This is a genomic window from Bartonella sp. AA86SXKL (genome assembly GCF_042196885.1).
Genome location: NZ_JBHIRE010000005.1, coordinates 57,672 through 115,342, shown reverse-complemented (window position 1 = coordinate 115,342; position 57,671 = coordinate 57,672). Strand labels below are relative to the sequence as shown.

At 35.8% G+C, this 57,671-nt stretch carries 44 protein-coding genes and 1 pseudogene (2 of these 45 cut by a window edge); 36 read left to right on the top strand and 9 right to left on the bottom strand.

Annotation, left to right across the window (positions count from 1 at the left end; all coding sequences use genetic code 11):
* From ACFIO5_RS03985 to ACFIO5_RS03885, 21 genes and pseudogenes are all read left to right on the top strand, one after another.
* Window positions 1–218, top strand: partial view of an NADH-quinone oxidoreductase subunit C gene (locus tag ACFIO5_RS03985; protein WP_375705108.1) — the 3' portion only. 394 nt of this gene lie to the left of the window's left edge; the window shows 218 of its 612 coding nt (coding positions 395–612); its start codon lies beyond the left edge, outside the window; its stop codon occupies window positions 216–218.
* A 120-nt stretch (window positions 219–338) separates the two neighbouring features.
* Complete coding sequence (locus ACFIO5_RS03980) at window positions 339–1,529, top strand: NADH-quinone oxidoreductase subunit D (RefSeq protein WP_375705107.1); 1,191 nt, start codon at window positions 339–341, stop codon at window positions 1,527–1,529.
* A pseudogene (nuoE, locus tag ACFIO5_RS03975) lies at window positions 1,529–2,219 on the top strand (NADH-quinone oxidoreductase subunit NuoE). Before ACFIO5_RS03980 ends, nuoE begins: the two are co-directional and overlap by 1 nt.
* Before the next feature lie 129 nt (window positions 2,220–2,348).
* Window positions 2,349–3,653 carry an NADH-quinone oxidoreductase subunit NuoF gene (gene nuoF, locus ACFIO5_RS03970; protein ID WP_375634679.1) on the top strand — a complete coding sequence of 435 codons (1,305 nt, stop codon included), beginning with the start codon at window positions 2,349–2,351 and terminating at the stop codon, window positions 3,651–3,653.
* Between the two features lie 68 nt (window positions 3,654–3,721).
* Window positions 3,722–5,791, top strand: a complete 2,070-nt coding sequence (gene nuoG, locus ACFIO5_RS03965) for an NADH-quinone oxidoreductase subunit NuoG (protein WP_375705110.1) — start codon at window positions 3,722–3,724, stop codon at window positions 5,789–5,791.
* A gap of 22 nt (window positions 5,792–5,813) precedes the next feature.
* Window positions 5,814–6,860: an NADH-quinone oxidoreductase subunit NuoH gene (gene nuoH, locus ACFIO5_RS03960; RefSeq protein ID WP_375618184.1), complete on the top strand. Its 1,047-nt coding sequence runs from the start codon at window positions 5,814–5,816 to the stop codon at window positions 6,858–6,860.
* A 14-nt stretch (window positions 6,861–6,874) separates the two neighbouring features.
* Window positions 6,875–7,366: an NADH-quinone oxidoreductase subunit NuoI gene (gene nuoI / locus ACFIO5_RS03955; protein ID WP_375634047.1), complete on the top strand. Its 492-nt coding sequence runs from the start codon at window positions 6,875–6,877 to the stop codon at window positions 7,364–7,366.
* Between the two features lie 94 nt (window positions 7,367–7,460).
* Window positions 7,461–8,081: an NADH-quinone oxidoreductase subunit J gene (locus ACFIO5_RS03950; RefSeq protein ID WP_375611880.1), complete on the top strand. Its 621-nt coding sequence runs from the start codon at window positions 7,461–7,463 to the stop codon at window positions 8,079–8,081.
* Window positions 8,082–8,095: 14 nt separating this feature from the next.
* Window positions 8,096–8,404: an NADH-quinone oxidoreductase subunit NuoK gene (nuoK, locus tag ACFIO5_RS03945; RefSeq protein ID WP_273791275.1), complete on the top strand. Its 309-nt coding sequence runs from the start codon at window positions 8,096–8,098 to the stop codon at window positions 8,402–8,404.
* 6 nt (window positions 8,405–8,410) lie between these two features.
* On the top strand, window positions 8,411–10,375 hold the full coding sequence (gene nuoL, locus ACFIO5_RS03940; RefSeq protein WP_375643159.1) for an NADH-quinone oxidoreductase subunit L: 1,965 nt from the start codon (window positions 8,411–8,413) through the stop codon (window positions 10,373–10,375).
* Window positions 10,375–11,844, top strand: coding sequence for an NADH-quinone oxidoreductase subunit M (locus ACFIO5_RS03935; RefSeq protein WP_273791287.1), 1,470 nt, complete (start codon window positions 10,375–10,377; stop codon window positions 11,842–11,844). Before nuoL ends, ACFIO5_RS03935 begins: the two co-directional genes overlap by 1 nt.
* Window positions 11,845–11,861: 17 nt before the next feature.
* On the top strand, window positions 11,862–13,316 hold the full coding sequence (gene nuoN, locus ACFIO5_RS03930; RefSeq protein ID WP_375643139.1) for an NADH-quinone oxidoreductase subunit NuoN: 1,455 nt from the start codon (window positions 11,862–11,864) through the stop codon (window positions 13,314–13,316).
* Window positions 13,316–14,125, top strand: a complete 810-nt coding sequence (locus tag ACFIO5_RS03925; RefSeq protein WP_375643135.1) for a biotin--[acetyl-CoA-carboxylase] ligase — start codon at window positions 13,316–13,318, stop codon at window positions 14,123–14,125. Before nuoN ends, ACFIO5_RS03925 begins: the two co-directional genes overlap by 1 nt.
* 45 nt (window positions 14,126–14,170) lie before the next feature.
* Complete coding sequence (locus ACFIO5_RS03920; protein WP_375705106.1) at window positions 14,171–15,847, top strand: ribonuclease J; 1,677 nt, start codon at window positions 14,171–14,173, stop codon at window positions 15,845–15,847.
* A gap of 203 nt (window positions 15,848–16,050) precedes the next feature.
* Window positions 16,051–17,376 (top strand): proline--tRNA ligase, encoded by a 1,326-nt coding sequence (gene proS / locus ACFIO5_RS03915; RefSeq protein WP_375643131.1) that lies wholly within the window; start codon window positions 16,051–16,053, stop codon window positions 17,374–17,376.
* Between the two features lie 11 nt (window positions 17,377–17,387).
* A complete protein-coding gene (locus tag ACFIO5_RS03910) occupies window positions 17,388–18,656 on the top strand; it encodes a lipoprotein-releasing ABC transporter permease subunit (RefSeq protein WP_375634060.1) in 1,269 nt (422 codons plus the stop codon).
* Window positions 18,656–19,336, top strand: a complete 681-nt coding sequence (locus ACFIO5_RS03905; RefSeq protein WP_375621231.1) for an ABC transporter ATP-binding protein — start codon at window positions 18,656–18,658, stop codon at window positions 19,334–19,336. Before ACFIO5_RS03910 ends, ACFIO5_RS03905 begins: the two co-directional genes overlap by 1 nt.
* A 64-nt stretch (window positions 19,337–19,400) precedes the next feature.
* Entirely contained in the window at window positions 19,401–19,688 is a 288-nt protein-coding gene (locus ACFIO5_RS03900; protein ID WP_375634061.1) for an FAD assembly factor SdhE, read from the top strand.
* A gap of 5 nt (window positions 19,689–19,693) precedes the next feature.
* Entirely contained in the window at window positions 19,694–23,194 is a 3,501-nt protein-coding gene (mfd, locus tag ACFIO5_RS03895) for a transcription-repair coupling factor (RefSeq protein WP_375634062.1), read from the top strand.
* 260 nt (window positions 23,195–23,454) lie between these two features.
* Window positions 23,455–24,177 carry a hypothetical protein gene (locus tag ACFIO5_RS03890; RefSeq protein ID WP_375705105.1) on the top strand — a complete coding sequence of 241 codons (723 nt, stop codon included), beginning with the start codon at window positions 23,455–23,457 and terminating at the stop codon, window positions 24,175–24,177.
* Between the two features lie 1,620 nt (window positions 24,178–25,797).
* The gene (locus ACFIO5_RS03885) at window positions 25,798–26,409 is read left to right on the top strand and encodes an invasion associated locus B family protein (protein WP_375634064.1); all 612 of its coding nucleotides are present in this window, start codon (window positions 25,798–25,800) and stop codon (window positions 26,407–26,409) included.
* A gap of 88 nt (window positions 26,410–26,497) precedes the next feature.
* Here the strand turns inward: ACFIO5_RS03885 and ACFIO5_RS03880 are convergent, their stop codons facing one another.
* The gene (locus ACFIO5_RS03880) at window positions 26,498–29,128 is read right to left on the bottom strand and encodes an Rne/Rng family ribonuclease (protein ID WP_375636720.1); all 2,631 of its coding nucleotides are present in this window, start codon (window positions 29,126–29,128) and stop codon (window positions 26,498–26,500) included.
* 586 nt (window positions 29,129–29,714) lie between these two features.
* On the opposite strand from ACFIO5_RS03880, the gene ACFIO5_RS03875 reads away from it, so the two are divergent.
* The 3 genes from ACFIO5_RS03875 to prfB all read left to right on the top strand — a co-directional run bounded on the left by ACFIO5_RS03875 (window position 29,715) and on the right by prfB (window position 34,877).
* The gene (locus ACFIO5_RS03875; RefSeq protein WP_375636722.1) at window positions 29,715–30,944 is read left to right on the top strand and encodes an N-acetylmuramoyl-L-alanine amidase family protein; all 1,230 of its coding nucleotides are present in this window, start codon (window positions 29,715–29,717) and stop codon (window positions 30,942–30,944) included.
* Between the two features lie 168 nt (window positions 30,945–31,112).
* Window positions 31,113–33,578: a penicillin-binding protein 1A gene (locus ACFIO5_RS03870; protein WP_375628088.1), complete on the top strand. Its 2,466-nt coding sequence runs from the start codon at window positions 31,113–31,115 to the stop codon at window positions 33,576–33,578.
* Window positions 33,579–33,748: 170 nt separating this feature from the next.
* A protein-coding gene (gene prfB, locus ACFIO5_RS03865; protein ID WP_375611893.1) for a peptide chain release factor 2 occupies window positions 33,749–34,877 on the top strand; the annotation gives its coding sequence in 2 pieces (ribosomal slippage) (window positions 33,749–33,817 and window positions 33,819–34,877; 1,128 coding nt in all).
* Window positions 34,878–35,215: 338 nt separating this feature from the next.
* Here the strand turns inward: prfB and ACFIO5_RS03860 are convergent.
* The 3 genes from ACFIO5_RS03860 to ACFIO5_RS03850 all read right to left on the bottom strand — a co-directional run bounded on the left by ACFIO5_RS03860 (window position 35,216) and on the right by ACFIO5_RS03850 (window position 38,148).
* A complete protein-coding gene (locus ACFIO5_RS03860; RefSeq protein ID WP_375611894.1) occupies window positions 35,216–35,701 on the bottom strand; it encodes a peroxiredoxin in 486 nt (161 codons plus the stop codon).
* Window positions 35,702–35,891: 190 nt separating this feature from the next.
* Complete coding sequence (tyrS, locus tag ACFIO5_RS03855) at window positions 35,892–37,145, bottom strand: tyrosine--tRNA ligase (RefSeq protein ID WP_375638395.1); 1,254 nt, start codon at window positions 37,143–37,145, stop codon at window positions 35,892–35,894.
* A gap of 322 nt (window positions 37,146–37,467) precedes the next feature.
* A complete protein-coding gene (locus tag ACFIO5_RS03850) occupies window positions 37,468–38,148 on the bottom strand; it encodes an alpha/beta hydrolase (protein WP_375705104.1) in 681 nt (226 codons plus the stop codon).
* 160 nt (window positions 38,149–38,308) lie between these two features.
* Between ACFIO5_RS03850 and ACFIO5_RS03845 the strand changes: the two genes are divergently transcribed.
* The 9 genes from ACFIO5_RS03845 to ACFIO5_RS03805 all read left to right on the top strand — a co-directional run bounded on the left by ACFIO5_RS03845 (window position 38,309) and on the right by ACFIO5_RS03805 (window position 50,705).
* On the top strand, window positions 38,309–39,484 hold the full coding sequence (locus tag ACFIO5_RS03845; RefSeq protein WP_375634076.1) for a cysteine desulfurase family protein: 1,176 nt from the start codon (window positions 38,309–38,311) through the stop codon (window positions 39,482–39,484).
* A 139-nt stretch (window positions 39,485–39,623) separates the two neighbouring features.
* Entirely contained in the window at window positions 39,624–41,135 is a 1,512-nt protein-coding gene (gene sufB, locus ACFIO5_RS03840) for a Fe-S cluster assembly protein SufB (protein ID WP_375634078.1), read from the top strand.
* A gap of 159 nt (window positions 41,136–41,294) precedes the next feature.
* Window positions 41,295–42,050, top strand: a complete 756-nt coding sequence (gene sufC, locus ACFIO5_RS03835) for a Fe-S cluster assembly ATPase SufC (protein WP_375618156.1) — start codon at window positions 41,295–41,297, stop codon at window positions 42,048–42,050.
* Between the two features lie 11 nt (window positions 42,051–42,061).
* A complete protein-coding gene (sufD, locus tag ACFIO5_RS03830; RefSeq protein WP_375634079.1) occupies window positions 42,062–43,324 on the top strand; it encodes a Fe-S cluster assembly protein SufD in 1,263 nt (420 codons plus the stop codon).
* A gap of 10 nt (window positions 43,325–43,334) precedes the next feature.
* Window positions 43,335–44,579 (top strand): cysteine desulfurase, encoded by a 1,245-nt coding sequence (locus ACFIO5_RS03825; RefSeq protein WP_375618154.1) that lies wholly within the window; start codon window positions 43,335–43,337, stop codon window positions 44,577–44,579.
* Window positions 44,572–44,973 carry an SUF system Fe-S cluster assembly protein gene (locus ACFIO5_RS03820; protein ID WP_375636727.1) on the top strand — a complete coding sequence of 134 codons (402 nt, stop codon included), beginning with the start codon at window positions 44,572–44,574 and terminating at the stop codon, window positions 44,971–44,973. Before ACFIO5_RS03825 ends, ACFIO5_RS03820 begins: the two co-directional genes overlap by 8 nt.
* An 83-nt stretch (window positions 44,974–45,056) precedes the next feature.
* Window positions 45,057–46,697, top strand: coding sequence for a site-specific DNA-methyltransferase (locus tag ACFIO5_RS03815; protein WP_375618153.1), 1,641 nt, complete (start codon window positions 45,057–45,059; stop codon window positions 46,695–46,697).
* Window positions 46,698–46,719: 22 nt separating this feature from the next.
* Complete coding sequence (locus tag ACFIO5_RS03810; protein ID WP_375636729.1) at window positions 46,720–49,473, top strand: DEAD/DEAH box helicase; 2,754 nt, start codon at window positions 46,720–46,722, stop codon at window positions 49,471–49,473.
* Between the two features lie 293 nt (window positions 49,474–49,766).
* Window positions 49,767–50,705, top strand: coding sequence for a COG2958 family protein (locus ACFIO5_RS03805; protein WP_375705103.1), 939 nt, complete (start codon window positions 49,767–49,769; stop codon window positions 50,703–50,705).
* 547 nt (window positions 50,706–51,252) lie between these two features.
* On the opposite strand, the gene sodC is transcribed toward ACFIO5_RS03805, so the two are convergent.
* The 4 genes from sodC to ACFIO5_RS03785 all read right to left on the bottom strand — a co-directional run bounded on the left by sodC (window position 51,253) and on the right by ACFIO5_RS03785 (window position 54,622).
* Complete coding sequence (gene sodC, locus ACFIO5_RS03800) at window positions 51,253–51,780, bottom strand: superoxide dismutase [Cu-Zn] SodC (RefSeq protein ID WP_375634661.1); 528 nt, start codon at window positions 51,778–51,780, stop codon at window positions 51,253–51,255.
* 453 nt (window positions 51,781–52,233) lie between these two features.
* The gene (locus ACFIO5_RS03795) at window positions 52,234–52,557 is read right to left on the bottom strand and encodes a hypothetical protein (RefSeq protein ID WP_375634660.1); all 324 of its coding nucleotides are present in this window, start codon (window positions 52,555–52,557) and stop codon (window positions 52,234–52,236) included.
* Window positions 52,535–52,879, bottom strand: coding sequence for a hypothetical protein (locus tag ACFIO5_RS03790; protein WP_375611907.1), 345 nt, complete (start codon window positions 52,877–52,879; stop codon window positions 52,535–52,537). The genes ACFIO5_RS03795 and ACFIO5_RS03790 overlap by 23 nt, the downstream gene beginning before the upstream one ends.
* 516 nt (window positions 52,880–53,395) lie before the next feature.
* Window positions 53,396–54,622 carry a UbiH/UbiF family hydroxylase gene (locus ACFIO5_RS03785; RefSeq protein ID WP_375634659.1) on the bottom strand — a complete coding sequence of 409 codons (1,227 nt, stop codon included), beginning with the start codon at window positions 54,620–54,622 and terminating at the stop codon, window positions 53,396–53,398.
* A gap of 185 nt (window positions 54,623–54,807) precedes the next feature.
* Between ACFIO5_RS03785 and pcsA the strand changes: the two genes are divergently transcribed.
* From pcsA to ACFIO5_RS03770, 3 genes are read left to right on the top strand one after another with little or no spacing between them, the layout of a single operon-like run.
* The gene (pcsA, locus tag ACFIO5_RS03780; protein WP_375634087.1) at window positions 54,808–55,626 is read left to right on the top strand and encodes a phosphatidylcholine synthase; all 819 of its coding nucleotides are present in this window, start codon (window positions 54,808–54,810) and stop codon (window positions 55,624–55,626) included.
* A 21-nt stretch (window positions 55,627–55,647) separates the two neighbouring features.
* On the top strand, window positions 55,648–56,694 hold the full coding sequence (locus ACFIO5_RS03775; RefSeq protein WP_375634658.1) for an enoyl-CoA hydratase/isomerase family protein: 1,047 nt from the start codon (window positions 55,648–55,650) through the stop codon (window positions 56,692–56,694).
* Window positions 56,691–57,104: a DUF6163 family protein gene (locus tag ACFIO5_RS03770; RefSeq protein WP_375634091.1), complete on the top strand. Its 414-nt coding sequence runs from the start codon at window positions 56,691–56,693 to the stop codon at window positions 57,102–57,104. Before ACFIO5_RS03775 ends, ACFIO5_RS03770 begins: the two co-directional genes overlap by 4 nt.
* A gap of 258 nt (window positions 57,105–57,362) precedes the next feature.
* Here ACFIO5_RS03770 and ACFIO5_RS03765 read toward each other — a convergent pair whose 3' ends face one another.
* Window positions 57,363–57,671 carry the 3' portion of a hypothetical protein gene (locus ACFIO5_RS03765; RefSeq protein WP_375634657.1) on the bottom strand. It continues 51 nt past the right edge of the window, so 309 of the gene's 360 nt are visible here — the last part of the coding sequence; the start codon falls outside the window, past its right edge — the gene reads right to left on this strand; its stop codon occupies window positions 57,363–57,365.

The following is a 57,671-nucleotide window of genomic DNA, read 5'->3' as shown; positions in this document are numbered from 1 at the left end:
GACGGATTTTAACAGATTATGGGTTTGAAGGATATCCTTTACGCAAAGACTTTCCTGTGACAGGATTTGTTGAATGCCGTTATGATAATGAAGCAAAGAGGGTGGTTTATGAGCCTGTTGTTTTGCGCCAAGAGATGCGTAATTTTGATTTTCTTTCTCCTTGGGAAGGAGGACAGTATACTTTGCCATGTGATGGGAAAGCAGATGAAAAAAAATAATATTGGTTTTGATAAGGCATTATATTAGAGTACTGTATTTCTTAAATAATTAAATATTTTTTAGCGTGATAGATTTTTTGATATTTGATATGAAGTTTTTTAAAAAGCAAGGGGTTGATTGTGGCTGAGGTCAATGTTCGAAACTTTAATATCAATTTTGGTCCGCAGCACCCTGCCGCGCATGGGGTTTTGCGCATGGTTCTGGAGCTGGACGGTGAAGTTGTTGAGCGTGTAGATCCACATATTGGGTTGTTGCATCGCGGTACTGAAAAATTAATGGAAACAAAGACTTATATCCAAGCTGGTCCTTATCTAGATCGTTTGGATTATGTTGCTCCTATGAATCAGGAACATGCTTTTGTTCTTGCTATTGAAAAGTTATTAGATATAAAAGTTCCTAAAAGAGGGCAATTAATACGTGTTTTGTTTTCTGAAATTGGGCGTATTCTTAATCATTTGCTTAATGTAACGACACAGGCAATGGATGTTGGTGCTTTAACACCACCGCTTTGGGGATTTGAGCAACGTGAAAGATTGATGATTTTTTATGAGCGTGCCTGTGGTGCTCGTCTTCATGCAAATTATTTTCGTCCTGGTGGCGTGCATCAAGATTTACCAGAATCTTTAGTTGAGGATATTGGTGATTTTATTGATCCATTTCTTGTTTCTCTCGGAAAACTTGATGCGCTTGTGACCCCAAATCGGATTTTTAAGCAGCGTAATGTGGATATTGGCGTTGTAAGTATTGATGAAGCTTGGGCACGCGGTTTTTCTGGGGTTATGATTCGTGGAGCTGGTGTTCCATGGGATTTGCGTAAAAGTCAGCCTTATGAATGTTACGATGAAATGGAATTCGATATTCCTATAGGTAAAAATAGCGATTGTTATGATCGCTATCTTATTCGTATGGAAGAAATGCGTCAATCAGCGAAAATTATGCGCCAATGTGTGGAGCGTTTACTGAGTACTGAAAAAAATGGACCGGTTTCGAGCTTGGATCGCAAAATTGTACCACCGACGCGGAGTGAAATGAAAAGCTCGATGGAAGCACTGATTCATCACTTTAAACTCTATACGGAAGGTTTTCATACACCTCCTGGAGAAGTATATGTTGCTGTGGAAGCTCCGAAGGGTGAGTTTGGTGTTTATCTTGTTTCTGATGGAACCAATAAGCCTTATCGTGTCAAGTTGCGTGCTCCTGGGTTTGCTCATCTCCAAGCTATGGATTTTTTAACCAGAGGTCATATGTTAGCAGATGCTACAGCTATTTTGGGTTCGATTGATATTGTTTTTGGGGAGGTTGATCGCTAATGTCCGTACGCCGTCTTGCAGATGATGTTTATCAGCCTGCGGAGTTTTCTTTTACAAAAGAAAATCAGATATGGGTAAAAAATACCATAAAAAAATATCCTGCAGGGCGTCAGCAGTCTGCTGTAATTCCATTATTAATGCGTGCTCAAGAGCAAGATGGTTGGGTGACACGTGCTGCAATTGAACATATTGCTCAGATTCTTTCCATGGCTTATATCCGTGTCTTAGAAGTTGCGACTTTTTATACTCAGTTTCAGCTTAAGCCTGTTGGAACAAAAGCGCATATTCAAGTTTGTGGTACAACGCCTTGTATGTTACGTGGTTCTGATGAATTGATTAAAGTTTGTCAGAAAAAAATTCATCATGAACCTTTTGCGACCAATCAGGATGGAACCTTATCATGGGAAGAGGTAGAGTGTCTCGGTGCTTGTGTGAATGCTCCGATGGTTATGATTTTTAAAGATACTTATGAAGATCTTACAGCTGAACGCCTTGAAGAAATTATTGATGCATTTGAAGCAGGGAAGGGTTCTGAGATAGCGGTTGGTCCGCAAAATAGTCGTAAATCGTCGGAACCGATTAGTGGTTTAACTTCTCTTATTGATGATGAGAAAGAAAAAAAGATCTCTCAAGTCTTCACCAAAAAAGGATAAGGAAAGAATGGGGAACATAATTAAGTATTTTTCTTGAGAAAATATTTTATTATTCTACCCATGATGGCAACATTTAACGAAAAGTAAGAAGTCTTGAAAAGATATTTAAAAATTGCATTTGAGGAAAAGCGGAAAATGCTATGGGTAATAGAAAAAAAGGTGGGGTATGCTAGCTGATAAAGATCGTATCTTCACCAATATTTATGGTTTAAAAGACAAATCATTAAAGGCTGCGATGTTGCGTGGGCATTGGAATGGTCTGAAAGAAATGATTGACAAAGGTCGTGATTGGATCATTGATGAAGTGAAGGCATCGGGTTTACGCGGTCGTGGTGGTGCTGGTTTTCCTACTGGAATGAAGTGGTCCTTTATGCCAAAGCAGAGTGATGGGCGTCCTCATTATTTGGTTGTCAATGCCGATGAATCTGAACCTGGAACTTGTAAAGACCGTGATATTTTACGTCATGACCCCCATACTTTGATTGAAGGATGTGCAATCGCTACTTTTGCTATGGGAGCCAATGTTGCTTTTATTTATATTCGTGGTGAATATATTCGTGAACGTGAAGCGCTTCAAGCTGCCGTTGATGAATGCTATGATGCGGGTTTACTTGGTAAAAAAACGAAATATGGGCATGCTTGTGATATTGTTATTCATCATGGAGCTGGTGCTTATATTTGTGGTGAAGAAACGGCTCTTCTTGAAAGTCTTGAGGGGAAAAAGGGACAACCTCGGCTTAAACCGCCATTTCCTGCCAATATGGGGATTTATGGCTGTCCAACAACAGTAAATAATGTAGAGTCTATTGCCGTTGTTCCAACGATTTTGCGGCGGGGGGCTTCGTGGTTTTCATCAATCGGACGAGCAAATAATGTTGGAACGAAATTATTTATGGTTTCAGGGCATGTTAATGCACCTTGTACATTTGAAGACGCTCTTGGTGTTTCATTCCGTGAATTAATTGAAAAACATACGAGTGGTGTTCGTGGTGGATGGAATAATCTTTTAGCAGTTATTCCAGGGGGGGCTTCTTGTCCAGTCGTTCGTGGTGAGGATATGATCGATGCGATCATGGATTTTGATGGGATGCGAGATGTCGGGTCTTCTTTTGGCACAGGGGGAATGATTGTTATGGATAAATCAACCGATATTATCAAGGCAATTTGGCGTATAGCTGCTTTTTTCAAGCACGAGAGTTGTGGTCAGTGTACACCGTGTCGTGAGGGGACGGGATGGATGATGCGTCTTTTAGGGCGTATGGTTGAGGGAAGAGCGCAAAAACGCGAGATTGATCTTTTGTTTGAAGTGTCTAAACAGGTTGAAGGACACACTATTTGTGCGCTTGGTGATGCTGCCGCATGGCCTGTACAGGGGTTGATACGTAATTTTCGTCCGGAAATCGAGCGTAGAATTGATGAATACACGCGAAATGTAGTCCAAAGCAAAAATATTGCTTTAGAAGCGGTTTAATAAAGGATTTTGTTTTAAGAGCAACCGAATGCAAATTTTAAGTGGGTTATCTGCAGGTTGGATGGGTGATGATAAATATCAAAGTTGATGGCAAAGAGATTGAAGTTCCTGATTACTACACGTTGCTTCAGGCTGCTGAGGCGGCTGGGGTAGAAATTCCACGTTTTTGTTTTCATGAATCTTTGTCAATTGCTGGAAATTGTCGTATGTGTTTAGTTGAGGTTAAAGGTGGTCCTCCAAAACCTCAGGCTTCTTGTGCTATGGGGGTTCGTGATTTACGATTAGGGACTAACGGTGAGGTACCTGAGATTTTTACCAATACGGAGATGGTAAAAAAAGCACGTGAAGGTGTTATGGAATTTCTTCTCATTAATCATCCTTTGGATTGTCCAGTGTGTGATCAAGGGGGAGAGTGTGATCTTCAAGATCAAGCAATGCTTTATGGACGAGATTGTTCTCGTTATACAGAAAATAAACGTGCTGTAGAAGATAAATATATTGGACCTCTTGTCAAAACTGTTATGACACGATGTATTCATTGTACACGGTGTGTTCGTTTTACAACGGAAGTTGCAGGTATTTCTGAGCTTGGTTTGATCGGTCGTGGTGAAGATGCTGAAATTACGACGTATCTTGAAAAAGCTATGACATCTGAATTACAGGGAAATGTTATTGATCTTTGTCCAGTGGGAGCTTTAACTTCAAAACCTTATGCGTTTCATGCCCGTCCATGGGAATTGGTAAAAACGGAATCGATTGATGTGATGGATGCGCTTGGTAGTGCTATCCGTATTGATAGCCGCGGCCGTGAAGTTATGCGGATTATGCCGCGTACAAATGAAGATGTAAATGAGGAATGGATCTCTGATAAAACGCGTTTTATTTGGGATGGATTACGGACTCAGCGGCTTGATAAGCCATATGTACGCAAAGATGGAAAGCTTCAACCTGTCAGTTGGACAGAAGCTTTTGCAAAAATCAAAATGGTAATCTCTAAAATTTTTCCAGAAAAAATTGGAGCCATTGCGGGGGATCTTGCTTCTGTTGAAGAAATGTATGCCCTTAAAGCATTATTGAGCTCTTTGGGCTCAACGCTTTTTGATTGTCGTCAAAGAGGGGGGGCTTTATCGCCAGAGTTTGGGCGCTCGAGTTATATTTTTAATCCTACAATTGTAGGTATTGAACAGGCTGATGCACTGCTTATTGTGGGATCTAATCCACGTCATGAAGCAGCTGTTTTAAATGCGCGTATTTTAAAGCGCCAACGGATGGGCAATTTTCCTATTGCATTAATTGGAGAGAAAGTCGATTTACGTTATCCTTATTCTTACCTTGGATCTGGGAGTGATACATTAACGACACTTATTCGTGGAGAGGATGTTTTTTTTAATGTCTTAAAAGAAGCGAAGAGGCCCCTTATTCTTATCGGAGAGGGAGCGGTTTCAGGAAATGAAGGTTTATCTGTTTTAAAAAGTCTTGCTAAATTAGCTGATAATATTGGTGCTCTTAGTGAGACATGGAATGGGTTTGGGGTTCTTCATAATGCAGCATCAATTGTTGGAGGGTTGGACATAGGCTTTACTTCTAAGCTTGGGGTTGCAAATATACTTAAAACCTGTGAAGTTCTATTTTTGCTTGGTGCTGATGAAGTAGAATTAGCCAATACAAAAGCTTTTACAGTTTATATTGGGAGCCATGGTGATAATGGTGCACATGCTGCTGACGTTATTTTGCCTGCATCTGCTTACACTGAAAAATCAGGGCTTTATGTGAATACAGAAGGACGTGTTCAAATGACAAATCGGGCTGGTTTTGCTCCAGGTGAAGCAAAAGAAGATTGGGCTATTTTGCGTGCTTTATCGGATATTTTAGGACAAAAGCTCCCTTTTGATTCTCTCTCTCAATTAAGGCAATGCTTGTTTAACGATTATCCACACCTTTGTGCTGTTGATGATATAGTGCCTTCTGATATAAGTGGTCTTAAGGCGCTTGGTTCAAAAATGGTTTCTCTCGAGAGTCAAGCATTTACTTCTATGGTTAAAGATTTTTATTTAACAAATCCGATAGCACGTGCTTCTGCTGTTATGGCTGAATGTTCATCTCTTGCAAAAAACCATGCTACACAAACAGTAAAGTAAGGGCAAAGGAAAAGGAATAATGATGTATGATTTCTTTATGACTTGGCTGTTGCCATTACTCATTATAATCGGAAAAACACTTCTTCTTTTGGTCGTTCTTTTGGTCTTAGTTGCTTATCTTCTTTATGCAGATAGAAAAATTTGGGCAGCGGTACAATTGCGTCGTGGACCAAACGTTGTTGGACCATGGGGTTTGTTACAGTCTTTTGCAGATTTAATTAAATTTGTTGTTAAGGAGCCTATTATCCCTGCAGGTGCAAATAAGGGTGTTTTTCTTTTAGCTCCTTTTGTTTCAGCGACACTTGCTTTATCAACTTGGGCTGTTATTCCTGTCAATGAGGGTTGGGAGGTTGCAAAGATTAATGTTGGCTTGCTTTATATTTTAGCCATTTCATCTCTTGAAGTTTATGGTGTTATTATGGGGGGATGGGCATCAAATTCAAAATATCCTTTCTTAGGAGCTCTTCGTTCGGCGGCACAAATGGTTTCTTATGAAGTTTCCATTGGTTTTGTGCTTGTGACTGTCATTTTAATAAGTGGTTCGTTGGATCTCACAACAATTGTTCATAAACAAAGTTCTGGAATTGGTACAACTCTTGGTCTTCCTTTTAACAGCTTTCTCGATTGGAATTGGTTGGTCCTTTTTCCAATGTTTATTATATTTTTTATTTCTGCGCTCGCAGAGACAAACCGTCCTCCATTCGATTTGGTGGAAGCAGAATCTGAACTTGTTGCTGGTCATATGGTTGAATATTCTTCAACGCCTTACATGCTCTTTTTTCTTGGTGAATATGTTGCGATTGTTTTAATGTGCGCATTAACAACTATTCTATTTTTAGGCGGTTGGCTGCCTCCTTTAGATGTTTGGTGGCTTAATTGGGTTCCTGGTATCATTTGGTTTGTTTTAAAAGTCTGTTTTGTATTTTTTTGGTTTGCTATGGTCAAAGCATTTGTTCCACGTTATCGCTATGATCAGCTTATGCGGCTTGGTTGGAAGGTTTTTCTTCCTCTCTCACTAGCAATGGTTGTGATAACTGCTGCTTTTTTAAAGTTTACGGATTTCGTTTAAGAGGAGATGTTACGATGTCAGGTTTTATTCAGGCGGCAAAGTCACTTCTTCTATTGGAATTTGTGAGTGCTTTTTTCTTAGCTATGCGTCAATTTTTTTCACCAAAACCCACGATTAATTATCCTTATGAAAAAGGTTTTGTATCTCAGCGTTTTCGCGGTGAGCATGCATTGCGTCGCTATCCAAATGGTGAAGAACGGTGTATTGCTTGTAAATTATGTGAAGCGATTTGTCCTGCTCAAGCGATTACAATTGAAGCTGGGCCACGGCGCAATGATGGTACACGTAGAACTATCCGTTATGATATAGACATGGTTAAATGTATTTACTGTGGTTTTTGTCAAGAAGCCTGTCCGGTTGAGGCTATTGTCGAAGGTCCAAATTTTGAGTTTGCGACGGAAACACGTGAAGAACTTTATTATGATAAAGAAAAACTTTTATTGAATGGAGATCGATGGGAGCGAGAAATTGCTCGAAATATATTGATGGATGCGCCTTATCGTTAAGTGTATCGTTAAATGAGGTGTCGGATATTTTTCCGATAAATTGTAATCTGGTATGAAGTTTATACCAATTGTTTGAATAATTAAGGAGAAGCCTATGCTAACAGATCTAGCGGCGGCATTTTTCTATTTGTTTGCTTTTATTATGCTAACAAGTGCAGTTATTGTTATTACAGCACGCAATCCAGTGCATTCTGTTTTGTTTTTAATCCTCGCATTTTTTAATGCAGCAGCTTTGTTTTTACTTGCAGGAGCAGAGTTTTTAGGGCTTATTCTGCTTGTTGTGTATGTTGGAGCTGTCGCTGTTTTATTTTTATTTGTCGTTATGATGCTTGACGTTGATTTTGCTGAGTTAAAGAGTGGAACTCTTCGGTATGCTCCTATTGGAGCTCTTATTGGTGTTATTATCGCTGTAGAATTGATTGTTGTTTTTATGAGTAGCTATTTTTCTCCAGTCTTGAGAACGCATGTTACGCAACCAATGCCAGATTTAGCGCAGCGAACAAATACACAAGCATTAGGTGATATTCTCTATACGGATTATGTTTTCTATTTTCAAATTGCTGGAATGATTTTATTGGTTGCAATGATTGGAGCTATTGTTTTAACACTTCGTCATAAATTAGGAGTAAAGCGGCAATCTATTGCGGAGCAAGTTTCTAGAACGGTAGAAAGTGCCATTGAAATCAAACAAGTTGAATCAGGCAAAGGTATGTAAGGGGGGCTATGCAGATGTATATTGATATTACACATTATCTCACTGTTTCTGCTTTAATGTTTACAATTGGTATTGCTGGAATTTTTCTCAACAGAAAAAATGTGATTATTATCTTGATGTCCATTGAGCTTATATTGCTTTCAGTTAATCTCAATTTTGTTGCATTTTCAGCATTTCTTCATGATCTCGTTGGTCAGGTATTCGCTTTATTTGTCTTAACCGTAGCAGCTGCTGAAGCTGCCATTGGTTTAGCAATTCTGGTCGTTTTTTTCCGTAATCGTGGTTCCATTGCGGTTGAAGATGTTAATGTAATGAAAGGCTAACCAGTGATGTATTATACGATTGTCTTTCTTCCGCTTTTGGGTTTTTTAATTGCTGCACTAGGTGGAAAAACGATAGGAGATCGTGCGAGTGAATTGATAACATGTAGCTTTATGGTTGTTGTTGCCATATTATCGTGGATAGTATTTTTCAGTACTGCACTTGGTCATATTCCAGCGATTGATGTATTGGTATTACATTGGATGACTGTTGGTGACTTAAGCTTTAATTGGGCTTTACATGTTGATGCATTAACAGCTGTCATGCTTATTGTTGTGAATAGTGTTTCGGCATTAGTGCATATTTATTCAATTGGTTATATGCACCATGACCCTTCAAGGTCTCGTTTTTTTTCTTATCTTTCTTTGTTTACATTTATGATGCTTATGTTGGTCACATCCAATAATTTGATTCAGATGTTTTTTGGATGGGAAGGTGTCGGACTTGCTTCTTATTTACTCATTGGTTTTTGGTTTCAGCGCGATTCTGCTAATAAGGCCGCAATGAAAGCTTTTGTAGTTAACCGTGTTGGAGACTTTGGTTTTCTCTTAGGAATCTTTAGTATTTTTGTTTTGTTCCAATCGGTTGATTTTGCCTCTATTTTTGCAAAAGCTGCCGACAAGAGCTTTATACAAAATATGACATTTTTAGATTGGCAATTTGATGGGCAGACGGCAATTACCATTACATGTCTTTTATTATTTATTGGTGCGATGGGAAAATCCGCACAATTTCTTTTACATACTTGGCTGCCTGATGCAATGGAAGGGCCAACTCCTGTATCAGCGCTTATTCATGCCGCTACAATGGTAACGGCTGGTGTTTTTATGATTGCGCGTATGTCGCCAATTTTTGAACTTTCTTCAACTGCTTTGACCGTGATTATTATTGTTGGTGCAACAACAGCGTTTTTTGCAGCAACTGTGGGGTTGGTGCAGAATGATATTAAGCGTGTTATTGCTTATTCTACATGCTCTCAACTTGGTTATATGTTTGTGGCATTAGGTGTTGGAGCTTATGGCGCTGCTGTCTTTCATCTTTTTACGCATGCTTTTTTTAAAGCCTTATTGTTTCTTGGTGCAGGTTCTGTGATTCATGCTGTGTCTGATGAACAAGATATGCGAAAAATGGGTGGGTTACGCAAACATATAAAGATCACCTATTGGATGATGATGGTCGGGACCATTGCCTTGACCGGAGTTGGAATTCCAGGAACACTTTTCGGGACTGCAGGTTTTTTCTCAAAAGATGCGATTATAGAGTCTGCTTTTGCATCTCATAATATTGCTTCAGGATATGCTTTTTATCTTCTTGTTTTTGCTGCCTTTTTAACAAGTTTCTATTCATGGCGACTTATCTTTATGACATTCCATGGTAAACCACGGGCAACAGTTGATGTGATGCATCATGTTCATGAATCGCCTCCAGTTATGTTGATTCCACTCTTTCTTTTATCTATTGGAGCAATATTTTCTGGTGTCGTTTTCCAACCTTACTTTTTTGGTGACTTGTATAATGCTTTTTGGAAGGGAGCATTGTTTACAAGCAGCCATAATCATATTCTTCATGATGCTCACCATGTTTTTAATTGGGTAAAATGGTCGCCTTTTATAGCAATGATTCTTGGGTTTATGTTGGCTTATTTATTTTATATTGTGGCTCCCTCTCTTCCCAAGAAAATGGCGCGTATTATGCCAGGAGTGTATCACTTTCTTTACCAAAAGTGGTATTTCGATCAATTATATAACTTTTTATTTGTTCGTCCTACCTTTAGAATTGGTTCTTTTTTTTGGAAAGTGGGAGACGGTAAGATTATTGATGGTCTAGGTCCCAATGGTATTGCAGCGCGTGTTGTTGATATTACAAATAGAGTTGTTCGAATGCAAACAGGCTATCTTTACCACTATGCATTTGCAATGCTTATCGGCGTTGCATTGCTCATTACATGGATGATGATCGGGGGCGTAAACTAATGACCGATTGGCCTATTCTTTCTACGGTTACATTTTTGCCGCTTGTTGGTGTTCTTCTGATTTTGTTTATCAAAGATGATAGTGAAGTAGCACGCCATAATATACGTAATGTCGCATTTTTTACGACTCTATTTGTTTTTATTATTTCTTTAATTATTTGGATAGGATTTGATTCTAGCAACCAAAATTTTCAAATGGTTGAAAAATCCAGTTGGTTAGGGGGTGGTATTAGCTATCATATGGGGGTCGATGGTATTTCTATTCTTTTTGTTGTTCTCTCGGCTTTTCTTTTGCCTTTCTGTATTTTAGCAAGTTGGGAGAATGTTAAAGAGAGATTAAAAGCCTATATGATTGCGTTTCTTCTTCTAGAAGTTGCGATTATTGGTGTTTTTTGTGCTCTTGATGCAATGCTATTCTATGTTTTTTTTGAAGGCAGCCTCATTCCAATGTTTATCATTATAGGTGTATGGGGAGGAGCACGTCGTGTTTATGCAAGTATAAAGTTTTTCTTATATACTTTACTTGGTTCAGTGCTTATGCTGGTTGCTCTTATGGTTATGTATTGGGAGGCTGGGACACTTGATATACCAACTTTACTCAATTATCAGTTTCCTGCTCATATGCAAATATGGTTATGGCTTGCATTTTTTGCTTCTTTCGCAGTTAAAATGCCAATGTGGCCAGTTCATACATGGCTCCCTGATGCTCACGTAGAAGCACCGACAGCGGGTTCTGTTATTTTAGCTGGTGTCTTACTTAAATTAGGTGGGTATGGTTTTCTTCGTTTTTCTTTGCCTATGTTTCCTATCGCTTCAGCAGATTTTGCGCCTTTTGTTTTCACATTATCGCTTATCGCTATTATTTATACATCACTGGTTGCACTTGTTCAAAGTGACATCAAAAAACTTATTGCATATTCCTCAATAGCGCATATGGGATATGTAACGATGGGTATTTTTGCTGCGAATGAACAGGGGATACAAGGGGCTATTTATCAGATGCTATCCCATGGAATTGTTTCAGCAGCATTGTTTCTTTGTGTTGGGGTTATCTATGATCGCTTGCATACACGTGAAATTTCAGCGTTTGGTGGTTTAGTGAATAATATGCCTAAATATGCTGTTGTTTTCTTAATTTTCACCATGGCAAATGTTGGTTTGCCTGGAAGCTCAGGATTTTTGGGTGAATTTTTAACCTTAATAGGTGTTTTTCAAGTAAATAAATTGGTTGTTGTTTTAGCAACAACAGGTGTTATCTTATCGGCAGCCTATGCCCTTTATCTTTATCGGCGTGTGGTTTTTGGTTCCTTGGATAAAGAGAATTTAAAAGTATTAATAGATCTTTCTTTAAGAGAAAAATTCCTCCTTTATCCAATGGTTATTCTTACAATATTCTTTGGTATCTATCCAACGCCTATTCTTAAGGCAACGGCGTTTTCCGTAGAAACCCTCATCAATAAACTGCACTAGATAAGGGAAGAATGCACATGCAAACTGAAATAATAGCGCAATTAGTCTTAATTCTTCCAGAGCTTTTAATTGCATTAGGAGCTGTCGTGCTGCTTATGATTGGTGTTTATTCCAATACACGTGCTTCTTTAACAGTGACAGGTTTAGCCATAGCACTTCTTGTGGCAACCATTATTATTCTTATAATTTTTCCTAAAAATGGTTCATTTCAAACCAATGCGCTCGTTATCGATTCCTTTAGTCGTTATATGAAAATTTTAATGCTTATTGGTGCACTCTTTTCTCTTATCATGTCTGTTGGTTTTGCCAATGCACAAAAGTTTAATATATTTGAGTTTCCAGTACTTGTTCTTTTAGCAACCCTTGGAATGATGTTTATGATTTCAGCGGGTAATATGCTGTCGCTTTATATGGGGTTAGAGCTGCAATCTTTAGCTTTATATGTTTTAGCAGCGATTAATCGTAATAATGTAAAATCTTCTGAAGCCGGTATAAAATACTTTGTTTTAGGAGCATTATCTTCAGGGTTGCTTCTTTATGGTATTTCTTTGCTTTATGGTTTTACCGGTCAAATTGGTTTTCACGAAATTGCTCTTGCTTTAAAAGATAAAAATGTACAATTGGGGGTTATTTTTGGAATTGTCTTTATTTTAGCTGGTTTGGCTTTCAAAATTTCTGCTGTTCCGTTTCATATGTGGACACCTGATGTTTATGAAGGAGCGCCCACACCGATTACAGCATTTTTTGCTGGTGCCCCTAAAGTTGCTGCAATGGCTTTAATCATCCGTATTATTGTGGTGACCTTTATTCCCCTAGGGCGTGTTGATAACGTGATGCCTGCATGGCAACAAATTTTGGTGTTCATGGCGATTGCATCAATGATACTGGGTGCTTTTGCTGCAATCGGTCAGAATAATATTAAGCGCTTAATGGCTTATTCGTCGATCAGTCATATGGGTTATGCACTTGTTGGTTTATCTGCTGGAGATATGCTTGGGATAAAAAGCGTTATCCTTTATATGACTATTTATCTTGGAATGACGATTGGTTCATTTGCCTTTATTCTTGGAATGCGCTCTCAGAATGGAAATGTTGAAAATATTTATGATCTTTCAGGGTTAGCAAAGACGAATCCGTTTATGGCTGTTGTGATGACAATACAGCTTTTTTCTTTAGCAAGCATACCTCCTATGGCTGGTTTTTTTGGAAAGTGGTATACATTTTCTGCTGCTGTCCACGCTGGACTTACGCCACTTGCTGTCGTTGGGATGATAGCGTCTGTCGTTGGGGCTTTTTACTATTTGAGAGTCATTAAAATTATGTGGTTTGATGATGCAAAAGCGCATTTTGTTGCTTTATCGAAAGAGCTTCAATTTTGTCTTGGTCTTTCTGTATTCTTTATTTTATTTTACGCGCTTTTTGGAGTTTGGTTCGCTGAACTAGCAGAAAAAGCAGCAACAGTATTGTTTTAATGAATATGGTTTATACTTTATCAGATTTTGCACAAAAACAGGGATACACTATTGAAGCGTACGATAGTGTTGATTCAACAAATCTCATTGCGCAACGAAAAGCGCAAACTGGTCATCAAGGTAATCTTTGGATTGTTGCACAAGAACAAACACAGGGAAGAGCAAGAAGAGGGAGGACTTGGTCTAGTCCAAAAGGGAACCTTTATTCTAGTCTTTTATTAATTGATGATATTGTTCATCAAACTGCGGCTCAACTTGGTTTTGTTGCTGGAGTAAGTGTGGCAGAGGCAATAAAACAATTAATAAAAGAGGAAAAACAGACAAACAATATTGTGAGCTTAAAATGGCCAAACGATATTTTGCTCAGAGGAGAAAAAAGCTCTGGAGTTTTGCTTGAGATTTTAAAATTGTCATCACAACAATATGCCTTGGTTATTGGTATTGGAATAAATGTGAAATATAATTATGAAGATGCACCCTATTCCACTTCAAGCTTAAAGAATATCGGTTTGCGTATTGATGCAGAACAATTATTTACGGTTTTGACGGAGTGTTTTTCTAAAAATTACCTTCTTTGGAAACAACCAAAAGGATGTGAAATAATCCGAAAAAAATGGCTTTTATATTCCGCTCATCTTGGGAAACATGTCAAAGTGGTGAATGATGAAAAAGTCATTGAGGGTGTTTTTGATGGTCTTGATAGTGATTTTAACTGCATCATAAAGCAAAAAAATGGTCAGACAGCCATTATAACAGCTGGAGATGTTCATTTTGGTTCGGCTGCTTCTATTAATGCAGGTCGTTATTAAAAAATTATTTTATCATCAGATACCTTAATGATTTGGGAGATGTTTATGGTTGCAGCCAATAGATGTGAATTTGTTTTTTTACCTCTGGGAGGTGTAGGTGAAATAGGGATGAATTTAGCTGCTTACGGATTTGGTCCCCAAAATCTTCGTGAATGGCTGCTGGTTGATATGGGGATTAGTTTTGCTGGTTCTGAATTACCAGGTGTCGATCTTGTTTTGCCTGATATTCGTTTTCTAGAAAGTGAAAAACATAATATACGGGGTCTTGTTTTAACACATGCACATGAAGATCATTATGGGGCCGTTCTTGATTTATGTCCAAAGTTACAAGTGCCGATTTACTGTACGCCTTTTACGGCAGGATTATTGGAAACTAAAAAACAATTAGATTTTGAATCTCAAAAAATTTTACTCAATATTTTTCAAGCTGGTGATTGTTTTCAGGTAGGTTCCTTTGCTATAGAGGCTATAGCCGTTAACCATTCAATACCAGAATCTGTATCTTTAGCAATTACAACCTCTTTGGGGACTGTGATTCATACTGGTGATTGGAAAATTGATCATACCCCTTCACTCGGGGCTGTAACCGATGAAAAAAGATTTCGTGCTTTAGGCAAAAAAGGTGTTTTAGCATTACTTTGTGATTCCACAAATGCATGTCGGGATGGTATTTCTCCTTCAGAACAGCAAGTTCAAGCCAGTCTTTCAGAGATTATTTCTAAAGCTGAAGGGCGTGTTGCGATAGCGACTTTTTCTTCTAATATTGGTCGGATACGTTCTATTGCTCTTGCAGCTGAAGCTGCTGGACGTAAGGTGCTTGTCATTGGGCGTTCCCTTAAGCGAAGTATTATGGTTGCACAAGAGCTTGGTTATATGAATGGTTTAGCACCATTTGTAACGGAAGATGATTATGGCTACATCTCGCGAAAAGATCTTGTTTTAATTGTCACAGGGAGCCAAGGTGAGCCATGTGCTGCTTTAGCTAAACTGTCACGTGATGGAATGAAAAGTATTGCACTTTCCGCTGGTGATACCGTTATTTATTCATCACGAAGTATTCCAGGAAACGAAAAAGCGATTATTGAGGTACAAAATTGTTTCATTGATTTGGGTATTAAAATTATTACGAATGAAGATGCACTTGTTCATGTTTCAGGTCATCCCCGTCGTTCAGAACTTTTACAGATGTATGATTGGATAAAGCCACAAATACTTGTCCCTGTACATGGGGAAGCAATGCATCTTAAGGCTCAGGCAACTTTAGCACGTCAAGCGGGTATTAAAACTGTTATGGATATCAGAAATGGCCATATGTTACGTCTTGCACCAGAGTCTGTGAAGGTTATTGATCAAGTTCCTGTTGGCCGCATCTATAAGGATGGTTGCCTAATTGGAGATGAAGATGAATTAGGGATTCGTGAACGCCGCAAACTAAGTTATGCTGGTCATGTTACTATTTCTCTCCATATAAATAGTAAGCATGAATTATTAGGGGATATAGGTCTAACAACATTCGGGTTACCTGAAAGTAATGGAAAGGGGGAAAGTTTAAAAGATATTCTTTTAGATATCGTAGAAAATACAGTTTATAATATCCCACGCATGAAACAGAAAAATAATGAACTTATTCGAGAGGCAACACGACGTGCAGTAAGAGCGGCTGTTCATGAAATTTGGCAAAAAAAACCTATCTGTACAGTTTTTTTACATCGGTCAAAATAAAAAAACTTTCCTATTACGTTATTTAAAAAGAGAAGAGCATTTTTATTTTATTGCTAAATAAGAAAAATAGAGAATAAAGCACAATAAATTTTTAAATGATAAGATCGTTATATTTGCAAGTATTCAGAATGCGGCTATAGATGAATAGAGGGTGTGATAAATTGTTCCGATATGATAGGTCTGATTAGGAGTTAATTATTTCAATGCGTCTTTCTCAATATTTCCTTCCACTTTTAAAAGAGAATCCTAAAGAAGCAGAAATTGTTTCTCATCGCTTCATGTTGCGCGCTGGAATGATTCGACAACAAACATCAGGGATTTATTCTTGGCTTCCTTTGGGAAAAAAAGTGCTTGATAAAGTTTGTAAAATTATTCGTGAAGAGCAAGAACGTGCGGGTGCAATAGAAATATTGATGCCTACAATTCAGTCTGCTGATCTTTGGCGTGAAAGCGGTCGTTATGATGATTATGGTTTGGAAATGCTCCGCATTAAAGATCGTCAAAAGCGTGATTTACTTTATGGTCCAACCAATGAAGAGATGGTAACAGATATTTTTCGCTCTTATGTTCGTTCTTATAAAGATCTTCCGCTTAATTTATATCATATTCAATGGAAATTTCGTGATGAAATTCGTCCACGTTTTGGTGTGATGCGAGCACGAGAATTTTTAATGAAAGATGCTTATTCTTTTGATCTTGATTATGAAGGCTCTGAAACATCTTATAATCGTATGTTTGTTGCTTATTTACGCACTTTTTCTCGCCTTGGCTTAAAAGCAATTCCTATGCGTGCAGATACAGGTCCAATAGGGGGGGAACTCAGTCATGAATTTATCATTTTGGCTGAAACAGGAGAGAGTGCTATCTTTTGTGATAAACAATTTCTTGAACTTACCGTTCCTGATAGTTCAATCGATTTTAGTGATAAAGCTGTTTTAGATGATATTGTTAAGCAATGGACATCTTTTTATGCAGCAACGGAAGAAATGCATAATGAAGAGGAGTGGGCTAAAGTTTCTGATCATAATCGTCTTTCAGCGCGTGGTATTGAAGTAGGGCATATTTTCCACTTTGGTACTAAATATTCCGCTCCAATGGGAGCAAAAGTTATGGGAAAAGATGGAAAAGAGCATGTGGTCTCTATGGGATCTTATGGTATTGGTCCTTCGCGTTTTGTTGCGGCCGCTATTGAGGCTTCTCATGATGAAAATGGTATTATTTGGCCAAAGTCGATGGCACCGTTTGATTTTGGGATTATCAATATGAAGCCCGATGATGAAAAATGCACACAGGCATGTGAGTTTCTCTATCAGGGATTAAAGAAGGTTGGTTTTGATCCGTTATTAGATGATAGAAATGAACGTCCTGGATCAAAATTTGCAACAATGGATTTGATTGGTTTGCCAACGCAAATCATTGTTGGTCCTAACAGCATTGCACAAAATGAAGTTGAAATTAAAGATCGAAAAACAGGAATAAAAAAATCTCTAAAGGTTGAAGATGTGCTCAGCCAACTTTCTATAATTTAATAGGAAATATTATGAAGAGGCTGAAAAACAAATGCTTTTCATCTTATGAGTGGATGATCGCTTTTCGTTATATGATTCCCAATAAAAAACATGTCGTTGCATCTGTTATTTCAATTATTTCTCTTATTGGGATTATGTTGGGCGTATTTGCTCTGGTTGTTGTTATGGCGGTGATGAATGGCTTTCGTACAGAACTTCTCAATCGTATTCTTGGTATGAATGGGCATCTTATTATTCAAACAGTTGATTCTGGTTTTTCTGATTATAAGACTCTTATTTCTTCTTTAGAAACTACAAATGGTGTGAAGTTTGCTTTACCTGTTATTGAAGGTCAAGCGCTTGTTCAAGGTGAAGTTCAAGGTGGCTCTGGCGCGTTAGTTCGTGGTATGCGCAAACAAGATCTAGAAAAGCTTAAAACAGTCTCTCAAAACATTAAATTAGGATCGATTTCTCGGTTTGATCAAGAAGAAGGTGTTGCAATTGGAAGTGGCTTAGCAGAAAAATTAGGACTGACAGTTGGAAGAGATATTCGTATTATTACTCCAGATGGTGATGAGACTCCTTTTGGCGTTACCCCACGTGTGAAAGCTTATAAAGTCGTTGCTATTTTTGAAGTTGGTATGTCTGAATATGATTCAATATTTATCTTTATGCCTCTCCATGAAGCACAAATGTTTTTTAATTTGGGAGATAAGGTTCAGTCTTTAGAATTATTTCTAAATGATCCTGATGCTGTTGATCAAATAAAACCTGTTGTAGAAAAAGCAGTTGATCAACAGGTCTATTTAATTGATTGGCGTACACGCAATCAGGCTTTTTTTTCAGCCTTACAGATTGAACGAAATGTTATGTTTTTCATTCTTTCTCTGATCGTTCTTGTTGCTGCTTTAAATATTATTTCAGGGCTGATTATGCTTGTAAAAGATAAAAGTCATGATATTGCAATTTTACGCACGATGGGGGCTCAACAGAGTGCGATTTTGCGTATATTTATCATTACAGGAATGATGATTGGTTTTATTGGAACTATATTGGGTTTAGTTTTAGGTGTTATCGCGACTGCGAATATTAATCATATCCAAGATTTTATATCTTGGTTATTTAATGTCGACGTTTTTAATCCTCAACTTTATTTTTTAACAAAATTGCCTGCACAAATTGAGTGGAAACAGACCGTCTTGGTTGCTATGATGGCTTTATTCTTGTCGTTTCTTGCTGCTCTCATTCCGGCATGGCGTGCTGCTAAGCTAGATCCCGTACAAGCTTTGAGGTATGAATAATGACAGCTATTTTAGAGCTTGTAGAGATTGAAAGACACTTTTTCGAGAGTCATAAGCCTCTCATTGTTTTAGATAAAGCCAATTTTATTCTTAATCGTGGAGAGCTTGTCGCACTTGTTGCACCATCTGGTGCTGGAAAATCAACACTTCTTCATATTGCTGGATTATTAGAAAAACCAACAGCTGGTGATGTGATGTTACGGGGTGTTTCTTGTGCAAAGCGCTCTGATAGTGAGCGAACAGCTATAAGACGAAATGATATTGGTTTTGTTTATCAATTTCATCATTTACTTCCAGAGTTTACGGCGTTAGAAAATGTCATGATACCGCAAATGATAGCAGGATTAAAAAAATCCATAGCAGAAGATCGTGCGCGCAAATTATTAACGTATCTGCGTATTTCTCATCGTGCGAACCATCGTCCCTCAGAGTTATCGGGAGGAGAACAACAACGTGTTGCTATTGCACGTGCAGTAGCAAATGGCCCTTCGGTTCTTTTGGCTGATGAACCTACAGGAAATCTTGATCCAGTAACTTCAGCTTATGTCTTTCAAGCTTTATCTATCCTTGTTCGTCAGTCTGGTCTTTCTGCTCTTATTGCAACACATAATTACGCTTTGGCTAAGCAAATGCATCGTCGAATTACACTTAAAGAACAAAAGATTATAGAACTTCCTTAAAGCAAGGTACAAATTTTTACGACTAATTGAATAGTTTATATTACTTTATTCAAGGAGATTTTTTATGACAGTTTTTGTCGTTGACAAAAATCAATTAGATGCTCGTCGTCGTCGATTGATTTTTCGTGCATGGCATCGCGGTATTCGTGAAATGGATCTCATTTTTGGACATTATGTCGATGCTCATATCACTGAGATGAATGATAGAACGCTCTCTGAGCTTGAGTATATTATGTCTTTTGATGATCGTGATTTACTCACATGGATTACTGGAGAAATTTTGCCCCCCTCTGAAGTTGATAGTCCACTTTTCCGTGATATTGCCAATTATCGTACTTGCTTAAGTTATTAATCCCGATGCCTATATTTAAAAAAATTGTTATTCCCAAAAATAATTCTGTTCGTATGATTTTAGATGGCGTTACTGATGGATTTGAAGCCTTTGCGCTTGCTAAATTAAGTTCAGAAATTGCACAAGGTAAACCGCTCATCTATGTTGTCCGTGACGGAACAAAAATTGCGTATTTACAACAAGTTTTAAATTTTATTGAACCCAATTTACCCGTACTTCAATTTCCTGCATGGGATTGTTTGCCTTATGATCGCGTATCACCAGGAATTGCTGTTATGGCACGTCGACTATCAACATTGGCACACATAGCAAATTTACGGAAAGATCCACATCCTGCAATTATATTAACTACAGCAAATGCAATTATGCAAAAGTTGCCTCCTCGTGAAATGATAGAAGCTCAGCTTATTCACGCACGTGTTGGCCAGCGTAATAACATGGGAAATCTTATTCAATTTCTAGAAACCAATGGTTTTGAACGTGTTACGGTTGTCCGTGATGTTGGTGAGTTTGCTGTAAGAGGAGGAATACTTGATATCTTTTCTCCGATGGATGTTGAACCTTTACGTCTTGATTTTTTTGGAGATACCCTAGAAAGTATCCGCGTATTTGATCCAGAAAGTCAAAGGACAACAGGCCAAAAAACTGAACTTTTATTACAGGCAATGAGTGAGGTTGTTCTTACACCAGAACGCATCAGCCGTTTTAAAAGCAATTATACCCGTACATTTGGTGTATCACAAAAAAATAACATGCTTTATGAAGCAATTTCTCAAGGTCGGCGTTTTGTTGGTATGGAACATTGGCTTCCATTTTTTTATGAAAACCTTGATAGCTTGTTTGACCATTGTGGCAACTTAGCGATAGTTTTTGAACATCTCATAGAAGAAGTCTTCATTGAGCGCTATCATCTTATTGAAGACTATTATAATGCGCGCAAAGAGCGCGAAAATGATAAAGAAAATTCTACTTCTTATCATCCAATAGACCCTAGTCTTCTCTATTTAACGCCAGAGCGTGTTTTAGAATGTGTGCAACAATCTTCACAGCGTATTGATTTTTCGCCTTTTAATATTCCACAAAGTTTGGAACAAACTGTTATTCACGCACATGTTAAACAGGGATATGATTTTGTAAAAGAGCGTAATGCGCAGGAAAAAAACGTTTTTTCAAGTGTTATTGATCACATCGCATCTTTACGCGCTGCGGGCAAAAAAGTACTTTTAGCGTGTTGGAGTGAAGGATCTCTGAATCGTTTAGTACAAGTTCTCGACGAGCATGGATTGAAAAAAATAGATGTTGCAAAATCTTTGCAAACTGTCAAAGCAACACCTCGAGATCGCATATTAGCAGCTGTTATCATGATAGAACATGGTTTTGTGGCTGAAGATTTGGCTATTATAGCAGAGCAAGATATCCTTGGCGATCGTTTTATAAGATCGCCAAAGCGGCGTAAGAATAATACAAATTTTATTTCTGAAGTTTCTGCTTTAAATTCTGGTGATATTGTTGTGCATATCGACCACGGTATTGGCCAATTTGTTGGTCTTAAAACCATCACAACCACTGGAATTTTACGAGATTGCCTTGAAATTAAATATGCTGGAGGTGATCTCCTCTTTTTACCTGTTGAAAATATTGAGCTTCTCTCACGTTATGGCTCAGAAGGAACAGAGGTAACGTTAGATAAATTAGGAGGTGTTGCTTGGCAAGCACGTAAAGCTCGGCTTAAAAAACATTTATTGGAAATGGCAGGGCAATTAATCCGTATAGCTGCAGAGCGTATGACTCGTGCTGCGCCTGCTTTACTTCCACCAATTGGATCTTTTGATGAGTTCGTTGCTTGCTTTCCCTATGAAGAAACGGAAGATCAAATGAATGCAATTGATGCTGTTTTGGATGATCTAGCCTCAGGCAAGCCGATGGATCGCTTGATATGCGGTGATGTTGGTTTTGGAAAAACTGAAGTAGCCATTCGAAGTGCTTTTGTTGCAGCATTAAATGGATATCAGGTTGCGGTTGTTGTACCAACAACTTTGCTTTCACGTCAACATTACAAAACATTTATTTCGCGTTTTCAAGGATTACCGGTTAAAATTGGACATGCTTCAAGGCTTGTAAAAGCGAAAGAACTTGCACGAGTAAAAAAAGGTGTTTCAGATGGTACAATCGATATTGTCATTGGAACCCATGCATTATTAAGTGGTGCAGTTAATTTTTTACGATTAGGCCTTCTTATCATTGATGAGGAACAACATTTTGGTGTTAAACATAAAGAGCGTTTAAAAGAGCTTAAAAGTGATATTCATGTTCTCACACTTTCAGCAACTCCCATACCACGCACTTTAGGGTTAGCTTTATCGGGTGTACGTGAACTTTCATTGATAACAACACCCCCCATTGATAGAATGGCGGTTCGTACTTTTATTTCACCCTTTGATGCACTTGTTATACGAGAGACCCTGCTTCGAGAATATTATCGTGGTGGACAAAGTTTCTATGTTTGTCCTCGTATTTCTGATCTGGCTTTTGTAGAAGAATATCTCAAAACACATGTGCCAGAACTGAAATTCGTTGTGGCTCATGGACAAATGCCGGCTGGACAACTTGATGATATCATGAATGCATTTTATGATGGACAATATGATGTGCTGCTCTCAACAACCATTATTGAATCGGGGCTTGATATTCCAACAGCCAATACCCTAATTGTGCATCGTGCTGAGATGTTTGGCCTTTCTGCCCTTTATCAGTTACGTGGTAGGGTAGGGCGTTCAAAACAACGTGCTTATGCTCTCTTTACATTTCCTGCTGGTAAAGTCTTAACAGCTGCTGCCGATCGCCGTCTTAAAGTTTTACAATCTCTTGATACCTTAGGGGCCGGGTTTCAATTGGCAAGCCATGACATGGATATCCGCGGTTCAGGCAATTTTTTAGGTGAACAGCAATCGGGGCATATCAAAGAAGTTGGATTTGAACTCTATCAAAAAATGCTTGAAGAAGCTGTTGCTGAATTAAAAGATGGAGAGCTAAACGAAGATAATCAATGGTCTCCTCAAATTTCACTTGGTACAACAGTGATGATACCAGAAAGTTTCGTGCCTGACTTATCATTACGTATGGGACTTTATCGTCGTTTAACAGAACTTGATGATTTAGAACAAATTGATGAATTTGCAGCGGAGTTAATTGATCGCTTTGGTCCTTTACCCCTTGAGGTTCAACACCTTCTTAAAGTCTTTTATATCAAAACATTATGTCGAAAAGCGCATGTAGAGAAATTAGATACAGGACCAAAGGGGATTGTTATACAGTTTCGTAATAACTATTTCGCAAATAGTGTTGCTCTTGTTCAGTGGGTTGGAAAACAAGGTTCGATGGCAAAAATTCGTCCAGATCAAAGTATCGCTCTTATTCGTAATTGGTCCACAGCGGATGAAAGGCTTGTTGGAGCAGCGAATATTATGACACAGCTTGTCGAAATGGCAGAACAACATTCTGTTTAAAAAATATCTTTATTATTTCAGAACTATTACTTATTTTTATAAAATTATTCTATAAAAACAAAAAGTTATTGATTTTGTATAAGAATAAAATTTAAGTTTATAATAAAGAGCCATTATATATTTATTTGGTTTTTATTATATACGTATTGATATAATGAAGGAAATAGATTAGACGGTTTAACCGCATTAAATAGCACTTTCAATATAATAAGCTAATAAGCTCCTGTAAATTTTTTAGAAAGAATTTAGGTAAAGATAGCATGCTTTCTTCATTACAAAAGTGTCTAACTATCGTTTTTTTGTTACTCACTTTAATATATGGCGTAAAAAACGCTTATGCTGAGTTATCTTCTGATGAACAATACCAACATTTAAAAAACAAAAGAAAGAATATTAAAGAGAGCATACAATTTATTGAAGAAAGTATATCTCATTTGGATATTTGGGAAAAAAATATTTCTAAAGCAGAATACTATGAGCGTTTACAGGAACGGAATAAGTTATATAAAAAACTGAAAACTCTGAAGGATGAATATTATAATCTTGGTTCGAAATTACAGGATCTAGCTGAAAAAAAACAAAAAATTATCTCTAGAATACATATAGCGAGAGAGTATGAAGTAGGGGAGTATGAAGAAAAGTTGATTAAAGCAAAAGATTATTTAAAAAAAACTCAAACGTTTAATGAATGGGGAATGAATGAGAAAAGTGGAGGTGATGATGAGATAATGAAAAATTATCTCATATTTATTATTGCTTGCAATACGTTAGCGGATATATTGCAAAGTGATATAGGTGCTATTTTGCGCAAAGATTTTGATTGGAAAGATAAAGATTTTAGTTGGGCTAAAGGCGCAAATAATTCAATAAGTCCTAGTTTAGTCAGGGATATTAAAGAATTACTAACAGATGGCTCTTATAGTTATGAAAAACAAATATTTGACGATATAAAAATAGTCTTACAGAAGATAATTGGTTTGTAAAAAGTGCACCTAAGCTTTGTAATACCATTAAAGAAGTACATAATATAATGCTTCCAAACAAGAAAAAGAATATTATAGATCGTATGCGTTCTCATGTTGAAGAATTATTCAATTAAAAAATTAATTATACAAATACAGAGAAATTAAGATAATATACTAAATAATAGTTTAAATATGTTAGTAAAATATATTTTAATTTTTTGTTTTTATCATTATTTATAATAAAGTAATTTATACACATAAGATATTATCTATTATTCTTATCATATAAGCTTTAATATATATTAAATAATAAACTCATATATCTTTTTTATGTTTTCTTTTTATGCATGATTTTTTGTGCTTGTAGTTTTTTATTTTTATCTGTTTAATTATTTTAATGACGATACATTTCATATCTTAAATCTTGTTTTATTAATACGATAAGAGAGATGTTTTATAGCTCTAAGTTGTGTTATATAGGAAAACAAAATGATATTTTGAATTCATTTTTTCTTAAAACTTAAATCATTAACGATTTATATCTTTGATGTTGTAAAAGATGAAAAGAATTTATCATTTTAGTAAATTATTTTATTTGAGAAATAACTTAAAATAAATTGATAAAAGCTATATTTTTTATTCATGTTATAAAGCTGAGAGATGATATTTGTACAGAAGTGCAATAATAGATGTATAATATATGAGCATAAATTTATTATGGCTTTAGGCACGTGAGATGATTCATAGGGGGAATCCCTTTGTTCAGTAGTTTTATCTATAAAACTAACTCTGCTTGTGATGTACAAGTGGATAAATTTTATTGATTCAATATAAGAGAGGTTTGCGCTATTAGGATCTTTCATACAATATAGAAATAGAAAAAAGATAAATTATTATTATAAATTAATATGTTATTATATTTTAAGAAAGTTTATTATAAATAAAATATTTTCAGCAGTTATAGATTTTCTCTCTAAGAAAATGTGTTGTTTAATTAAGAAAAAAGCACTTCTTTAGTAGCGTATTTTTAAACTAAACTGTTTAGTTAAACGCTATAGAATATAAAATTTTTATTACAAAAGCGTATCACCATTGTTTTGTAAACAAGGGCAGAAATTTTAGACAATCAATGGTTTTAATTCATCAAATGTTTCAATAATACCGTAGATGATTTTGTTTTTGTGTATCACACGAGGCACATAAGGAAAACTATAAAACTTATCTGATATTTTGGAGCTTAATGCATTGCAACACCTGTTGCTAATGTTCTATAAGCTTAACATGAAGAGTAATAAATGTAAAAATTTTAATTAGTAAGTTTTTTAGAGTAGTATCAGAGTTTATTTTAATTAACATTGCAATATTGATTCGTTTGTGTAATCTTAGTTTAAATGCACAGAGGTGTTTTATGGATAGATTGCATCAAATACCAATGTGATGAAGAGGGGAAATGATATGAGTGTATAAAAATTAGAATGGCTCGTCGTATTTTTTCTCTAAATTTAACTTTTTTTTTATATTGAAGTAAAAATAGTAAAATTAATTGTTATTTCATTATAATTTAATAAATTAAGTTGGAATTATATTTAATATTTTTTTGAAGTTACTTAAGAGCGCGTTGAAAGGATTAACTTAATCATGTCGCATAAAAATGTTTATTCTGCTGTTTCAGTATTAGTTGGAGCTGCTGCCCTTTTTCTTATAGCTGGTATTTCTGCAAATGCGCAAACTTTATCACAAGGTTGGTACAAAGTTTGCAGTAAGCAGCATGATGTTGATATTTGTAATACAATGAATACTGTATTATCGAATACGGGACAACCTTTAACGGCTTTTAATCTTGTTGAAATAAAAGGGAAGCAAAATGAGAAACGTATAGGTATTCAAGTACCTACAGGTCGTTTTTTGCCAGAAGGTGTTCACATTAAAATTGGTGACGAGTTCTCTAAAAAAATTCCTTATATTATTTGTAATGGACCAAGTTGTATTGCTAATGATGTCTTAGATGATAAGCTTATAGCAGCTATGAAAAGTGGTACAAAAATGGTTGTAACCACAGTTAATTTCCGTGGTTCAGCTAATCCTATTGAGTTTTCTCTTAATGGGTTTACAGCAGCCTATACCGGTCCTGGTATGGAGGAAAAAGATTTTCAACAAGAACAAATAAAGCTGCAGCAAGCCATTCAATCAAAGCAAAAAGAAATTGAAGAGCGTATGCGGGATGAGCAAGAAAAAGCAAAACAAAAGTAATAAACCCACACCATAGAAGTTGGTCAAAACGTCTTCTATAATTGTTTATTTGAACCGCCACAATTTTCTGTGGCGGTTTTTTTAATCCTTAATTTTTCGAAAGAATTCTGCGTTTCCACCAACCAATACGTTCAGTTTTGGAAGAATCATTAGGCGTTGATGAAATAACAACGGGTTGATTAATTGTTTCTTCAATTTGGGAAGGAGAGGTTTCGATAACTTTCTCCATCTCGATTACAGTTTCTTGCTCTAATATTTTTTGTATTTGCGTTGTCTCTTTAGAAGATGATTTTTTACGTGTTCCACGTGTTGATTTTTTACTCTTTTCAAGAGCTTTATCTTCTACCTCATGAACAGCTTTGTCTGCTTTTTTTGTTTTAGTTTTATGCACCGAACTGGTTGTAGGTTTTTCTTCAAGAGATTTTTGTTCTGCAATATTTTGATCATTCTCTAAAAAAAGTTGATTTTCTACTACTTTTGAAGAACGTGTTTTACGTTTTTTAGGTTTAATACTTGTATCATTTTTTTCAGATTCACTCTGTTGTTGTATATCTAGAGCTTGTGTATTATTCTTTGTTTCTTCAAGTTCAAAAGATTTAGCAGGTGAAACACGACGTTTGCGATGCGCTGCTTTAATTTCTGCTAAAGCTTGCTTAGCAAAATCTCCCACTGGTTCTGCATAAGGAACGCGAATCTGATGAAAACTATTATCTTGATTGCGTCGACCACCACGACGTCCTCGACGACGTCCTCGACGATAAGAATCATCATTCAAGGTATCTTCTTTTTTATGAACGTTGGAGAGAGAATGATCAGTAATTTCACCGTGACGATTTTTGCGCCGACGCTTTTGGTTTGTTTCAATGGGAGAAGGATTTTCAATAGATTCACTTTTTATGAAAACAGAATCTTCAATTTCTTGCTTATTGTCATCTTCCAATGAAGATTGAAAAATTCTCTCTGCTATTGAGCCTTTAGAAATAACAAGATGTTGTGTTCCAATACTATCATCTGCTTCAATACTAATATTAAGTTTAAAGCGAGCTTCTAAATTAACAAGAATATTGCGTTTATGATTTAATACATAAAGCGCTGTTGCTACGGGGGTGCGCACGATAATATTATGTTGCGAATTATGAAGAAGATATTCTTCAATTGAGCGCATGACATGTAACGCAATTGATGATTCAGAACGTATATTTCCTGTTCCTGCGCAATGTGGGCAGGGCTGTGTCGTACTTTCTAAAACCGATATGCGAATACGTTGACGACTCATTTCTAAAAGGCCGAAGTGTGAAATATGACCTACTTGAATACGAGCACGATCATTTTTTAAACAATCTTTTAATTTTTTTTCGACCAGCTTCACATTGCGTTCTTCAAGCATATCAATAAAATCAATCACAATTAAACCAGCAAGGTCACGCAAGCGTAATTGACGCGCTACTTCTTCAGCAGCTTCAAGGTTAGTTTGTAAGGCTGTCTTTTCGACAGAGAATTCTTTCGTAGAGCGGCCAGAATTTACGTCAATAGCAACAAGTGCTTCTGTTTGATTAATAACAAGATAACCACCAGATTTTAAAGAAACCTGTGGTTGCAACATTTTATCAAGTTGAATTTCAATATTATTTCTTGCGAAAATGGGCGTAGGATCACGGTAAGGTTGCACAACTTTTGCATGACTTGGCATGAGCATACGCATAAAGTCTTTCGCTTCACGATATCCTTGGTCTCCAGAGACAAGAATTTCACTAATGTTCTTATTGTAAAGATCTCGTATAGAACGCTTGATGAGATTGCTTTCTTCATGGACAAGGCATGGCGCCGTTGACTCGAGTGTCAAAGTGCGAATAGTATCCCATAACCGCATAAGATATTCATAATCACGTTTAATTTCAGCTTTTGTTCTATTGGCACCAGCGGTTCGTAAGATAACGCCCATACCTTTTGGAACGGCTAATTCTTTTACGATTTCTTTAAGACGCTTACGGTCTTGTACGTTCGTAATTTTTCGTGAAATACCACCACCACGTGCTGTGTTGGGCATTAGAACAGAGTAACGACCAGCTAGAGATAGATATGTTGTAAGGGCAGCACCTTTATTACCACGCTCTTCTTTGATAACTTGTACCAACAAAATTTGACGTCGTTTAATGACTTCTTGAATTTTATACTGGCGCCCTTGTTTTCTTTGATAAATCGGGAGCTCTTCACGGATGTCCTCAGCACCGACCATTTCAATCTCATCATAAGAGATATTGGCATTTAATGATTCTTCTGTATTATCAATTATTATCGCTTCAGATGTGATATCATTTTCAATATCGGCTGCTATAACATTGTTTTTTTCACTTTTTTTTGTTCTTCTGGAGCGTTTTTTATTTTTAGTTGCTTCTTCCGTAAAGGTATCTACAGAATTTTCTCCTACAGCTTCTTTTTCTTCTTCTTCAAGAAGAGCAAGGCGATCAGCAATAGGAATTTGATAATAATCAGGATGAATTTCAGAAAATGTTAAAAAACCATGCCGGTTTCCACCATATTCAACAAAAGCCGCTTGGAGAGACGGTTCTACACGCGTAATACGTGCGAGATAAATATTCCCCTTGAGCTGTTTTCTATGTTCTGATTCAAAATCAAGTTCTTCAATTTTGTTGCCGTGAACAACAACAACACGTGTTTCCTCCGGATGGGAGGCATCTATAAGCATTTTGTTTGACATAAGTTAATATCCTGAAGGCGACATGCACAATTTTATTCAAACGAATGCTATAACTATTCGTAAATATAAAAGGCTGTCTGCCATAAAAGGGAGGTACCAGAAAAACAGGACGGAACACCACGTGCAAAGGCATGACTGCATTTACACCATTTCTCATCATTATTTCCATCTGTTTTTTATGACTCATATTTCTTAAAAGTCTCCGGTAAAATAATCTTTAAAACAGTTCGGATATCCGAACCAACGAATCTTAAGTAATGCAATCCTAATGTTACAACATAGAAATTTTTCATCCATAAAAAAGTCTCAACGCATAATAGACAAAAAACTTCTAAAGACAACTTAATATGAGTTACAGATAATTTAGATGACTATTATCAGCTAGGAAGCATAAATATTCTTTTATGTTGATATCATGCGTTTGGCAAGTAACAATGTAAATCATGTATAATTATAATATCTTTATGACCTTAATTTCGTTTTGAGGTGTTTATTTAGCTTTTATTGAAAAATAGATAATAAATTGGTGTATCGTTTTATGTAACCAAGATAAATTATTACAAAGGTAATGTAGAGTATTTTGCTTATGATAAGAGTTTTTTTTACCAAAAAGCTGAAAACAGCTTATGGGGATGTTATTGTGTTCGTCACATACTTTTTATTATCTTTTTTGCTACTCCAAACTAGTGTTCAAGCCGCAGATCCTCTGAGACTTATTAATTTTCGAACCATTGGTGATAGTATTCATACGCGTATTATTGCGGTTTTTAATTCAAAACCAAATGTTCGTTTACAGATTTTTGACAGGCCCGCACGTTTGGTTATCAATTTACCTACAATTGACTTTTCGATGCAAAATACGCCTTTAAAGAAACGGAATACATTATCCGTTATGCTTTCAGATGTGCGTTATGCTTTCTCTGACATACAGACTTCACGCATTATTTTGACAAGTAAAACGGCTTTTGTGGTTGAAAAAAATGTCGTAAAAAAATTAAATAATGGTTTATGGCAGTTGCTGATTGATATTCGTAAAAGTACACAAGAAAAATTTGATGAGATATTAAAAAAACAGCAAAGAAGCAATTTTGATACAAAAACACAGTTAATGCCAGCATATAATTTCCGTGTTGTTCTTGATCCTGGTCATGGTGGTATTGATGGCGGTGCACGGGGTGTTACTGGAATTTTAGAAAAAGATGTGACTTTAGACTTTGCGCGTGCATTGCGAGACGAATTACAAAAGGATTCTCATATTACCGTTGCTTTAACACGAGATTCCAATATTTTTTTAAGACTAAGTGAAAGAGTTAAAAAAGCGCAAGAGTTTGATGCTGATCTTTTTATATCTATTCACGCAGATACGATTGATCTACATTCTCTTCGCGGTGCCACAGTGTATACCATATCAGATAAAGCCTCTGATGCCATTGCAAAATCTTTAGCTGAAAATGAAAATAAAGTTGATTTGCTTGATGGTTTGCCTGCAGATGAAACGCTCGAAGTTACAGATATTTTGATGGATCTTACACGACGTGAAACACATACATTTTCGGTTAATTTTGCAAATAGTGTTATTTCAAGTTTATCAAAGAATCATATTAACTTGATTAATAACCCACATCGGTATGCTAATTTTCAAGTTTTAAGAGCTTCAGATATACCCTCAGTCTTGATAGAGATAGGTTATTTATCCAATAAAGAGGATGAAAAGTTATTAAATGATCCTCATTGGAGAAAACAAATGGCAGCCTCTATTGCTCATTCTATTCGTCAATTTGCTGATTATAGGCAGAAAATGATACAGCCTCTTTAAATTTATGAGAAAATAGAGTATCAATATGGGCTTCTAGTGTACCCTGGTATAAATAAAAGATAGAAAACAATTTCTCTTGATCTCAATCTTGTGGTGATATCCACTTGGTGTGTTTGAAGTAACGTATTTTTTCTTTAATTAATTCTTAAGAAAGCGATAGCCGTTTTTATGATGATTTTTTTAAGATATCTTCTTCGTTTTTTTATTGCTATTGGACTTTATGGTGCAATAACGTGGGGTGTTATGACCAGTGGTCAAGCAAATGCACTCCCTGATTATGAAGTTCTTTCACTTTATGAGCCGCCGGTAATGACCCGTGTCCATGCTTCTGATGGCCGTCTTATGGCAGAGTTTGCAACAAAACATCGCCTCTATTTACCGATTCAATCAATACCAAAGCTTGTTATAAATGCTTTCATTTCAGCTGAAGACAAAAACTTTTATCATCATTTTGGTTTAGATCCTGAAGGACTTTCTCGAGCTTTGATCAATAATATTCGTAATATTGGTTCTGGAAGACGTCCAGAGGGGGCATCAACTATAACGCAACAAGTCGCTAAAAACTTCCTTTTAAGTTCAGAAACAACGTTAGAACGTAAATTTAAGGAAGCTATTTTAGCAATGCGTATTGAGAAAACTTATTCAAAAGATCATATTCTCGAACTTTATCTCAATGAAATTTATCTGGGTCGTGGCACTTATGGCATAGCTGCTGCTTCATTGACCTATTTCAATAAATCCGTCAATGACCTGACGCTAGAACAATGTGCTTATTTGGCTGCTCTTCCAAAAGGACCAGCAAATTATGATCCATTTAAGAATACACAACGTGCTATTGATCGGCGTAATTGGGTTATAGACCGGATGATTGCAAATGGATATGTAACGCGTGAACAAGGTGAAAAAGCGAAAGCTAAACCTTTAGGAGCGACAATACGTGGGAGTGATAGCTATGTTTTTGCGGCTGATTATTTTACTGAAGAAGTACGGCGTCGTTTAATACATCGCTATGGGGCTAAAACACTTTATGAAGGTGGGCTTTCCATTCGTACAACGCTTGATCCGCATTTACAACTTATTGCGCGACGTGCTTTGCACGATGGATTAATTAGATTTGATCATGCGCAAGGATGGCGTGGAGCTTATGCGCATATTGATGAGAAAGGTGATTGGGGGACAGAACTTGCAGATATCACAGGGCTAAGTGATGTTCCTGAATGGCGTTTAGCTGTTGTTCTTTCTACTAATCTCAATAAAGTAGAGATTGGTTTACAGCCACAGCGCGAAGCTTCAGGTATATTATCAAAAAAACGGGAAATTGCTGTTTTATCTGAAGCTGATTCAAAATGGGCACTCCATGTTGTAAAAGAAAATGGTTATCGAAAAACTGTTCAGAGCTTATCTCATGTTCTGCAAGTTGGGGATGTCATTTTTGTTGAAAAACTATCTAATACAAACAACACTTATCGTTTACAACAAATTCCAAAGGTTGAAGGTGCAATTGTTGCTATGGAACCTCATACAGGGCGCGTTCTTGCTATGGTGGGAGGATTTTCTTTTGCAGCATCTGAATTCAATCGTGCAACCCAAGCTTATCGCCAACCGGGATCTGCTTTTAAGCCTTTTGTTTATGCAGCAGCTCTTGATAACGGATATACACCAGCATCCGTTGTTTTAGATGGCCCCATTGAAGTTCGTCAATATAATGGTGAAGTTTGGCAACCCAAAAATTATGGGGGTACCTTTGCAGGACCTTCAACGTTGCGTTATGGTATTGAGCGTTCTCGTAATCTTATGACAATACGGCTTGCCAATGATATGGGAATGCCTCTTGTCGCTGAATATGCAGAACGCTTTGGGATCGTAGATAAATTGCAGCCTTATCTTCCCATGGCTTTAGGGGCTGGCGAAACAACAGTATTACGAATGGTTACAGCTTATTCCGTTATTGCCAATGGCGGACGCTCTATTAAACCTTCTCTGATAGACAGAATTCAAGATCGTTATGGGAAGACAATTTATCGTCATGATGATCGTATTTGCGAAAATTGTAATACGAATTCATGGAATAATCAAAGTGAACCCACATTGATTGATGAGCGAGATCAAGTTCTTGACCCTATGACGGCTTATCAAATTACATCGATGATGGAAGGGGTTGTTCAGCGTGGTACTGCGGCACGTTTACGTTATCTTAATCGACATATTGCCGCTAAAACAGGAACAACCAATGACTCTAAGGATGTCTGGTTTATGGGATTTACTCCTGACATTGTCGTTGGTATTTTTGTCGGTTATGATCAACCAGCTCCGTTAGGATATAATGGAACAGGAAGTTCATTAGCTGCACCTATTTTTGGTGATTTTATGGCAGATGCTCTTAAAGGGAAGCCAGATGTTCCCTTTAAGATGCCAAAAGGTATGATTTTAATGCCAATTAATCGGAAAACAGGAATGCTTGCCGAAAGAGGAGATCAAGATGTCATTATAGAAGCATTTAAACCAGGGACTGGGCCTGCTGATATATATCAAGTTATTGGGAGTACAAATTCTTTTCAAGAAGGTGTTCCTGCAGTAACGACTTCTCCACAAGTCAACAAAGCACTTGAAAGTGGGACAGGTGGGCTGTATTAATCGACAAAATCTCCTTTTGCCATGAGTCATGGTTTTTATCTCTTTTTTACAATGTCGGTTCTATAAATAGAGTGATAGAACTGTACCATTTTCTGATAGCAGCTATTAAATTTGTATAAAATGCTAAGAGACACAACCAAAAAGAGTTTTTAAAAATACGGTGTTAAATTATGCGAGCAGAAATAGAAACATTAGTTGATGAAATCCAGAAAGCAATACAATTGCTAAGGGGGCATCTTTGACTGGGATCAATCACTAAAGCGTCTTGAATATCTTAATCAAAAAGCGGAAGATCCATCATTATGGGATGATGCACAACGAGCACAGGATATGATGCGTGAGCGTCAACGTCTTGATGATTCAATCAATGGTCTTTTATCATTTACAAAAACACTTGAAGAATGCATTGAGCTTATTGCGATGGGCGAAGAAGAAAGTGATGTGGAAATTATCGCTGATGCAGAAAGATCAATACGTAATCTTAAAAATGAGATAGATAAAAGGCAAATTGACGTACTTCTTTCAGGAGAGGCAGATCCGAATGATACCTATTTAGAAGTTCATGCTGGAGCAGGGGGAACAGAAAGCCAAGATTGGGCTTCTATGCTCTTACGTATGTATATGCGATGGGCTGAACAGCATGAAATGAAGGTTGAAATTTTAGAAATTCATGATGGAGAAGAAGCAGGAATAAAGTCAGCGACTATTCTTGTAAAAGGGCATAATGCTTATGGAATGTTAAAAACAGAATCAGGCGTTCATCGCTTAGTACGGATTTCTCCATTTGATTCGAATGCAAAGCGCCATACTTCTTTTGCGAGCATTTGGGTCTATCCAGTTATTGATGACAATATTGAAGTTGATGTTTCAGAGGCAGATGTGCGTATTGATACATATCGTGCATCTGGAGCAGGAGGACAACATGTTAACACAACAGATTCTGCTGTTCGCATCACACATATAAAAACGGGTATTGTTGTTCAATGTCAAACAGAGCGTTCTCAACATAAAAATCGCGCTACGGCTTGGTCGATGTTGCGTGCACGGCTTTATGAAGAAGAGCTTAAAAAAAGAGAAGAAGAAACCAATGCTGCTGAATCTTCTAAAACAGAAATCGGATGGGGACATCAAATTAGATCTTATGTTCTTCAACCCTATCAGCTTGTCAAAGATTTGCGTACAGGAATTGAAAATACGGATCCACAATCCGTACTTAATGGTAATTTAGATGCATTTATAGAGGCAGCACTCGCACGGCGCATTTATGGACAAGACAAAAAAACTGAGGATATTCGTTAATTACATATCCTTCCTTCAAGCCATGTAGATTTTTTCTTAAGCTGTTCGTTTTATGGATGCTGTGATGTTATATAGCCTTTGATACTTTAAAGGTTTAAAGGGGGATTTTCTTGTTCCTTTCTTCAACTTTTTCTCACACGCTAATTCTGCTTATGATATTGCAAGTGATAGGAAGAATCTGAAATCAGAAAATTTTGCGATATTCGGGGGACTAATATAAATGTAAAACAATTCATTATCCTTATAAATCAATATATTGTAAAAATTGAATCCGTTGAAAAACTAAAATCAATTAGGGAGAATAACTTTTGCTTTTGAAGGTAAATCAAACACTCAATTTACAAGTTACCATTATGATATAAAAGTGTTGCAGTAGCTAAAACATTTTCAGCATGCCCAGATACGCTTACTTTGCGCCATTCTTCTACTATTATTCCATTTGCATCAATTAAAAAAGTGCTCCGTTCAACTCCCATATATTTGCGTCCATACATGCTTTTCTCAACCCAAACACCATAAGCTTCGAGGGTCGTTTTTTCTTCATCAGAAACCAAGATGACATCAAGTTCATGTTTTATTTTAAATTTATCATGTTTTTTTACATTATCTGGAGAGATTCCAATAACAGCAACACCGATTTCATCAAATTTCATCTTTAATTTTGTGAAATCAAGTGCTTCACTTGTGCAACCACTGGTGTCATCTTTTGGATAAAAATATAAAACAACAGGCTTTCCTTTAAAGTCAGAAAGACACACTGTCTCTCCTCCATCGCGCGGCAAAGTAAAATCAGGAGCAAGAGCACCTTTCATTGGTCTTGTCATTGTTTTCATCTTTCTTTTTTGTGTAACAGGTATAAAATATCAGAGTACACAGAAGAAAAGAACTATTCAACTCTCTAGAATTTTATCGTTTTGAAGAGACTTTTATTTCCCTAACAAAATTCGCCCTATCACAACGATTGAATTGAAAGAAAAAGCTCGACGTGAACAACATAAACAAAACAGCAAAAGATTATACTGGTTTCATCACAACATGTTTTTTCTTACCAAAAGAAAGTTTAATGGTTCCTTCTGCACTGACATCCCTTTCAATAATAAGATGTGTTTCATCCTCAATAATTTGATCATTTACACGGACACCTCCACCTTGAACGTGTCGGCGTGCCTCACTATTCGATCTAGCGAGTCCTGCTTGTACTAAAAGAGTGAGCAATCCAACACCTTTTTTTAATTCTGAGGCATTAATTTCAACAGTTGGAAGATTTTCTCCCAGAGTTTTTTCTTCAAACGTCTTGCGAGCCGTTTCTGCTGCTGCATCAGCAAGAACACGTCCATGCAACATTGCTGTAATTTCTGTTGCAAGAATTTTTTTTGCTTCGTTAATTTCAGTTCCTTGTAATAGAGAAAGTTTAAGAATCTCATCCATCGGCAATGGAGTATAGAGCTTTAGAAATCGTGTTACATCAGCATCTTCTGTATTGCGCCAGTATTGCCAAAATTGATAAGGTGAAAGTTTATCCGCATTTAGCCATACAGCCCCATTCAATGATTTACCCATTTTGGCACCGGAAGAGGTTGTCAGCAATGGTGATGTTAACGCATATAATTGCGGTGTTCCTAAACGATGTCCTAATTCGATTCCGTTAATAATGTTGCCCCACTGATCAGAGCCCCCCATTTGCATACGCAACCCATAACGTTTATAAAGTTCAACAAAGTCATAAGCTTGCAGAATCATATAATTAAACTCTAAGAATGACAAAGAGTGCTCACGCTCAAGTCTGAGTCTGACAGAATCAAATGACAACATACGGTTGACAGAAAAATGCTTTCCTACATCACGCAAAAATTCTAAGTAGTTTAAATTGCATAACCATTCAGCATTATTCACAATACAAGCATCGGTTTCTCGGTCACCGAATGTCAAATAGTTAGCAAATACCTTTTTAATACCATCAATATTTGCAGCAATATCATCTTGTGTCAGAAGGCGTCGCGCTTCGTCTTTGAAAGAAGGATCACCAATCAATCCGGTTCCTCCACCCATTAAAGCAATGGGGCGATGACCCGTTTTTTGTAACCAATAAAGCATCATAATCTGAAGAAGACTTCCAGCATGTAAACTCGATGCTGTTGGGTCAAATCCAGTATAAGCGCTTACAGTTTCTTTTGAAAAAAGATCATCTAAGCCTTTTTCATCTGAAATTTGGTGGATAAAACCACGTTCGCTCATAATGTGTAAAAAATCAGATTTAAAGGCAAACACAGATTTAATTTCCTAATTTAAGAGTGCATTTATTGTATATAATAGGCGATTATATAACGAATTATTAATGCGTTATCTATCATAACTGACGCACACCTCACAAGAGAAAGAGACATATTGGTAGTATAAAGATAATAATACAGGTATTATTTCCTTTTTACGCTAAAAAAGAAACTTCTTAGTAATAGAAAAAAGGTGTTCTGTTATTCTCATTTCTATCCTGAAATAAAATTTAGAAAAATTTTAAATGCAGACTAAAAAAATTACTTTGTTATGATCAGAGACGATTTTTGCTAATTTTTTATAAATCTATCGTATTTTCCTAAGTTAGTGAAAGTATTTCAGGAGGAGGAGCGAGAAGTTCATTGGAGATATGGTTATCCAAATAGTGGGCACATCGTTCAATAAGTTTTTCATGACATCCACTGAAAAAGTGATTAGCCTCTTCCAATATTTCTTGTGTAATGATGATACCTTTTTGTGTTTTTAATTTATCGACAAGTATTTGAACATCTTTTGGAGGGGCAACTTTATCGATACCGCCATGAATGATAAGTCCAGAAGAGGGACAAGGTGCAAGAAATGAAAAGTCATAAACATTAGGCTGAGGGGCAACTGAGATAAATCCCTCAATTTCCGGTCGGCGCATTAAAAGCTGCATACCAACCCATGCTCCAAATGAGTATCCTGCTACCCAACAATTTTTAGAGTCTGGATGTTGTGTCTGCACCCAATCGAGAGCAGCAGCAGCATCTGAAAGTTCTCCTATTCCATAATCAAATTCACCCTGACTACGACCAATACCACGAAAGTTAAAACGTAAAGTTGTAAAGCCACGTTGTTGGAACATATAAAAGAGGTCATAGACAATTTTATGATTCATAGTTCCACCAAATTGGGGATGAGGATGCAAAATGATCGCAATGGGTGCATTTTTTTGTTGTGAAGGTTGATAACGCCCTTCGAGCCGACCCGCGGGACCGTTAAAAATAATTTCTGGCATAAAATGCTCCTTAATGCAATAAAAGGCTCTCTTTGACCCTGGTCGACTTTTACCATAGAATCTCTTAAATAATTATTAGATATTCTTTTTTTAGTGCACTTTTCAAGAAAAATGCGCTATTTTTTCAATCAATTCATAAGATTAATGATTGCGATGTAAAATGGTTATAAAACGCCGATATTTTGATCATAACGCAACAACACCGCTCAAAAAAGTGGCACGGATAGCGTTACTGGAATCTTTAGAGATATTTGGTAATCCATCATCGGTTCATAAGGAAGGGCGTGCCGCTAAAACTTTGTTGCAAAAGTCCCGTCGGCAAATCGCTGAAAATCTTAAAACAGATCCAGATCACGTGGTATTTACCTCTGGTGCGAGTGAAGCCGCAATGACTTTGTTAACACCTTTTTACAATATGGGGAAAGCAAAAGTTAAATTTTCTCATCTTTACCTTGGAGCGACTGAACATCCCTCTGTTGCAGAGGGAGGACGTTTTTCTAAAGAATTGATAAGCGTCATTGATGTTGATCAAGATGGGCTCATACAACAAGATAAATTAACATCACTCTTAACGGTTCACGATAAAACAAAAGGTTTACCTCTTGTTGCTATTCAAGCTGCAAATAGTGAAACGGGTGTTATTCAACCGTTAACAGAAATCGCCGCTATTGTTCGGGATTTAGGAGGCACTCTTATAGTTGATTTGACACAATATGTAGATAAAAATTTTGTGGATATTCATCAGTTAGGAGGAGACTTTTTTATACTGTCTGCCCATAAAATTGGCGGTCCTAAAGGAATTGGTGCTTTTGTTTCATGTGGTAATCTTCTCATGCCACACCCTCTTATTATTGGAGGAGGACAAGAAAAAGGTCTCCGTGGAGGAACAGAAGCATTGCCCCTTATTGCTGCTTTTGGGGCAGCAATGGCTGATTGCTTCACACAGGAGGAAATAAAACAGTTAATATATTTACGCAATAAATTAGAAGATGGACTACAAAAAATAAGTAAAAATGTTGAGATTTTTGGCAAAAGAGTTCAACGTTTGCCAAATACAACTTACTTTACCGTGAAAAATCTAAAAGCTGAAACGATGCAAATTGCTTTTGATTTAGAAGGGTTTTCTTTATCATCCGGCTCTGCCTGTTCTTCGGGAAAAGTAAAACAAAGCAAAGTGTTGGAGGCAATGGGGTATCATGTTCCAAATGGTGCCATTCGCATTTCGCTAGGGCGTGGCACAACTTCTGAAGATATTGATGATTTTCTGTCGTTTTTTTCTCAAATTATAAGCAGGAAAAAAGGGGAAGATTTATCATCAGAAAGTTATAAAAATTAGAATTATTTTAAAAATAAAATAAGTTTGATTGAAATTTTTGCACTTTACCTATAGCCTAGGAGATAACTTGCTTACTTTAATCTTGTAAAAAACAAGACTTTAGTTACCGGTTTTTGACGCCAAAAAATGGAGAAAATTTATGCCGGCAGTACAAGAAACGATACGCCAAGTACGTGAAATAGATGTTGACCAATATAAATATGGTTTTGAAACCAATATTGAAACCGATAAAGCTCCAAAAGGCTTAAATGAGGATATTATCAAATTTATTTCCGCTAAAAAAAATGAGCCTGAATGGATGCTAACATGGCGCTTAAAAGCTTACCGCCGTTGGCTGACAATGCAAGAGCCTCATTGGGCGCGTCTTGAATATCCTAAAATTGATTTTCAGGAGCTTTATTATTATGCTGCTCCAAAAAATCATACAGGACCAAAATCTTTGGATGAAGTGGATCCTGAGTTATTAGCAACGTACGAAAAACTTGGCATTCCCCTTAAAGAACAAGAGATTTTGGCAGGAGTAAGAAAACAGTCTGATCCCTCCACTTTTGATGACAGTATGTCTGTATCGGGGCAGGTGGCTGTTGATGCAGTCTTTGATTCTGTTTCTGTTGTAACAACATTCAAAAAAGAGCTGGCACGTGCTGGTGTGATTTTTTGTTCTATTTCAGAGGCGATTATTGAACATTCTGAGCTTATTAAAGAATATTTAGGAACAGTTGTACCTATAAGTGATAATTATTATGCGGCCTTAAATGCAGCTGTCTTTACAGATGGTTCATTTGTTTATATTCCCAAAGGGGTTCGTTGTCCTATGGAGCTTTCAACTTATTTTAGGATTAATGAACGCAACACTGGCCAATTTGAACGAACATTGATTATCGCCGCTGAAGATTCCTATGTTTCTTATCTTGAAGGGTGTACAGCACCCCAACGTGATGAAAACCAACTTCATGCTGCTGTTGTTGAGCTTATTGCCCTTGAAAATGCAGAGATTAAATATTCTACAGTACAAAACTGGTATCCTGGCGATAAAGATGGAAAGGGTGGTATTTATAATTTTGTGACGAAGCGTGGAGATTGTCGAGGTGATAGCTCTAAAATTTCATGGACACAAGTTGAGACTGGTTCTGCGATTACTTGGAAATATCCATCCTGCTTACTCCGTGGTGATAATGCGCGTGGAGAATTTTATTCTATTGCTGTTGCAAACGGTTATCAACAAATTGATTCTGGTACAAAAATGATTCATTTGGGAAAGAATACATCCAGTCGCATTATTTCCAAAGGTATTTCTGCAGGTTTTTCAAATAACACTTATCGGGGACAAGTCACAGCTCATCGAAAAGCACAAAATGCGCGTAACTTTACGCAATGTGATAGTTTGTTAATCGGAAATGATTGTGGTGCGCATACAGTTCCTTATATTGAAGCAAAAAATGCAACAGCTCAGTTTGAACATGAAGCCACAACATCAAAAATTTCTGATGACCAACTTTTTTATGTTATGCAAAGAGGAATTCCCGAAGAAGAAGCTATCGCATTAATTGTAAATGGTTTTGTAAAAGAGGTCATTCAAAAACTTCCCATGGAATTTGCTGTCGAAGCACAAAAGCTTATTAGTATTAGCCTTGAAGGTAGTGTTGGATAATTTTATTTAATTAGATAAATAGAAGACTTTATGTAAAAAGGCTGTAACGGTAGCACATAATGCTAAAAATGACCTCTATGGTAATTACAAAAGTAGATGGATGCTAAGGTAAAATAATACGCATTGATATCTGAAAAACAGCCAAAACAGGATTAAATTATGTTAGAGATCAAAAATTTGCACGCCCGTATTGCTGAAACCGATACAGAAATTATTCGTGGTTTAAACTTGACAGTTCAAGATGGAGAAGTTGCTGCTATCATGGGACAAAATGGAGCCGGAAAATCAACTTTATCTTATTTGCTTGCTGGTCGTGATGATTATGAAATAACAGAAGGAGATATTCTCTATAATGGACAATCACTTTTAGAAATGGATCCAGCAGAACGTGCTGCATATGGTGTTTTTCTTGCATTTCAATACCCAATGGAAATACCAGGGGTAGCAACAATGGAATTTTTAAAAGTTGCGATGAATTCTCAACGCAAAGCGCGAGGTGACGAAGAACTTAAAATTCCTGAATTTATAAAATGTGTTAAAGAAGTTTCAGCCAAACTTGAAATAGATATGGATATGCTAAAGCGTCCATTAAATGTAGGTTTTTCAGGTGGAGAAAAAAAACGCGCTGAAATTTTACAAATGGCACTTCTTGAACCTACACTTTGCATTTTAGATGAAACGGATTCTGGTTTAGATATTGATGCACTAAAAATTGTTGCAGATGGTGTTAATAAGCTTCGGGATTCAAAACGTTCATTTTTGGTGATTACCCATTATCAACGGCTGCTTAATTATATTATTCCTGATACGGTACATGTTCTTTATAAAGGACAAATTATCAAAAGCGGTGATAAATCCTTAGCGCTTTATTTAGAGCAAAATGGGTATGCTGATCTTATTAGAGAAGCGGTTTGAGGTTATTAAATATGAATGCACAGCAAAACTTGTTAACGGTTGAAGAAAATATACTCAGTAATTTTAATCAGTATGTAAACCATTTACCTGGTGATAAAGCTGTACAGGAAATCCGCAAGAAAACTATTGAGCAGTTTCAAACGACACGGCTTCCTTCCCGTAAAATAGAAAGTTGGCATTATACCAATCTGCGTACCTTACTGAAGTCTATTAGCAATTTTTCAAAAGTTCAAGACAATCAATTGGTTGATGCATTGCTTTCAGAAAGTGCTGTTTTCTCCATAAACAATGGAAAAACATCGATAGAGTCAAAGGTAGACAACATTGCAGTAAAACGCCTTTCAGACGCATTAGAAGATAATTCTGTACAGATAAATCAAAACATTTCTGATGAAGATTTTATTGGACAGTTAAATACAGCTTTTGTTACAGATGGTTGGCTTTTTCACATCCCTGAAAATACAAAGTTAAATATCCCCATTGAATTACAAAATATACAAATGGGGGGACAATCTCATATTTTTTCGGATATAAAAGTTGATAAAAATAGTCAAGTTATGTTTATTGAACATCAGGTTGGCAATGATAAAGATACCTTTGTCAGTTCAATATTTTCATTAAATGTTGCTGCTGATAGTGATGTTACGTGGATTCTCATTCGCAATCGTGATTTTAATTCTACACAATTTGGTCGATTTTGTGCTGTTCTTGATCAAAGAGCGAAGTTATCACTTTATGTCATTAATATAGGGAGCCAATTAAATCGCCAAGAAATCAATATTGAATTACAGGGAGAAGAATCTGATTTTCAATTACGCGTCATAAATTTATTATCAGGACAAACACATAGTGATCTTACAATGACTGTTCGTCACGTGGAAGAAAAATCAACATCAACCGAAATTATACGCAATGTGGTTACAGATAAGGCTGTTGGTGTTTTCCAAGGAATAATACGTGTTTCTCAAAAAGCGCAAAAAACAGATGCACGCATGGCTTGTAATAGCCTTATTCTTTCAGATGATGCAGAATTTAATGCAAAGCCTGAACTGGAGATTTTTGCTGATGATGTTGCATGTGGTCATGGTGCAACAGTTGCTAATATTAATCATGATTATCTTTTTTATCTTATGACACGTGGTATCCCTTTTAAAACGGCTCGTGCGCTTTTGATTAAAGGATTTATCTCTGAGCTCATTGATGACATCAAGCAAGATAATATTCAAATCGTTTTAGAGAATATCATTAGTAAATGGCTTGAAAAAAATGTTTAAGGTAGAAAAAATGGAAAATAACGTACAAACATTTACTTATAATGTCGAAGAAATTCGGCGTGATTTTCCTATTTTGCACCATCAAGTTTATGGAAAGCGATTAGCATATCTTGATAGTAGTGCTTCTGCCCAAAAACCAATGTCAGTACTCAATGCAATGAATAATTATTATCACTATAGTTATGCTAATGTGCATAGGGGAATGTATTTTTTAGCCAATATAGCAACACAATCCTATGAAAATTCTCGTGAAACCGTTCGTGTTTTTCTAAATGCTCAAAAAGCTGAAGAAATTGTTTTTACGAAAAATGCAACAGAAGCTATTAATACTGTTGCTTATGGTTGGGCGATGCCAAAACTCAAAGAAGGTGATGAGATTGTTCTAACGATCATGGAACATCATTCAAATATTATTCCTTGGCATTTTCTCCGTGAACAAAAAGGTGTTAAACTTATTTTTGTTCCTGTCGATGAAAATGGTGTTCTGCACATTGAAGATTTCCAAAAGGCTTTAAGCGAAAAAACGCGGCTTGTTGCTATAACGCATATGTCCAATATATTAGGAACTGTGCCTCCTGTTAAAGAGATTATTAAGCTAGCACATCAAAATTCTATTCCTGTTCTTGTTGATGGTTCTCAAGGAGCAGTACATTTAACCGTTGATGTACAAGATCTCGATTGTGATTGGTATGTCTTTACAGGTCATAAGCTTTATGGTCCCACTGGTATTGGTGTTTTGTATGGTAAAGAAGATAGATTAGAAGAAATGCGTCCTTTTCAAGGGGGAGGGGAAATGATCGAGGAGGTAACAACCGATAAGGTTTTTTATAATGCTCCTCCTTACCGTTTTGAAGCAGGCACTCCTCCTATCGTTGAAGCTATTGGATTAACTGCGGCTATTGATTATATACAAGAGAAAGGTCGTAGCACAATTCATGCCCATGAGAGGTCCCTTTTAGCTTATGCACAGGAAAAACTTAAAATGGTTGAGTCATTGCGTATTTATGGTCATTCTCCCAATAAAGGAGCTATTATATCATTTACAATTGAAGGGATTCACGCCCATGATATCGCTATGTTTATTGATAGAAAAGGGGTTGCGATACGTGCGGGAACTCATTGTGCACAGCCTTTATTACAGCGCTTTGGTCTAACATCTATTTGCCGCGCATCGTTAGCCATGTATAACACTCAAGAGGATATAGATCAATTAGTAGAAGCATTGCAAGAAACAAGGACATTTTTTAATGGCTGAATCAATTGAAGAGCGTCATTCTACAGAATCCGTTGAAACTGTAAGCGAAAATAAAAAATCTTACATATCAGCAATTCCAGCAGACGAAATTGATCGTATGACAAATGATATTATTTCTGCTCTCAAAACAGTTTATGACCCAGAGATTCCTGCTGATATTTATGAGCTAGGACTGATTTATCGTATTGATATTGAAGATGATCGTTCAGTAAAAATTGAAATGACTCTTACAGCACCGGGATGTCCTGTTGCGGGTGAAATGCCAGGGTGGGTAGAAAATGCAGTCAGTGCAGTTGAAGGGGTTTCGTATGTTGAAGTCACTATGACTTTTGATCCACCATGGACACCTGATTGTATGTCAGAAGAAGCTCAAATTGCTGTCGGATGGTACTAAAAGTATTGTTAAGAGACTCTAATTTAGCCATTCATGAATAAGCTGTTTACTTTTCACAAGCATTTAAATTTAAGGACGATCGCATGAGTTATAATAAACAAAAACTAGAACTCACTTGGATTGGAAAAGAAAAACGCCCAAAACTAGAACCTCGTATCTTATTAGAAGATCTTGAAAAATCTTATCACGCTTCGCATCGAATATCATCCCAAGATATTTTTGATAATAAACTTATTTTTGGTGACAATTTGCTCGCACTCAAAGCGCTTGAACAAGAATATATGGGGAAGGTAAAATGTATCTATATCGATCCGCCTTATAATACAGGCAATGCCTTTGAACATTATGAAGATGGTTTAGAGCATTCCATATGGCTCAGCCTTATGAGAGACAGGCTAGAATTGTTACATCATTTACTGGCGGATGATGGAAGTATCTGGATATCAATTGATGATGATGAACAAGCCTATCTTAAAGTGATGATGGATGAAATTTTTGGTCGCCAAAATTTCATCAACAATATTATTTGGCAAAAGAAATATGCTCCACAAAATGATACAAAATGGCTTTCTGATAATCATGATTTTATAATGGTTTATGCTAAAGATAAAACGATTTGGCGCCCTCAATTGCTTCCTCGTTCAAGCGATATGGATGCGCGCTATAAAAATCCTGATAATGATCCTCGCGGTCCTTGGAAATCAGATAATCTTTCAGTTAAGACTATGAATTTAAAAGATGTTTATGAAATTATTACGCCTTCTGGGCGCAGTGTGATGCCTCCTGCTGGAACGAGTTGGCGCGTTAGTAAACAAAAATTTGCTAAGCTATTAGAAGATAATCGTGTTTGGTTTGGTCCAACAGGAAGTAATGTTCCTTCTATGAAACGTTTTTTATCAGAGGTAAAAAATGGTATGGTTTCAATGACCATTTGGCCTTATCAGGAAGTTGGCCATAATCAAGATGCAAAAAAAGAAGCCAAAGTCTTCAATTCTGATAGTGTCTTTACAACTCCTAAACCGGAACGTTTAATGGAACGCATTATTCAACTTGCCACTAATCCCGGTGATCTTGTACTGGATTCTTTTGCTGGTTCTGGCACAACCGGTGCTGTTGCCCATAAAATGGGAAGGAAGTGGATTATGATTGAACTTGGTGAGCATTGTCACACCCACATTATCCCTCGTTTAAAACAAGTCATTGATGGAACTGATCAAGGGGGAATTTCCAAAAGTGTCAATTGGCAAGGTGGCGGTGGATTCCGTTATTATCGCCTTGCACCTTCTCTGTTGCAAAAAGATCCATGGGGACAATGGATTATTCGTCGCGAATATAATGCTGCCATGCTATCAGAAGCCATGTGCAAACATATGGGATTTACCTATGCACCGGATGAAAATCATTATTGGATGCAAGGGTATTCAACCGAAACAGATTATATTTATGTCACAACGAGCGCCATGACCCATGAACAACTCTGTATAATGAGTGAAGAGGTAGGCTCTCATCGCACGTTGCTGATTTGTGGTACAGCCTTTGATACAAAATCAGCATCCTTTGAAAATCTGACACTCACTAAAATCCCCCGTGCAATATTAGAAAAATGCGAATGGGGAAGGGACGATTACAGTTTAAATGTAGCCAATCTTGAACCAGTGATTGTGGTAAAAGAAAACAGCAAAAATAAAGATATTGCGCAAGCAGAATTAGATCTATTTGAATAATATATAAAAAGCGGAGTTTTTCATGAACACTGTTGAAAAAAGGATTTCTGCTCGCTTATCGTTGCGTGATCCTCAACGTGAATCTTTAAATATTTTGGTAAAAATCTTAGAAAATATAGAGCTTTCTAAAAATGCTGATTTGGTTGCAGAGTTAGAAGTGATAAAAAATCTTTATCCTTCTGTACAAGATTTTGAACGAAACTTTCCCTCTTTTTGTTTTACCTTAGCAACGGGTGTTGGGAAAACGCGACTTATGGGGGCTTTTATCAGCTATCTTTATTTAACAGGTCGTAGTCGCCATTTTTTTGTTTTAGCGCCAAATTTGACTATTTATGAAAAGTTAAAACAGGATTTTAGTCCCAAAAGTCCGAAGTATGTTTTCAGTGGAATGAGTGAATTTATTGCCAATAGACCCGTTATTATTACAGGTGAAGATTATGAAAGTGGTAAAGGTATTCGCGTTGATGAACACCATATTCAAGGACAAAAGCGTTTGTTTGAGAATAGAGATACGGCCTTTATCAATATTTTTAATATTTCTAAAATTAATACAACGGATAATAAAAAAGGCGCACTAAAATCTAGTATTCCGCGAATTAAACGCTTACAAGAAACGATTGGTGAAAGTTATTTTGATTATCTCGCAAATCTTCCTGATTTAGTTTTGTTAATGGATGAAGCACATCGTTATCGAGCTTCTGCTGGTGCGGCAGCAATTAATGAGTTAAAACCTGTTTTAGGAATAGAGCTTACAGCGACACCAAAAACAATAGGTGCAAAACCCGTAGATTTTAAAAATGTTGTCTATAGTTATTCACTTGCAGAGGCTATGAGAGATGGTTTTGTAAAAGAGCCTGCTGTTGCTACACGTAAAGATTTTCAACCTCAAAATTATACATCTGAACAATTAGAACATATCAAATTACAAGATGCAATTCATGCTCATGAAAACGTGAAAGCAGATTTAATTGTCTATGCAAAAGATTATAACAAAAAGTTCGTTAAGCCTTTTATTTTAGTTGTCGCTCAAGATACAAATCATGCACAGAAATTGCGTGATTTATTGGAATCAGATGATTTTTTTGCAGGAGCTTATAAGGGAAAAGTTATAGAGATTCATACAAAACAGTCGAATATAGAAGAAGATCAAAATATTCAAAAGCTGATTGCAATTGAAGATTCTCATGACCCAACAGAAATTGTTATTCACGTTAATAAATTAAAGGAGGGGTGGGATGTTACGAATCTCTATACTATTGTACCGTTGCGTGCATCGGCTTCAGAAATTTTAACAGAGCAAACAATTGGGCGTGGATTGCGTTTGCCTTATGGGTATAGAACAGGCGTGGAAGCTATTGATCGTTTAACAATTATTGCGCATGATCGTTTTCAAGATATTATTGATCGTGCAAACGATCCAAACTCAATTATAAAAAAGCATATTGAGATTGGAACAGGAGGGAATATCCCCTTTGAAAAGACCGATATAGTGACAGTTCCAAGTCAAGTAGAAGCTTTATTGATGCAAACGATGGTAATACGTAATTCCGATATAAATGGAGCATCTTCTGATTTACAAGGTATCATATTACGTCATACAGATTCCCCTACATTAACACCTGAAGAGCAAGATATTGCAGCGATCGCGTGGGATCTTATCAAAGAGAATGATAAATTGCCAAGTTCTCAAATGCTTTGTTCTGCACAGATACAAGAAAAAATTGCTAATAAAGTTATGAATATTAAGCCTTCATCACAAAAGTCTCTTGTATCAAAAGTGGTGACAATTCTGACAAAACAATTAACAGAACTGATAATAGATATTCCAAATATTATACTCATACCTTTGCGTGATGTTACTTATGGTTTTTATGACTTTGATTTAAAAAATCTAGAAAGCTTAAATTTTCAACCTGTTAGTAAAGAACTTTTAATTCGAGAATTGCGTACCCATAAAAGCATTTTTCTCACATCTAAGAATGAATATGTCAAAGAGCCTTATCTTGAAAACTACATCATTCGTGGTTTGATTGATAATGACTTTGTCGATTATGATAACCATACGCTCTTATTACGAAAATTAGCTAGTCAGATGGTAGAACATTTCCGATCTTATTTACCCAATGATACAGCTGTTGAGAACGTATTAATTCACTATCAGCACAAGCTTACTAGTTTTATTGTTGCGCAATTAAGAGAACATCAATGGGAAACGCAAAAAGATTATGCGGTTAAAGTTACACGGGGTTTTACAGCTTTATCACCTATCCATTATGTGTTACCGCAAGGGATGTCTCCTCTTGATTTTCGTAATATTCCTGCCATTAAAAGTGATATTAAAAAACTTGTATTCAGCGGCTTTAGAAAATGCTGTTATCCTTTACAAAAGTTTGATTCAGTAGAAGGGGAATTACGATTTGCTCAAATATTAGAGGATGATGCACAAGTCTTGAAATGGATGAAACCCGCTCGAGGTTTTTTCAAGATAGAATATGATAAAGGATCAATCTATGAACCAGACTTTGTTGTAGAAACGAAGGATGCCAAATATCTTTGTGAGCCTAAAAAAGCCTCTGAAATGCAAAATCCTATTGTTTTAAAAAAGAGAGAAGCTGCAGTTCAATGGTGTTGTCATGCAACGCGCTATGCGGCGACTTATGGCGATAAAAAATGGTATTATGTTCTTATTCCCCATGATGTTATTAAAGCAAATAGTAGTTTTGAAGGTTTGTGTGCGGAGTTTACCATTTCAGAATCTATACTTGAGAGCTCTTAACTTTTTTCTAACGACGTTAAAATAAAAGGAAAAATGTATAGAAAAGTTACACAAGATTATGCTTTTTTATGGTGATTTGTAGTACATTTACAATTTTTTATAAAAGTACAATCTTATTTTCGTTATGTGAAAAGATCTTTGAGTTATAGTTATAAATTAAAAAAATATTTTAATTTTATTGAGTAATTTAATAAATGTTCTTTTTTTAAAAAACTTAAACAGTTTATTGTTCTTTCATTTAAAACGCCTGAATATAATGAAATACCCAGAGGATAAAAGGGGGAGTTTTTCATATGACTTTAAATTTAACAAACACTGTTTTTAATTTTTTAAAGAAAAACCCGACAAAAAAGTTTACAGCTCGAGAAATTGCTCAATGGATATTTGAAAATTACCCAGAAAAATGCCGTCAAAAACAAAAGCATTCAACGGCGATAATCAATCCCCTTAATAGTGATGCAGCTCTTATTCAGCAAATTGTTGCTGAAATAGGATCGCAGCGCCCTCAATTACAAAAGCGTTATCCAGAAATTAAAACCACTGAAGGACGACCGCGACAATATTATTTTACTAAACAAACAGATAGTGCTGAAATTGATGCAATAGAGGACAAAGCAAAGAGTAGAACAGAAGATGGCTCTGTTAAAGAGCATGATCTTTATCCGTTATTATCTAAATTTTTATGGTCAGAACTTGCAGTTTATAGCAAACGCATTAATGAGAAATGTTCTCGTAATAAACATGGTGCAGGCGGAAATAAATGGCTTTATCCAGATCTCGTAGGGATGCAAGATTTAAGCAAGGAATGGAATCGTGAAATCAAAGACTGTGTTTTGCAATATTTTGATAAAAAGACAAAGCTTTGGTCTTTTGAAGTAAAAATTCTCATCAATCGTTCAAATTTACGAAAAGCATTTTTTCAAACAGTTAGTAATTCTTCATGGGCTAATTTGAGTTATTTAGTTGCTAGTGAAATTGAAGGAGTTGATACATTAAAAGAGCTTCGGATGCTTTCAAGTTTGCATGGAATTGGATTTATAAGACTTAATAAGGAAAACTCTTCCGAGAGTGAGATCTTAATTCCTGCCAAAGAACGTAGTGATATTGATTGGGATACTGCTAATAGATTAGTGGAGGAAAACAAAGATTTTCTTGATTATATTAAGCTCATTCGTCAATTTTATCAAACTGGTGAGATACGTCCACTAGATTGGGATCATATGTATCTATAAGGGGTATTTTTAAAAAGACTCTATTGTTTAAAAGCCTTTTTTCAGAGTGATGAAAAATTACTCTAACTATTTTGTTTGACTTATTATATTGATATTGTATCAATTAAAATTTTTCTCACGTACCTCATGAGTAGGGTTGAGTAGGGGAAGAGTAAAAATTCTGTTTTAGTCCTGTTCTATTTTGTGCATTGAGCGTGATTCCATTAGATACTAGACTTAATGATTATAATTTATTATAAATTTGCTATTATAGAGGGTGAAATTCGACTTTTTTGCTTTGTTTACATCAAGCATGGAAAATATTACTTCCTCATATTGAAGTCTTCTTACGGAGAATTTACACTACTATTTCTTTAATTTCCATTACTGTTCATTTTGATGATTATTAAGCTTTTTGTTATCCGAAGTAAACATTCAAAAAAACATTAATTTTATAAAATATTCACATAGTTTACTCAATTTCTTGAAATAGATTAAAAAAATAAATTTCTCTCACACCTTATGGTAAAGGGAGTGTGTACTGTCGCAGTCTGCCACAATACTCTCTTTATTTTTCAATAATACCGCACGCTAAACGTGCTCCACCTCCGCCAAGCGGTAATGGTTTATCTGATTGATTATCAGCCCCTAAATGAATGACTAAAGAGCGCCCTTTAATTTCAGAGATTTTTTTTAATCGTGGAGCAAGAACGCTCATTATGGCATATCCCTGCTTATCAACATAAAGTGCTGGTAAATCACCAAGATGACCATTGACATTATAAGGTCCTAAATGTTTTCCGGTATGTTCCGGATCATAATGTCCACCTGCGCTTCCACCAATTATACCATCTTTTGTATCACATAAAGGATTTACATGTACATGAAAACCATGCATTCCTTCTGATAAAGTAGATAAATTAGGGATGAAAATCAAACCGTATGTGGTTTCTTCAATTTTAATGCTACCAATAGCCTTTTTGGAATTGTTATCTTCTAATTTATAAATATTTACTTGTTTTGATAGTGCTAATGCAGAATTTTTATGAATTAAAAATGCCATAAAAAACAATAATGATAATAATATTTTTTTCATGAAGTACCTTTATACTTATCTTTAAATAGATTATTATCTATAAATAATAATCTATACTAATTATATGTTATATAAGTGTCTTAAATTGAACTTTAAGAAAAATAATTTACATAGAAATATTAGTTTTTATAAAGAGCAAATAAATTAAAGTATGTTTATATATATTTCTGAACATAAATTTTATTTTTTGATCTATAAAAAATACAGCTTTTATGGATGGATAATTATATCTCACTTACATTTCTTCAAGAGATGTTTTTAAAAAATCTACTTTTTGAGGTATAATAAGAAATTAAATAAGGAATTTTAGTAAGTTAGATGTTATTTCATTTATAATATGATAATCGTTTCATCAAAAAAAGAACATATAATTTGTTGATGATTTAATTGTTTTTCATAGAAAAAATGACGAGAAATTTCTATGCATTATGTAATTTATAAGAGAAAAAATTATTATGATTCATATAAATTTCCCAATAAAATACAGCATATACCGACACTCCCTCCCATTCCTGATCCTATCAGTGCTCCTATTATTATTCCGGAAGAAAGTGCTACTCCTATACCCATTGCGATAACTGGACCAAATCCAGGAAGAGCAATATAACCATAAGCTGCAAGAATTGCCGCGATAGCTCCTGATATGCTACCATTTAAACCGCCAATGAAAGCAAATTCTTTAATAGAATGGCAGTACTTTTTTAATTTTTTTTTCTTACAGCTGTGAAAAGAAACGTTGCTGTAAGTTTTTAAATCAATCATATTCTTTTCTTTCATTTTGAATGCTAACTGTTCCTGAATAGTCAACGGATACGAAAAAATGGGACTTTTTAAATTTTACTAAAGCACGCCAGATACCATTGTCATCTAAGCGCAATCGTTTAATATTCTCAAAACCATTTTGCATAAGACAATTTTTAACTTGTGAGGCAGTAAATGAGTTCTGACCTATTTTAGTGACCTTTTGAGTAGAGCTATAGGTAAAGGTTTGACAATAAGGAAGGTGAAAAACTTCACTTATTGAAGTCGTGACTATCAACGAGACACATGCAATCATTATAAAAAAAGTACTTAATTTCAAAAAATTATTTAGTGTCATCTTGTTACCATTTGTTGAAACAACACTTCATTAACCTCTGTGTTACTAACAGGTTCCAAAGATGATTTTATTTTTAATATTATACTTAACAATAAAAATTTTTGAAAATATATTGATTAAATAAAACCGTTTTTTTTATTTATTTTCTTATTAAAATTAATTTTATAAAATAACTTTTTCAAAACGGTATTATTTTTCATTTTCTTTATAGTGCTAAATTTAACAGCTATGATTTAGCAAGATATCTTTATAATTTAATTTGTAGTATATAATTCAGTTTTCTCTTATTTCATATCAACATACTAAATATATATAATAATTTTTAATAAAAAATAATTTACAGTTATATTAATTATAACATGTTATTATTATAAATAAATCAAATAAATATAATTAATTATTTTAATATAATTTGTTACTTCTTATAAAGAACAAAAATATTTTTTATATCAGTAATAGATATGATTGCAAAATGCAATTTATTATTTATTATTTTACGTTATTATCCATTATTGCTTAGTAGAGCTGTTTTGATGTTTTTGTTGGAAATATTTGCATAATTTCCTTAAATCCATAACCGGGATACATTCCTTCGCGCATAAATAAATTACGTAATGGTGGGAAACTATGCAACAAACCAAGCCCAATGCTTCGTATGATATGAACAGGCAACATATGAGAAAGTAGGGCAGAGTTCAGTGTATGAACAGCTCCACTTCGGATTAATATATCTGGTTTGCGGCATTTGTTATAATGTGCAACAATCATTTCAGAGTTAGAATTGGATATTTTATTGGGTAAAATATCAATTAAAGTTTGGACATCACGGAATCCTAAATTCAATCCCTGTGCTCCAATAGGGGGAAAAACATGAGCGGCTTCACCCACTAAAATTGTTCGATTAGCAGCAAAATGATGAGAAAGAAGTCCGAAAATCGGCCATGCTTGAATTGATGTTTCTAAGCTTAGCTTTCCAAGCATTGATTGCATTTGGTTTTCGATCATTTTTGCAATTGTTTTTGGTTCTATATTTAATAATTCCTCAGCGCGGGAAGGATGAACAACCCATACAAGACTAGATCTTCGTCCTGGTAGTGGAACCTGTGTAAATGGACCGTGTTCTGTATGAAATTCAGTTGATGTATTTTGATGAGAAAACTCATGAGAAAAGTTGAGAACAAGTGCTTTTTGTGGATAATTCCACTGTTTCACACTTATCCCTGCTGCGGCACGTGTAAGAGAGTGACGTCCATCAGCTGCAACAACAAGTGGTGCTTGAATAATTCTATGATCAGCAAGAGTAATGCATACATGGTTTTTTGTGTGATGAACAGATTTGGCAGCAGAAACAAATCTTATAATATTGGGCGTATGTGTAACAGCGTCGACTAAAGCACTGTTCAATTTTACATTAGGTATATTATAGCCAAAAGCTTTTTCGCCAATTTCAGTAGAAGAAAAATGCACCGTAGGAGCATGCACAATTCTAGAAGTTATATCTATAATTCTCATGGACGATAAAGCAGCTGCATGTTTTTGAAGATTATCCCAAATATTGAGTTTTTGAAGCGTGCGTATTGCGGGCATCATAAGAGCCGTTGTCCGTAACTCATCTGTATGAGCAGGGGGCCCAACAAGAAAAACAGAAAACCCCTTCTGTGCAAGACTCAGCGCGGCTAACATTCCGACAGGACCTGCACCAATAACAGCAATATCTTTATGCTCTTCCTTTTCAAATATCACAACGATTTGAACCTTTATTCATTGAGAAAATATTTTAACATTTCCAAATGATCTCTCTCTTTTTATTATATGAAGCTCTTCTATTATTATAGTATGTAATAAATAATGCGATATAAAAAAGTAACCTTTTTATGATTTTTTTAAATGCTGAGTTATATCATCGTTAAAAAATGGCGTATTGATAGATGGTTGAAGACTTTAAAAACGAGGATAAGAAAACCTTGAAACGTAAATTAACAAAGAAAATCAAAACAAATGCTAAATTATTACGCCATAAAAAAGTAACAATGCCACAAGCAAAGGCCTTTTCCGTTCATTTACTGACAGCTTCGGGATCATTTTTAGCGTTTCTTTCTCTTATATCAGCCTCTCAAAAAGAATGGACAGCTATGTTCTGTTGGCTTGGGCTTGCTCTTCTCGTTGATGGTATAGATGGACCAATTGCACGCAAACTTGATGTTAAATACGTTCTTCCAACATGGTCTGGAGAGCTGTTAGATAATATTATTGATTACGTGACTTATGTCTTAATTCCTGCCTTTGCACTCTATCAAAGTGGTTTCATGGGGGTAGGGTTATCATTTTCATTGAGTGCAATTATTGTTATTTCATCTGCTATTTATTATGCAGATACTAGTATGAAAACCAAAGAAAACTTTTTTAAAGGATTTCCTGTTGTTTGGAATATGATGATTTTTACGCTTTTTGTCGTCAGACCAGGAGAGTGGATTACTTTTATCATTATTGTTTTATCGGCGATTATATCTTTTTTGCCAATTTATTTTATTCATCCAGTAAGAGTCCTTCGTTTACGTAGAATTAATTTTCCCATTTTTCTCTTATGGTGTTTTTTTGGTGTTTCTGCCTTCTTTTATCAACTAGAGGCTCCCTATTGGGTTAAAATAGGAATTTCGGTAACAGGAATTTATATATATTGTATTGGCGCAATCATGCAAACATTTCCTAAACTTGGGGAAAAAAGTATAAAAAAAACAATGAAATAATTGTTTTAAGAAGGGTGTGAGATGCAAATTAATTTTGGAGCAGATGATGATATTTCTTTTACGAAAGAAGGGCGTGCTGGTATTATAAAGCTCACACGTCCTTCAGCATTAAACGCTCTTAATCAACGAATGGTTTCAGCTTTAAAAAAAGCTCTCAGAACATGGGAAATAGATGATAATGTTTTTTGTGTCTTAATTGAAGGGGAGGGGCGTGCTTTTTGTGCTGGTGGAGATGTTGTAGAAATCTATCATATGGGGAAAAGTACTGCTTCTTGTCAATACTTTAGGAATGAATATAGTTTAAATGCTTATATCAAACATTTTTCAAAGCCCTACATTTCTTTCTTAAACGGTATTTGGATGGGAGGTGGGGTAGGTATTTCTCTCTATGGCTCGCATCGAATTGTTACAGAAAATACAGTTTTTGCTATGCCAGAAGGTGCGATTGGATTTTTTCCAGATGTAGGTGCAAGTTTTTTCTTACCATCTCTTCCCAATCATTTTGGTATCTATCTTGCATTAACGGGCGCATGTATAAAGTGGGGAGATTGCTTAAATTTAGGATTAGCAACACACGCCGTTGCTGAAACTGAATTCGATATGATTAGAAAAGCTGTTATTGAGCAAGGAGATCCTACTTTAGCTTTAAACGAGCGAGCAATTACAAAAGACTATGAAACAAGTCATGAAATACGTTGTATTATTAACACTTGTTTTAGTGCCCATACCTTAGAAGAATGTCTTGAGTTGCTACATAAAAAAAGCAATGAAGATGTTTTATTTGCTAAAGAATGTTATGATATTTTGCAGTCACGTTCTCCGACAAGTTTAAAAGTTATCTGGAAACAAATGAAACAAAATTCATCTCAAACGTTGGAAGATTGTATGAAAATTGAAAACCGCATAGCGTATCATATGCTTCATTCACATGATTTTTATGAAGGTATACGTGCTATGTTAATCGATAAGGATAAAAGACCTCAATGGCAACCAGATAAACTTTCAAATGTGACAGATGAAATGGTAGATTCTTACTTCCAACCTGTTGAACAAGAGTTATTATTGTGAAAAATAATTCTCACAAACAGATTTCAAAAATCAATTTAATCTATAACTGTTACTTACGTTTTTTGGCACTTATTTGCTTAGTTCTAGGTATTTGTTATTGGATACGCCTTGTTGGTGTTTTTCCAGGTATTCTATGGCGTTTTGATCTTATGCCTTGGCAGTGGCAATTTACATCAGCTATATTGGCTATTCTCTATCCTATTGCCTTAGTTGGACTTTGGATGTATTCACTATGGGGTATCATTGTGTGGTGTATTGCAGCGTTGATTGAAGCAATAACAATATATTATTCCGATTTTATTTATCAGCCATTTGTACCATTATTTCATGGAATATTGTTTTTAGCTTTTATAGTACTACAAATTGTAATTATTTTTTTTAAAAGAGTAAAAAATAAAAAAACATTGTGATTAAAATTTTCGAGCCAGAATAACAGGCTCGATTTTCGATCTTAGTTAACTTAAGTAGCTCATTTTAAAGCTTCGTTCCTCAAAACGCTGATGCTAGTTATACTTCCTCATAAAGTTCCATAATATATATTATGCGATAATATGATACAGAAAACCCTACTTTAAAACATCATCATAATATTTATATCATACAATTTACTTTTAAAATAAAATTTGGTCTTTAAGGTATATACCTTAAAGACCAAAAATTAAGAAAAATTACTGTACTATTTTACAACGCTTCATACGTGCAAGATCACTTAAAACAGCATTACGATTATTTAAAGCCGAAATTTCATTACTTTCACTGGATTTAGTATCCATAAAAAACAAAGCAGGTACAAATACAACACTTACCGCTGCTAAAGCCACGTTTTTATTTCTTGCTTTAGAACGCTCTGTAATTGTATCATTAATCTGACGTTTATTAGCAAAAAACTCCCGTTGAATATCGGCACAACTCATTGATCCGTCATGTAATGTTGTCGTTGCAATATTTTTTTCTAAACGCCCCCCACATGCTGTCAA

Excerpts from the sequence above, each read along its gene's own strand:
- nuoF (WP_375634679.1), top strand. The coding sequence starts at position 2,349 with ATGCTAGCTGATAAAGATCGTATCTTCACCAATATTTATGGTTTAAAA.
- nuoG (WP_375705110.1), top strand. The coding sequence starts at position 3,722 with ATGATAAATATCAAAGTTGATGGCAAAGAGATTGAAGTTCCTGATTAC.
- nuoH (WP_375618184.1), top strand. The coding sequence starts at position 5,814 with ATGTATGATTTCTTTATGACTTGGCTGTTGCCATTACTCATTATAATC.
- nuoI (WP_375634047.1), top strand. The coding sequence starts at position 6,875 with ATGTCAGGTTTTATTCAGGCGGCAAAGTCACTTCTTCTATTGGAATTT.
- ACFIO5_RS03950 (WP_375611880.1), top strand. The coding sequence starts at position 7,461 with ATGCTAACAGATCTAGCGGCGGCATTTTTCTATTTGTTTGCTTTTATT.
- nuoK (WP_273791275.1), top strand. The coding sequence starts at position 8,096 with ATGTATATTGATATTACACATTATCTCACTGTTTCTGCTTTAATGTTT.
- nuoL (WP_375643159.1), top strand. The coding sequence starts at position 8,411 with ATGTATTATACGATTGTCTTTCTTCCGCTTTTGGGTTTTTTAATTGCT.
- ACFIO5_RS03935 (WP_273791287.1), top strand. The coding sequence starts at position 10,375 with ATGACCGATTGGCCTATTCTTTCTACGGTTACATTTTTGCCGCTTGTT.
- nuoN (WP_375643139.1), top strand. The coding sequence starts at position 11,862 with ATGCAAACTGAAATAATAGCGCAATTAGTCTTAATTCTTCCAGAGCTT.
- ACFIO5_RS03925 (WP_375643135.1), top strand. The coding sequence starts at position 13,316 with ATGAATATGGTTTATACTTTATCAGATTTTGCACAAAAACAGGGATAC.
- ACFIO5_RS03920 (WP_375705106.1), top strand. The coding sequence starts at position 14,171 with ATGGTTGCAGCCAATAGATGTGAATTTGTTTTTTTACCTCTGGGAGGT.
- proS (WP_375643131.1), top strand. The coding sequence starts at position 16,051 with ATGCGTCTTTCTCAATATTTCCTTCCACTTTTAAAAGAGAATCCTAAA.
- ACFIO5_RS03910 (WP_375634060.1), top strand. The coding sequence starts at position 17,388 with ATGAAGAGGCTGAAAAACAAATGCTTTTCATCTTATGAGTGGATGATC.
- ACFIO5_RS03905 (WP_375621231.1), top strand. The coding sequence starts at position 18,656 with ATGACAGCTATTTTAGAGCTTGTAGAGATTGAAAGACACTTTTTCGAG.
- ACFIO5_RS03900 (WP_375634061.1), top strand. The coding sequence starts at position 19,401 with ATGACAGTTTTTGTCGTTGACAAAAATCAATTAGATGCTCGTCGTCGT.
- mfd (WP_375634062.1), top strand. The coding sequence starts at position 19,694 with ATGCCTATATTTAAAAAAATTGTTATTCCCAAAAATAATTCTGTTCGT.
- ACFIO5_RS03890 (WP_375705105.1), top strand. The coding sequence starts at position 23,455 with ATGCTTTCTTCATTACAAAAGTGTCTAACTATCGTTTTTTTGTTACTC.
- ACFIO5_RS03885 (WP_375634064.1), top strand. The coding sequence starts at position 25,798 with ATGTCGCATAAAAATGTTTATTCTGCTGTTTCAGTATTAGTTGGAGCT.
- ACFIO5_RS03880 (WP_375636720.1), bottom strand. The coding sequence starts at position 29,128 with ATGTCAAACAAAATGCTTATAGATGCCTCCCATCCGGAGGAAACACGT.
- ACFIO5_RS03875 (WP_375636722.1), top strand. The coding sequence starts at position 29,715 with ATGATAAGAGTTTTTTTTACCAAAAAGCTGAAAACAGCTTATGGGGAT.
- ACFIO5_RS03870 (WP_375628088.1), top strand. The coding sequence starts at position 31,113 with ATGATGATTTTTTTAAGATATCTTCTTCGTTTTTTTATTGCTATTGGA.
- ACFIO5_RS03860 (WP_375611894.1), bottom strand. The coding sequence starts at position 35,701 with ATGACAAGACCAATGAAAGGTGCTCTTGCTCCTGATTTTACTTTGCCG.
- ACFIO5_RS03850 (WP_375705104.1), bottom strand. The coding sequence starts at position 38,148 with ATGCCAGAAATTATTTTTAACGGTCCCGCGGGTCGGCTCGAAGGGCGT.
- ACFIO5_RS03845 (WP_375634076.1), top strand. The coding sequence starts at position 38,309 with ATGGTTATAAAACGCCGATATTTTGATCATAACGCAACAACACCGCTC.
- sufB (WP_375634078.1), top strand. The coding sequence starts at position 39,624 with ATGCCGGCAGTACAAGAAACGATACGCCAAGTACGTGAAATAGATGTT.
- sufC (WP_375618156.1), top strand. The coding sequence starts at position 41,295 with ATGTTAGAGATCAAAAATTTGCACGCCCGTATTGCTGAAACCGATACA.
- sufD (WP_375634079.1), top strand. The coding sequence starts at position 42,062 with ATGAATGCACAGCAAAACTTGTTAACGGTTGAAGAAAATATACTCAGT.
- ACFIO5_RS03825 (WP_375618154.1), top strand. The coding sequence starts at position 43,335 with ATGGAAAATAACGTACAAACATTTACTTATAATGTCGAAGAAATTCGG.
- ACFIO5_RS03820 (WP_375636727.1), top strand. The coding sequence starts at position 44,572 with ATGGCTGAATCAATTGAAGAGCGTCATTCTACAGAATCCGTTGAAACT.
- ACFIO5_RS03815 (WP_375618153.1), top strand. The coding sequence starts at position 45,057 with ATGAGTTATAATAAACAAAAACTAGAACTCACTTGGATTGGAAAAGAA.
- ACFIO5_RS03810 (WP_375636729.1), top strand. The coding sequence starts at position 46,720 with ATGAACACTGTTGAAAAAAGGATTTCTGCTCGCTTATCGTTGCGTGAT.
- ACFIO5_RS03805 (WP_375705103.1), top strand. The coding sequence starts at position 49,767 with ATGACTTTAAATTTAACAAACACTGTTTTTAATTTTTTAAAGAAAAAC.
- sodC (WP_375634661.1), bottom strand. The coding sequence starts at position 51,780 with ATGAAAAAAATATTATTATCATTATTGTTTTTTATGGCATTTTTAATT.
- ACFIO5_RS03795 (WP_375634660.1), bottom strand. The coding sequence starts at position 52,557 with ATGAAAGAAAAGAATATGATTGATTTAAAAACTTACAGCAACGTTTCT.
- ACFIO5_RS03790 (WP_375611907.1), bottom strand. The coding sequence starts at position 52,879 with ATGACACTAAATAATTTTTTGAAATTAAGTACTTTTTTTATAATGATT.
- pcsA (WP_375634087.1), top strand. The coding sequence starts at position 54,808 with ATGGTTGAAGACTTTAAAAACGAGGATAAGAAAACCTTGAAACGTAAA.
- ACFIO5_RS03775 (WP_375634658.1), top strand. The coding sequence starts at position 55,648 with ATGCAAATTAATTTTGGAGCAGATGATGATATTTCTTTTACGAAAGAA.